This is a genomic window from uncultured Flavonifractor sp., from assembly GCF_944383115.1.
Taxonomy (GTDB): domain Bacteria; phylum Bacillota; class Clostridia; order Oscillospirales; family Oscillospiraceae; genus Flavonifractor.
Window position 1 is genome coordinate 57672 of record NZ_CALWOJ010000155.1, and the last position, 47995, is coordinate 105666.

Here is a 47995-nt window from a genome sequence, read left to right on the forward strand (position 1 = left end):
CTGATCGGGATCGGAGTTCTGTCCGGACGAAAGGTACAGGATAGCGGCGACTTTTTGACGGGAGGAGGCAAAGCAAGCTCCTTCCTGGTTTGCGGAGCGATTATGGGAAGTCTGGTGAGCAGCCAGGCCACCATTGGCACCGCGCAGCTGGCCTTCCATTATGGGCTTGCCGCATGGTGGTTCACACTGGGATCAGGCATAGGGTGCCTCATTTTGGCCCTGGGATATGTGAGGCCGCTGCGCCGGAGCGGCTGCGTGACTGAATTGCAGATCATTTCCCGTGAGTATGGCGCCGGCGCAGGCAGCCTGAGCTCCGTGCTGAATGCAGTGGGTATATTTATCAGCGTTCTGGCCCAGGTAGTGGCCTGTACCGGTTTGATCACCATACTTCTCCCCCAAATACCGATGGCGATAGTGGTCCTGCTGACCATCGCCATTATGTGTATCTACGTCATATTTGGCGGAACATGGGGGGCCAGCATCGGCGGAGCGGTAAAGCTGCTCCTGCTCTATGGGGCGGCTATCCTGTGCATGGCCTATGTCCTCATCGCTGCCGGCGGTTTCCAGGGCCTGTACGATCAGCTGGTCCGACTGTTGGCGGAAACCGATCTTGGAATGAGCCAGGAACTGGCCGGCGGGCTCAATAACCTGGAGACGACACAGGATGTCTCCCAGCGATTTTTTAGTCTGGTTGCCCGGGGTGCGGCAAAGGATATCGGTTCAGGCATATCCCTCCTGCTCGGCGTACTTTCCACACAGACTTACGCACAGGCTGTGTGGAGTGCGCAGAGCGACCGGAAAGCGCGGCGGGGCGCGCTGCTGAGCGCCTGCCTGATCCCGCCCATTGGAGTGGCAGGAATCTGCATCGGACTTTTTATGCGCACACACTACCTGACCCAGATGGAGGTGGATGTGCTGACCTCCCTTGGAGCCAACGTGCCGGATCTTCCGGTGCTGGCATCCACCATCCAGGTGTTTCCCAGCTTTGTCCTCAACCATCTCCCGCCACTGATCGCCGGTATCATTTTGGGTACGCTGTTTTTAACGGTGATCGGCGGAGGAGCAGGGCTGTCCCTTGGCATGGCCACGATCATGCTGAAGGATATATACAAGCGAGTAACCAACCGGATCAACAGCCCGGCCAAAGAGCTTGCTGTCGTCCGGGTAACGATTGGTGTGATCCTGCTCGCCGCAGGAGTAATCGCCATTGCCGTGCCGGAGAGTACCATCAACGATCTCGGCTTTCTGTCAATGGGGCTGCGAGGTACGGTGGTATTTCTGCCTCTCAGCTGCGCCCTTTGGCTGAAGGGCAGGATAGCGCCCGTGTGTATTCTGGTGTCCATTGTACTTGCACCGGTGGCAGTGCTGGTTGGGAATTGGATGACCCTGCCTTTTGATGCGCTGTTTTTGGGCATGCTGGTTTCACTGGCCTGCTGTGTGGTGGGGTGGGTCCTTGGACGAAACGCCGGCAGGAGCCGAAGGATTTGACAGGATAAAAACGCTCTTTAACAGAGCAACTTTTCCGGAAAGTTTGAGACATCAATACCTCCCTCTGAAATTCAAGGTTTTCAGAGGGAGGTATTTTTTGCTTTGTGGCGTTCAAGATAGGAACCGCCCGTTTGAATGACCTCCAAATTGGCCCGGACCCGTTTCCCCGGTCAGCCCCATCACCGCAACTTTGCATGCACTTCAGATTCCTTTCCTCAAAGCCTCATGCACCAGCGTTTTTCTTTCCCAGATTTTGCTTTTGAAGTAGATGAGTCCAACCAGGGCGGGCAGGATGGGCGAAAGGGCCTGGCCCAGATAGATTCCGGGAAAGCCCAAGGAGAGGGAAAAGGCCAGCAGCCACCCCACCGGCAGACGAACGGCCACCGCGTCCAGCAGGGCATTGACCATGGCTACATGGGCCGCGCCCACACCGATGGCAAAGGAATCCAGCGTGTACATGGCGGCATAGACAAGGCTGTTAACCCCGCAGCACAGGCGCAGATACAGCACGCCAACCTGGATTACCTCCGCTCTGGTGCTGTCAAACAGGCGGATGAGAGGTTCCGCCAGAAGCTGGACTGTCACAACCACCACCCCTGTGACCGCAAGGTTCAGCAGCAATCCGGATCGCACCACCTGACGGGCCCGCCGGATCTGGCCGGCTCCCATGCACTGGCCCACCATGGCGGTAATTGCCTGGCCAATGGCCCAGCAGTGCATTCCGGCAAAGGTGTTGATCTTCAGACCTACGCCGGAGGCAGCGGCCACTGAGGTGCCAAATGGATTGAGCATCCCCGTCACCAGCAGGTAGGCTGTGTTTACCACCACCATTTGAATGGCGGCGGGCAGGCCCACCTTCAAAATAGCCAACAATATTTCCCGGCGGAACTCGATCTTCCTGAGGGAAACGCTCCGCTGAAGCCGCCGCAGATAGACCAGCGAGCTTACAAAGGAAACGCCCTGGGCAGTGATCGTGGCCCATGCCGCGCCGGCCGTGCCCATGGAACACGGCCCTACCAGTAGCACATCCAGCAAAACATTGAGAATCGTGGCGACTCCTACAAAAAGGAGGGGCGTTTTGGAATCGCCCAGGCCTTTTAAAATGGAGCAAACTGTGTTGTAGCCAAAGACGAATACGGTCCCCCAGCAGATGATCTCCATATAGCCGCAGGCATCCGGATAGGCCTCCGCCGGAACATCCAGCGCCCGGAACAGAGACTCATAGACGGCAAGACCGAGCATGGTAACCACAACGGAGGCTGCCAGCGACAGGAGAAACAGCATTCCGATGGTGTCACGCGGTCCCTTTTGGTCGCCCGCCCCCTTGTACTGGGCCACCAAAACGCTCCCGCCCATGGTCAGGCCGATACAAAGGGAATTGATGATAAAGCACAGCATGGAGGCATTGCTGATGGCGGCCAGGCCGGTTTCGCCTACAATTTTTCCCACCACCAGCATATCCACCACATTGTAGAGGGCCTGCAGCAGATTGGACAGAAACAGCGGGAAGGCGAACCAAATCAGCTTTTTCGGTACGCTCCCGGTCAATAAGTTTTGTTCTTGGGTCATGTAACCATCTTCCTTTCAAAAAAGACAGAGGGCAGCACAGTGCGGTGCGCCCTCTGTTCCATCGCCCCTGAAATGGGCATAACAAAAGGCCGCGGACAAAACATCGTCCGCGGCCCAAAATAAACCATCTTGTCCTGTCAGTCTGCAAAAAGGGTACAACAGCCAAAGGCAGTGATTTCCTGCCCTGGCCTCCCGGTTTTACAGATTGACAGTCCGAAAAGGCTCCGCACAATGTTTTGTGGTATCCATTTGTACGGAGCCAAAATCAATACAGAATTTCCCGAATAACATCGTGCTCACCTCGCTTTGCTATTGTAAATCCTACACCATGCACCGCTGCCTGTCAATATCCGTCATGCCGGTGACAGCGGCCTGCTGTGTATGTTTATAGTTCCCTCTGCAGGCATATCATGTCCATCAGCCGCACCCCGCACTCATAGATGGGGTGGTCGTAGTGGTCGATAAAAAAGTCCTTGATCAGATGGTGCCTGTGAAAGCCGCAGGCTTCATAAAACGGGATGGTGGACGGGCTGTCCCCAGTGCCCACCTGCAGCGCCGTATACTGCTCCTTGTAAGTTCGGACAAGGAACCCTATCATGGCTTTTCCGTAGCCTTTGCCCTGAAAGCCAGGCGCCACGGCGATGTTTTTCAGCTCCAGAATGCCATTTCCTTCATCGGTCACCACGCATTCAGCCTTAATGCCATCGTCCTCCAGCACATACATGGTTCCCCGCTCCAGATAGCGGTCGACCATGTCCTCCTGCTCGTCGGCCAGCAGCAGGAGATCCAGGTATCGTTTTTTGTCCGTTTCCACTTTTCTGATTTCCATAGGTGATCCATCCTCGCCTGACGGTCTTGGTGGGACTATGATACCATACGGCATGAGCCTACGCAATTCTTTGAGAAACATGACACACAGTTGTCGTGTTCCTGTGCTATAATGCAAACAGAAATGCGAAAGGCGGTGCGTCCCATGAAGATGGAGCGGCTCATCGGCATTCTGTCCATCCTGCTCCAGCGGGAGAAGGTCACCGCTCCCGAGCTGGCAGAGCAGTTCGAGGTATCCCGCCGAACCATCCAGCGGGACATTGAGTCCCTGTGCCGGGCGGGCATCCCCATCGCCACCGCCCAGGGTTCCGGGGGCGGCATCTCCATCATGGAGGGCTACCGGCTGGACCGGACGGTACTCACCGCCCCGGAGATGCAGGCCATTCTGGCGGGACTTAGAAGCCTGGACAGCGTCAGCGGTACCCGGCGCTATGCCCAGCTGATGGAAAAGCTGTCTGCTGGGACGGGCGGATTGGTGCCGGGCGGCGCCCACATGCTCATCGATCTCTCCTCCTGGTACAAGACCAGCCTGCCGCCCAAAATTGAACTGATCCAAAGGGCTATGGAGCAGCACCGCGCCATTCGCTTTACCTACTTCTCTCCCAAGGAGGAATCGGTGCGCACCGTTGAACCCTACTACTTGGTGTTCCACTGGTCCACCTGGTATGTGTGGGGCTGGTGCCGGGGCCGTAAGGATTTCCGCCTGTTCAAATTGAACCGCATGACGGACCTCGCTGCCGGCGAGCCCTTTGCGCCCCGGTACGCGCCCCTGCCCGACCTGGAGCCGGAGCGGGTTTTTCCCGTCAAGTATCAGGTCACAGCCCTCTTTGCGTCCACCTGCCGGTGGCGGCTGGTGGAGGAGTACGGCGCAGACCGCTTCACTGTGGAGCCGGACGGCAGACTGCGCTTTACCGGGGGCTTTCCCGATGCGGACAGCGTACTCAGCTGGATACTGACCTTCGGGGACAAGGCGGAATTACTGGAACCGGAAGAATTACGGGAACGGTTGAGGGAACTGACCGAAACACTGGCCCGCCGTTACCGAAAGGGGGATTCGTATGGCCTCTCATAAGGACTTTGTGGACTATGTGGCCGAGCAGTTGCGGGAGGCAGGCGCCATCCGCAGCCGGAAGATGTTCGGCGAGTACGGCCTCTACTGCGACGATGTGTTCTTCGCCGTCATCTGCGACGACCAGCTTTTTATGAAGGTCACCCCGGTGGGGGAGACGGCCTTTCCCAATCTGCCCAAGGCCCCGCCCTATGAGGGAGCCAGGGACTACATCTGGGTGGAGGATGTGGACGACCGGGACACCATGACTGCCCTCACCCGCCTCACCTGTCTGGCCCTCCAGGCCCAGCCCAAGAAAGGGAGGAAATGACCATGGCCTTTGACTACAAGAAGGAGTACAAGGAATTCTATCTGCCCCCCAGAACGCCGGGCATCGTCACGGTGCCCGCCATGAGCTTCCTGGCGGTGCGGGGCCAGGGCGATCCCAATGAGGAAACCGGCGCCTACAAGCAGGCCCTGGAGCTGCTCTACGCGGTAGCCTACACCATTAAAATGAGCAAGATGGGCAAGCACAGGCTGGAGGGCTACTTCGACTATGTGGTGCCGCCCCTGGAGGGCCTTTGGTGGCAGGAGGGTGTCCATGGGGTGGATTACATCCACAAGGAAGCGTTTCAGTGGATCTCCCTCATCCGCCTGCCGGAGTTTGTGACGGAAGAAGTCTTTGATTGGGCCGTCCGGGAGGCCGCGGAGAAAAAGCAGCGGGACTTCTCCAAGGTGGAGTTCTTCCCCTGGGAGGAGGGTCTGTGTGTCCAGTGTATGCACATCGGCCCCTACGACAATGAGCCCGCCACCGTGGCGGCCATGGATGAATACGCCAAATCCCAAGGCTACGAGCTGGATTTCAGCCAGGGCCGGTTTCATCACGAGATCTATTTGAGCGATGTACGGCGGTGCAAACCGGAAAAGCTGAAAACCGTCATCCGGCAGCCCATTAAACGGGCAGAGTGAGGAAGAAGATGGGCGTTGAAGGGAGCATTGGTATGGCAACTTCCAGGGTGACAGAGTATTTTCCTTGCCCGGTGGAGCAGGTGTGGCGGACCGTGACCGACCTTTCCCATACCGCCTGGCGCAGCGATTTGGCTCGGGTGGATATTCTGGACGCAATTCATTTTGTGGAGCATACCAAGAGCGGCTATGCTACTCACTTTACCGTCACGGCCTGTGAGCCGCCGCTGCGCTGGGCCTTCACCATGGAAAACGGCAATATGTCCGGTTCCTGGGAGGGATTCTTCCAGGCAGCGGAGGGCGGTACCCGGCTCCATTGTACCGAAACTGTCAACGCCAAACGCTGGTGGATGCGCCCCTTTGTCCCCGGCTATCTGAAGCGTCAGCAGAAACTTTATTTGGATGATTTGCGGAAGGAATTGCTGAAATAGTCTGTGTTACTTTGCATTGCTTGCGGCAACGGGCCATTCTCCCTACAATGTGAGCGAAAGGAGTGAGCCCACATGTTAAACGAAAACATCAAAGCCATCCGGAAATCCAAGGGCCTTTCCCAGCAGGAGCTGGCGGTTAAGCTGAATGTGGTGCGGCAGACCATCTCCAAATGGGAGCAGGGCCTGTCCGTCCCGGATTCTGATCTGTTGATCTCCCTGTCGGAAGCCCTTGAGACACCTGTGAGTACGTTGCTTGGAGAGACGGTGATGGAGGCGGAGGTGGATGCGGTCAAAGCGCTCTCCGAAAAGCTGGAGATCATCAATTTGCAGCTTGCGCGGAGAAAGGTGATGCGAAGAGCAATCCTCCTTTGGCTGCTCATCGCATTATGCGCCGGCATTGTGATCATTGCCGCGATCTTGTTCGTGGGGAACAGTTTTTACCTGGGATGGGATTACAGTGCCCCGGAGACCGCCGTCATGGGCGTGGCCATTCACGCTTTTGAATGGGGCTTTGTCCGTCTGGCCCCCTTTGCCCTGATTGCGGCGCTGGCGGGCGTTTTTATGACCCGGAAAAGAACATGAAGTATTTTTCAAAAGAAGTAAAGCAGGGAGGCGGCTACTGTGCCTGAGATGGTGCCAAGCGCGGAGCAGATGACAACGTTAGTTGGGAAGCCCCTATATGAGATCTGGACGCAGCTGTGCGCCCGGATCGACGGGAACTATGATATGGAGTGCTTGTGGGGCAGCGGCGGGAAAGCGTGGACCTATGAATATAAATACCGCCGGGGCGGCAAAACCCTTTGCGCACTCTATGCCAGAGAACACCGCATCGGGTTTATGGTCATCCTGGGCAGGGAGGAGCGTTTGAAATTCGAGAAGGACAGGGAGCATTACGCTCCGGAAGTGCAAACCATTTATGATGAAACGCCAACTTACCGCGATGGAAAATGGCTGATGTTTGAGCCGGTGGACACCTCGTTGTTTGGGGATTTTATCCGGCTGCTGGCCATCAAACGGAAACCGAATAGGAAATAGAGGCAGTCCCCCGGTCAAATACCGGGGGACTGCCTTATCCTTATTTTACCCAATACACCACGGCGTCCCGCAAAAAGCGGGCGCAGCCGGACAGATGTTTATCGTAGTAGGCGGTGAACCGCTCGTCCATCACGTAGAGTTCCGCAATCCCCCGGTGCCTGGCCGGATCGTACCGGTTCCCGGTGATGGTGAGCCACCGGCGGTGGAGGGCGGTGATTTCCTTGCCCGCCTCACTCTCCGGGGACAGACCGGCCTGGACGGCGGCCTCCAGACGCTCCTGGATCTTCCGGCCCAGGTCCGTCCACTCCTGATACTACGCCTGGGTCAGGTTCATCACTGCGGCGTTAGCCTCGTCCACCTCTTTGTCGCCATACTTGGCCCGGATCTCTGCTCCGTAAGAAGCTTCGTTGTGGGCTACCGTGCGCTGCTTGAACACCTCAAATTTCTGCTCGTCGCTCATGATCTCGTTCCTTTCTTCCGCTCCGATGGTGTCTCTCACCGACCGGATGAGCTGTTCCAGCCGCGCCAAAAATTCCGCCGCCGGGATCCCGTCCATCTGGGCGTGGTGGAACTGGAAGGACATGGGCGGGGTGGCGCGCAGCCACTTTTTCCGGTATTTGCCCCAGATGAGGAAGGGGTTATTGTAGCATCCGGCGTAGATGTTTACATCAGGGTCACCATGGGCATGGGGGCCTTCATCCACAGCTCAAAGGCCAGCGCCCGGGAGGTGCTTTTTGGATCTACTTCTTTCATGTTGTTCTCCGTCCTGTTTATAAGGTGCGGTTTGGTTGGCCGTGGTAAGTAATCGATATCATACCATAGCGTCTTGCGGTCGGCAACCGATGCCTATGTTGCGAAGCCGGAACTTGTGGTATAATAGTCGCAAAGCAATTTACACACTGGAATATCACAAGGAGGGATTGCTATGCGCAAGAATTTTGGAGCCAAGCCCTGGACCTATCCCCAGCCGGTTTTTATCCTGGCCGCATACGATGAAGACGGCACCCCTAACGCCATGAACGCGGCCTGGGGTGGCATCAGCGAGGATAAAGAGCTGAGTATGTGCATCAGTCAAGGTCATAAAACCACCGCCAACATCATGGCCCGCAAGGCGTTTACCGTGAGCATGGCCACGGCGGAGCAGGCGGTGGCCTGCGACTATGTTGGGATTGAGTCCGGCAACAAGGTGGCGGACAAGGTGGCAAAGGCCGGCTGGCACACCACAAAGTCGGAATTTGTGGACGCCCCCCTCATCGACGAGCTTCCTATGGCGGTGGAGTGCCGCCTGGTGAGCTACGACCCGGAGAGCTGCCGTCTGGTGGGAGAGATCGTCAATGTAAGCGCCGACGAGTCTGTGCTGGATGAAACTGGAAAGATTGACCCGGACAAGCTGCGGCCCATTACATTTGACCCCATCCACAATGCATACCGTGTGCTGGGCGAAAAGGTCGCCAATGCTTTCCAGGACGGTGCGAAGCTGAGGTAATTGCTGAATTTTATCCCGGGCGTGAATGAGGGACGGAGGTCACACCTCCGCCCCTCATTTTTTTAACATCAGATTATTGCCGTCCTCCGCTGTTTGCGGTTATCCGTGCTTATTTGATTTCTTGTTCCAGACTGTCAAACTCCTGCGTTGCAAAAACTCGCCCAATGTAATATCCAAGCCGTCGCAGATCATCTTGATGGTCAACAGCTTTGGATTCTGGCTCTTTCCATAGAGGATGTTCTTCACGCTGGACGGCGGCAACGCTGCGAGGCTGGATAGTTTGTTGATGCTGATATTCCGTTCACCGCACAACTCCAAAATGCGGTTTCTGACCGCAGTCACCGTGTCCACGCGCTCACCTCCTCCAAATTTTCTTGCTATTAGCATATCCAATCTGGATGGACTTTGTAGGCTACGCGTGCTACTATTAGGCTATACATAGCCTATTGGAGTGTGCAAGCAATGGGATGGACATGTACATTTTTCGGCCACCGGGACTGTCCGGCGGCCATCCAGCCGAAGCTGCGGGCGGTGGTAGTGGAGCTGATTGAGCGGCGCGGCCCAATTCGCGGAGAAGGCCGTCCGGCAGGGAAAGACCGTCCTCAATTTAGCATAAAAAAGACTTGAAACCGAAGTTTCAAGTCTTTTTTCTTGGTGGAGATAAGCGGGATCGAACCGCTGACCTCTTGAATGCCATTCATGCCCTCATTCACTTTTCCAGAAAAACGGGCCGGAAAGGGCCCGTTTTTCCTGGTTTTTTACCCCCTTTTGGAGAGACAGTTCGGAGCAATTCCACTCGGATTCCACTTTTTTCGGGGGCCGTTTTGGAGGTGGGAATGGCAGACAAAATTTCCCCCGCTTTCGGAGAGTGGGGAAGGGTGCAAAGCCTTGCAGCATCAGACTTTTGCGTTTTTCCGAAGAAACAAAATCCTGATATTTTGCCGAGGGTATTTCGGAATTCAAACAGTCTGACAGCGGCATCAGTAGCGCGGACAAAATCCCGACATTCTGCAGGTGCCATTTCAGCCGCTGTAGTTACTCTGTTCAGTGCCCGAAAAGTCGACGAAATCCCGTCATTTTGCAGTGGGTAGTTTACAGGATTTCGTACGCCGTATATGATGGAAATCCTGTAGGAATATCGCTCTCATCGCATAAGCGGCAAAATCATTCTTGCACAATAGCACAACCCAAAATCCAGTGTACCGTCAAGAACATCCGAAGAAAGGGCAGGAGTTTATCGAGGAAACCGGCGTAAAGGCGAGACTGTCCAAAACTTTGTGTAAACCTCCTGTGTGATGGACTGACCCAGCTGCTCCATACCCTTCAAAATTTATGGTATAGCAACAACCGGGGAGAGCCGTGTATACGACTCTCCCCGGTTGTTTACAGCTGATGGGCAAGAAGCCACACCAACAGATCGTCATATTCCTTTTCCCCGGCAGCTATCTGCAGAATGATATCTGACAGCTCCTGCTGCGTGTAAGATAACTCCAGCCCGTTGACAGCCAGGAAAACCAGCATGGCGTGGGCCCCAATCCGTTTATTGCCGTCAATGAATGGATGATTTTTGACCAAGCCATAGCAAAGGCGTGCCGCCTTCTGCTGGAGGGATGGATAAGCGCTGGTGTCGCCAAATGTTTGGAAGGGAGCGTTCAGAGCCGAATCCAGAAGGCCCTCATCCCTCAGGCCTGGACTGCCGCCAGTTTCATCAACCAGATGCTGATGGAGCATCAAGATCTGGCGCTTGTTCAGGATTTTCATTTGGCCAGTTCCTCATAGGCCACCCGGTTTTGCTGAATGAGCCTTGCGGAGATCTGCATGATGTCCTCGTCCTGGGCCGCCTGCATCTGCTCCACCTGGCTGAACTCAACGACAAGGTAACGGGGCACATTGTTCTTCAGAATAACGGCGGAACCCTGCTCATCCACCAGACGGGCTACCTTGGAAAAATTCTGATTGGCCTCTGTGATGGAAACCATCGTATTGGAATTGATCATCATGGGATCACCCTCCTTCTGAATCTATTATACTCCAAAATAGGATAAATTCAACCTATTTTATAGAGAGCGTGACTCGTTCCATAAGAGGATTCCCCGCACTCTAAAACATATGATTTTGATTGGAGGGTTAAAGGGCACCCATACTGGTCTCTCTGTATTTCATATGCATCTGTATGTTTGCTTACAGGTGCTTTTTAAACGCCTGTTTCATCTTCAACATCACATCTATCAGCCAGTCAAATTGTACTGGCCACTGGCCTTTATCCTCAAAGGATACACTTTTTGAAAGAACGATGCGGCTTGCTTTGCGCTCTGGCAGTTCTCTCCATTCAAATGTCAGCCCAGCATCCGCTTCAATACTGTCTTTCTGCTGGAACAGGGAATGAAACAATTCCTTATCCTCACTGATGTACAGTTCCACATACAGTTCATTACGCTTCTTAATCTGTGAAACGGCAATGTGGCAGGCGGAGGACCCGATGCTGAAGTTCATCCAACTATCCAAGGAAGGTTTCCTGCGGTTGAAGTTTTTGGCAAACTGTACATTTTGAAACGCATAATCCTGGAACGCCACCCAATAATCATACCGCTGCTGCTGTGTACTGTTTGCCGTCTCATTTTTCTTGACTTCCTTTGCCCAGTCGTTGGGCTTTTCAATTACTTCAAATTTGACGGCCGGTTGGGAATTTTCAATCTGATACAACTTGATTTCACAAAGGAAGAACCCAATTTTTTCATCGGTGTGATTGTTCAGCCATTCGACAGCGGCCCGGTGTTCCTCTCGGGCGTGTTTCACAACCCAGATAATGACATCTGCTGATTTTCCGGAGGCATATGTAATGAGTTTTCCCAAGTGGTCATGGTTTGTATCTTCCAGCTGGTTTTCGATGATGATTTTTCGGTCTGTGCCCGTTTCCGATGCAAAAATGTCCACATTGAAATCACCAACTGCCGATTCTGTTTCATCAACCGTAATATCAAGGCCTACTGCATCTGCAAGGAGCGCTATATTGTCATCCTGTGAAAGCCACGGTGTAAAATCCAACGCCTCGTGGGGCCACACAGTCCGCAAGTCTTTGATTTCCACCAGCTTACCTAAGCTCACCATATGTCATGTCCTCCTTGCCGCATAGGCATTTTTATTATTATATCATAAAAAGAAAATGTAACACAAGGAAACTATGGCTTGCTTCAATCCCTATTGCTTATGGCTCCAGAACAGACAATGTACCGGATATCCCATGCAGACACGACAGATCCAGCGTACTGTCGGCCTTGACTGCCACCTCTATCTCCAGCAGATTCCGTTTTCTGGGGTCCAGTGCTGGATAGACGCCTTCGCTAGACAGGCGCGGCATGGGTTCACAAAAGAAGCGACGATCCCGTGCCAGAGCGCGGTAGAGCATTTCCTGACCAGATGGGTCCGCAAAGCTATGATAGTGGTCGGAGGTTGTATCGCTGGCCAAAGACCGGCCCAAGAGGAATTTCACAGCGCCGGATGTCGCCTGCAAACCACAGTAAGTCACCAGACGATGTTCCAGGTTATCCCGCAGCAAATTCCACCCGTATGTACGCTTGTCCGGATTATCACCCGGAATGTTCCAGGCCATCAGCATCCGTCGAATATAGAGGTCAATGGCATCACGGGCAGTGGGCTCATTTCCTGCACCGCACACATAAATATCACTTAGGTCAGCATCTGGATTTTGCTCCACCAGATCATCATACCACCGTTTCATCAGGCGCGCACAGAAGGGGCTCAGCGGCACGGTATAATCCTGGGTGGCTGAGCCCGCATAAAAGCGGACACGCCGCACATGGACGCGCAGGGGCTTCTCACAGATCATCAGATGCCGTACCTGCAGTCCGGCCAGTTCTCCGGGGTTTAGCGCGGCTTCTTTGCACAGCAGCAACGCCCGACCCAGGGGCTTTTGCCAATTGGCTTCCAGATATTCGTTCAGTCGCTGCTCTTCCTCATCTTTCAGCATGACCTGTTTAGAAATGCTGCGCTCGGCTGCTGCCGCGTTTACCGCTTTATGCTTTCCGCCCTTCAACAAGTCTGTGATAGGATTTTTACCGTCAGCAAGCTGATTCCCGATACAATAATCCCAGAACTGCTCTGCCCGACGGAAACGCTGCTTTACCTTCTCATCATTTCCCAGGTCCGACATACACTGACGTACCATAACCGGCGTGACCATATGCATGAGGTGTCCGGAGAGCTGCAGTGCAACCCCCTGAATACTCCTGCGAATCTCGTCCTGATAGCGTTTGCTGCGGGTTGCATATTCAAGCATAAAGGATTCTCCCACCAGATCCCATGCGGCAAGCATTGTCACACCTGCACGCTTGCCACTTTTGTACTGCTGGTCGCGTATGGCTTCCCAATGCTTTTGGCAAAGCTCTACCCCACACTGGGCGATATAATGTTTGATTTCCTCCTCAGACTCCGCATTGCTATGAAGAAGCATGGTTGCCTTCATGGCCTCATTGCTTTTACGCTGAAAGTCCTTCCACTTCTTTTCCGGTATGCCATCCGGATAAGCTTCGCGGAGCTTTGCCTCCTTTTCATCCCAGTGTGCCTTCATCGCATTGTACAAATCGCCCTTCATCTCCAGATAATACCCATTGGCGCCCTGGATTCCCATGACGCCCCGCCAACGATAGTCCCGCTTTTCTGCTGCGGGTTGAAAATTCAGTCGAAATACGACAGCAAATGTTCCCACCATATAGCGGCCGGTATATTTGTCCGGGTCGTCCGGCATATCTTTGGGCAACGGCGTTATGTGGCTTTTGTCATTATCCCAGCCCTCATTGGCCGACTCATACTTTTTTGCCATATTTAAAAATCTCCTTCCATATTTTCTCGACTGCCCCACGGACTTTTGCGGACTCCGCTGCAGTGATTGACTTCTCGTACCATCCCGGTGACGGAACATTGGCAAGCAACTGGCGTGCAGAGCGCTCGGCCGGCAAATCCTCCACTGGCACCTGTTTTTGACGCAACACTTTGCCGTCAGAAAAATTTGCTTGGATGATCTGTCCGGCATCCAATGACAGGAGATTCAGTCGAATCACAGTATCTTTCTTGAAGAACAGCCGAGCTTGCGTCACTGGCAACAGGGTAAGGTCTTGTGTTCCGTCCACAACAATCGGCAAAAAGGCGGGGTGTGCCGTATGTTTTGGGTCAAAAATATAGTTCTCCAGCTTTTGACGAAAGGCAGACAGAGAAGGAAGGCTGTAAAAAGTACGCTTTTCCACAGCCGAGCATCGGATCTTGTGACCCAGAGCAAGATCCAGCTCCCGTTCTGTAACACCGCAGCTGTTGGCGGCCCGGGATGCGAAATCCCGACGCAGTGCATATGCGGTAATATCCCGGAGCCTTTCACCGTCCTGGGAGAGATCCAGCTTGCCGGACATCAGATCCAGCATATCCTCCCAATAGGAAACTGTGCAGCCGCTGGCCAGGAGCAGGGCGCGTCCTGCGGACGAAATCTGACTGCTGGGAACAAACAGTTGGGATGTTCCGGGCTGATAACTGATGGGCAGGTTGTCAATGGACAGGTGATCCATTGGCTCCTCCTTTGATTCCTCCTCCGCTGTTTCCTTTGCATTTTTCAGTGTTTGAAGATATGCTTTACGGGTCGACACCATATCCTGTAAAAATTGCACCAACGGTAGACGACGGTAGGAACTCTCTGTCTTCAAGGTCGGAGTTACGTTGGTACCGGACAGCTGCTTTTTCACCTGGACAGTCCAGGTTTCTCCGGATGTGTGGATATCGCCGAAGGTCAAGGCGGCGCTCTCCGCAGTCCGCAAACCACAGAAAAACATAAACCCAAGACAAAGGGCGACACCTCCGTAGGGCGACTCCATCTGCTGGCGCAAAATGGCTGCAAAGCGAATGCGAACTGGGTCGGGCAGCGATTTGCATTGTTCCACATTGGGTACCGCCTCGCCCTTCATGCGAAGATTCAGGTCCGGCAGATTTCTCCACGGCAGCAGAAGCTGAAGCTGGCGATACAGAATATCACAGCGGCGCATTTTGTAGAGAAGATTCTGCCGGATTTGAGAGACAGTTTCTTTGCTGAGCGGCTCGTCCTGCGGTTTGCCCGTAACAATCAGATCTACCAGTTCTTCCTGCATGGCCTGGATCTTTTCCGGGCCGGGATTCACACCAAGCTTATCCAGTCTGGGAAGCACCCGGTTGCACAAATAGGTATAGGTGCCACGAAAAGTGCTGGTAGCCCAGTTTTCCCAGTTCAGATGTTGTTGCTGTTCCTCTGGCGTTGGATAGAAACTGCAGAACTCTTTCAGCGCATCCGTGTAGGGATGCTTGCCGGATGTGCCGTTGCGGGGGAAAAATGCTTTCTGGTATTTTTCTATCAGGTGGTTCTTTACAAAGTCCTTCGCATCACCCACGGATTCCTTCGGGCGAATCTTGTGCTGTGCATTCTTTACCCCGGGGATCGGCAGACTGTCTTTGTCTACCAGGGTCCCCACTACAATCGTGTTATGTTCCCGGAAACCATAGCGGATGTATAGATTTTCACCGACCTGTACCGTTTCATTGGTAAAACAGTCTGCCATTTACCTCACCTCCTGTTTAACTGTGTCAGCACTTACTTGTTGTCCGCTTCTTCATCGCTTTTTGCCGCAGAGGTTTCTGCGCAGTGAATCAGAGAGAGGATCTTCTTATCAAAATTCTTCGTTGCGAACAGGTTTTCACATCCCAGTTCGTCGCAATAGAGTTCCACGCCCAGTGCGTTCAGCTTGTGCAGCAATTCCGCACCGTCGGCAATGTGAATGGCGATGGAGGCCAGGTTGGGGACAATGATTATGTCGATCTGGAGGTCGATGATCATTTGAATGATCTCATCCCAATAGGCGCTGGGATCTCCATGGCCACAGCGATAGTCGACCACTTCGCAATTCAGCAGTTTGGCCAGTTCCTCTGCACTGTGATAAGACACCCAGATTTTGAGCAGGGGGTATTTGGAATACTTACTTACAATGCTGACAATGAGAACCCTTTTCATATCGGTTCCCTCCTTTCAAATGATGCATGAAGATGTCTTCCTGTATTTAGTATGGAAGAAACCGATTGAAAAAAATGAAACGAAACGATCCCGGTCTTCGCGAGTCTCTTACACTCGCTTATCCCGGGATCGTTTCGTTTCATATTATTCTTCGTTATATATATGGCTGTTTTTTGCGGGAAAATTTTTTCTATATGAAGAATCCAGTAAATTTTTTATGAGTTGGCTCATTTTAAGCACAAAAATGCAAACAAAGGGGTACTCTCATGCCGAGAGTACCCCTGTATTTCTCATTTAACTTGCTGGCCGCGGGGTTTCCATTCATCCCCCAGCCAGATATGAACTGCCTTTTCCAGTTCAAAGTCGAAGCAGGGCTGAGCGGTGCGCTCCTTCAGGTAACGCTCCAGCTCCTCTTGGGGCACCACCTCCTCCAGGTAGTGAATCAGCTTCAGATAGTCCTCACAGGAGCCATTATCGATGGTTCCGTCCATCAGGAACACCTCGCCGTCCTTGTGACAGATGTACGCCGCGGAGTGACGGCAGCCATCCCAGGGCGTACCGTACAGGGCCAGACGCATGCAGCGCCAGGTCTCGTTGCGGGGATATTTGGGCTCCGACACCTCACCCAGTGCCAATGTCAGCTGATAGGTCACCAGGCACTGCAGGATTTCCAGCGTCAGGGGATAATTGCGGGTCTTCTGCAGAAGCGAATCCAGCGTTTCGAAGAAAAGTTCCTCCGCTTGCGCCAGCGTTTCGGGGACATTCCACCACTTGGGGTACACCTCGGCCGAAAGAAGGGTAAGATCCCAGTCCTCCAGAGTGGGGCTGTCACAGACGGTACCCTCGCGGATGGCTTCCAGAATATCCGCTTCGTGGAGCGCAATGTCCACAGACTTGTGCACTTCTCCCTCCAGCTGCATCACAGCGGCGTCGGCTTTCAGGGCGGGATAGGCCTCATACTGCAGAACCTGCATCAACGCCGTATCGCCCTCGGGTGACTGGGCAAGCAGCCGATGGAGCTGATGGAGAGCCGCCGTGACGGCCGCCCCCTTAGGGGCGGTCATCACGATACGGGCCAGGTCGGCAACGGTGGGCAATTCAAAAAAGCTCATAGCTTAAACCTCCTTATAATACTTGGAAAGATTCTCCCGGAAGCGGGGCAGCTCCCAATAGCTGCGGAATTCGTCCCGCTCCGTCCATCCGAGCATGGCGTAGAGAGCCAGCAGTTCTTGGGTGTCAGCATCTTCATCGCCGTGATCCATCAGGCAGCGCACCTTCAGGTCCAGCAGATGATAGAGACAGGTCACCAGGCGGTCGTGGTCCCAGGGAATGTCCATCTGGTGGAGACGAGCGATGATTCGGGCGGTCAGATAGAGTTCCTCCACGGTGGCATCGGCCGTCAGCGTCCAGGGCGAGAGAATCCGCAGCTTCATGCCGTCGAAGCAGAGGAAGTAGATGGCATAGGCCTCGGCACCGGCGTTAATACAGTTGGTAAGCTCCGTCCAGACGCGGAACTGATGGGTGGTCACCGGGTCAAAATTGAACTTCTGCATCTCCGGAACCGTGGCGTAGAACAGCAGTTCCGCCACCTTGGAGCGGAGCGTCAGCGCTGCTTGATTTCTCGCCGCCTCCGGGAGAGCGGCCAGCTCCGCCAGCAGGTCATCCCGACGCTCCAGATAGTCCTCTACGCGGTTCAGGGCGGAAATCTCGGTCAGCAGTTCATCGGCCCGGGCATCGGTGCAAGGGCCGGGAACCACAGGGCAGTCCAGGCGCTTCCAGTCGTCCAGAAGCTGCTTGCGTTCATCCGTGTCGGGTTGTTCAGCCAGGAATTTTTCTACCCGATCCAGGAGGAAGCGTTCCAGTACATCCCGGAACTGGCGGGCCAGGGGGACAATGCGCTCCCAGGGGGTGTCCCGGAGGAAGTTGCGCATCATGGCAAGAGCGGAAGTCAGAACCTGCACGGAAATGGCGCTGGCCAGGGTCATGAGCACGGGGAGAATGCTCCATCGTTTATCTTTCATAGATATCGTTCCTTTCGATGTAAAAATATAGGTTTGGCATAATGGGATGAAATATCCTGTGGCGGGCCACGAGGGCTGGATGCGGCATTTTTCATGCGGGAGCCGCCTCCTCCCGGGTGTCCGACACATCCAGTACGGCCACTGCCTTTTCCAGGGCAGCGTTCTGGATGTGAAGATACCCGTCGGTGGTGGTGACGCGGCTATGGCCCACCAGGCGGGCAATGGTCTCCATGGGGACGCCCTTAGCCTGGAGCATGGTGATGTAGGTGTGACGGCAGCAGTGGGGCGTCAGAGCGCGTACGCCGGGAACCTGCTTGATGGCCCCATAGTAGCGCTTGCGGAAGCTCTCGATGGTACAGGGGGTTCCCAACAGCTTCTTGGCCCGAAGGACAAACAGCTTGCCGGCCCGTTTTCGAAGATCCACTGCGTAGGGACGAAAGCGAAGCGGAATGGGGATAGTGCGGATGCCGCGGCGGCTCTTGGGTGGGCCCAGGACCGGCTTGCCATCCACCATCTTCACCGCCTTGTTGATGTCCACCCAGGAGCCGTCCTCGGCGATGTCTGCTGCCGTCAGTGCTACCAGTTCCTGAATTCGCATGCCGGAACCCAGCAGCAGGCGGATAGCGTTGCCGATGGCGTCATCGGGAAGGTCCTCCATGAGACGTTCCACTTCTTCCGGCGTAAAAGCATCCTTGGGCGCAGGGACAAGTTCCCCGGTAACAGACTCGGCACGGATGGCCTTGGCGGCCCGAGCAGGATTGCGGTCCAGCAGACCATTGACCAGGGCACTGTCCAGAATCTGAATCAGCATGGCGCGGCACTTGCTGATTTTGGAGTGGGAAAAGCCCTTGCGCAGCAGCCCCGTCAGATAGTCGTTGATGTCCATAGGGCGGATGGCCATCAGCTCTGCCTTGCCGAAATGGTCCTTCAGATCCTGGAGGGTATACTTGTAGTTGGAGTAGGTGGAGGGCTCCACTTGGGTGCGGTAGTCCTCATACCAGCGGTCTGCCCACTGGGAAAAGGTCATGGGCGGTGCCTTTTTCTTCTGCTCCTTTTCAAGCTTGTAGTTCTGGATTTTCTGGAGGACTTCCCGCTTGGTAGGCGCGGTGAAGGAAATGATGATTCGCTTGCCGGTGATGGGGTCGTTGCCGTCCATCAGTTGTCCGCGCCACTTTCCATTGGGGGTTTGGGTAATATACCCCTCCCCGTGTGCGCGTTTTCCTGCCATGGCGCCACCTCACATAGAGGCCATGTAGGAACGCAGATTTGGCGAGATGTGGGTCTTCATGTCCACCCAGGCCAGGAAGGCTTCCTTGGGAATGCGAACCCGGCTGCCGATGCGGAAGACGGGAAAATCCTGGCTGTGGGTCAGTTCGTAGACAGCGGTCTGGCTGACACCCAGATAGTCGCTGACTTCACGGACGGTGAGATAGGTCTGTTCGTTTACTTTACTCATGGTCGTATGTCCTTTCTGTTTTGGATTGAAAACAGAAAAACACCGTGCAGGTGAGTTCCCCTGCACGGTGTTGGCCATGAGTCTATGGCGAGCCGCCGCCGCAAAATCCAAGTTTTCCGATTTTCCACTTGCGCCAGCTGGGAAAAACGGGTATACTGATCCTGCGGTGCGGATTTATATCCGTTGCATGGGTGCCCTAATCACCTATGTAGGCATGCGAGAGCTGCAACTCTCGTATGCTACCGTGTTTTTTTGTTTTCTGTAATCAGTATAGCACAAGAAAATTTGTTTGTCAACATTTTAAATGTGTTTTGACAAATATTTTTTTGCAATAGAAAAATATAATCTTGTACTTCCTACATTGAAATGATAAAATGACAGCAACGGAGGGATAAAGATGTCTTGGAATTATGCACCCCTGTGGAAAATTTTGATCGATCGAAATATGAAACGCACAGACCTGCTTTCAAACGCAAAAATCTATTCGCAGACATTGGCCAAAATGGGAAAAAACGAAGCTGTTTCTATGGACGCTTTGGGCCGCATCTGCCAGGCTCTGGATTGCAGAATTGAAGATGTTGTGGAGTTCGTGCCTGAAAAGAATCAAGAGAATTAAATCAGAAAAATCCGCTGAAGAAATAACTTCAGCGGATTTTTCTATTAGACAAAATTTTCTACAATAATAGCTTTGTTATAATGCAACCTAGTGTTTTCAAAAGCCCAGCAGCAAAGTCCTTATGGCCCTGCTCTGTGAAGTGTACGCCGTCATGAGCCAGGGAGACGCCCCACTTTCCGGCGTCGACAAAGCGGATGCTCAACGGCTCTGCCTGTGTCTGACAGGGCCGTGCAAAGGTATAGGAATCATTAGCTAGATACCCACTCACCAAGCGCCATTGGCGGCGGTGTGATCAGCATAATCTTGCTTCGCTCAATGGGGCAGCATAGAGAAATCGTTCCAGCCACTCAGCCGCCTGTTCTGGACTTCGGCCCTTGAGGAGATCGTTGGTGCCCAGCATGATAATCAGCAAATCTGCATTACCCGGAAATTTTGGATCGTCAGAAGGAATCTCCTGTCCGTTCTGTCCCATCTTGCAGACAGTACAGCCGGTTTTTGCAGCCAAAATGTCCACCCACCGTCCGTCTGCGTCATAGCGCCCCTCGAAATAGCTTCAGGGATCATATCCGTAGGTGTTGGAATCACCGAAACAAATGACTTTCATTCCATGCTTTTCCGTTCTCTGTATACATACGTCTTCCAATAATAGTCAAGGGGTCTTTGGATTACTTAATAGTTTTCAGACGCAATAGGATTTTCTTATCTGCCGGGCAAAAATCATATTGATCAATTTCATCCACAGTAATCCATCGAATATCATTGTGCTCCAGTTTCTGAAGAATACCTGATTGAATCGATGCATTGAAGAGAGTTAGGTGGACAGTCAGATCTGGATATTCGTGGGTGACATCCATAAATATATCCCCTATATGCAATGTGACAGCTAGTTCCTCCTGACACTCTCGTATGAGGGCCTGTTCTTTTGCTTCACCAGGTTCTACCTTTCCACCAACAAACTCCCAAAGGAGTCCTCTTGCCTTATGTTCTGGACGCTGGCAAATCATAAAGTTGTCTTGATCCCAAATCAAGGCTGCAACTACTTCGGTCATTTTTTATCCTCCTGGTATCGAGACCTAGCTCTTCATGCCAAACACAGATTATGTATTACAGGATTATCTGCAAGTTGTCCAACTTGCATTTCGTGCAAACGATAGACCACCTCATCTTCAGGCATATCATAATGAACAATAAAACGAATATGCGGATTAGAAAGGTTTTTTCCTGCATCATGCGTAGTAATAAGTACAGGAATGCCTCCATTAGAAAAAGAGTTTGTGAGGTAATTAATCTTTTCCTTATTTTCAGGATTTGCGACATCAATATATGCTTCAGCCAAAATCTTTCTTTTTCTGAGAAGTTTGCTTAAGTTTATGCAGGTCGTTTCATCAGTACAGTAGATTAAGCCCTGTCCATTTATTTCGCTCAGGTTATCTAGTATCCACTCTGACTTTTCATCAGGAGAAGACAACATATGCTCTATTGTATTTTCAAACTCATGTTTACTTTCGATATTAGAGCATAGGTAGTTACTCAAATCCAGATTTTCAAAACCTGTTTTAGCCATTAAGTACATTGTGGCTTGAATGGCTGCACCACAGTTGTTAATCTGTTTCCATACTTCTTTTGCAAAAGCAGGGTGGTCGATTCCCCAATAAGCAACCTTTCCATCGAAATAATCAACAAATAGAGAAATATTTTCGTGCTGTTTAAAAAAGTCATAGGATACGAAGATTACATCGTACTTCTCTTTCTTAAAGTCAGCTAACAACTCCTCCATGGTGCTTATTATTCCACCCTTAAGTCCGAGCCTGTCAGCAAGAACTAGGGAATTTTCTTGAAGGTGCGATTCTGCCGTTAGCAAAGTTTGTTTTCCACTAGTTAAATGTTCTTTCATGGCTAGGAGATAAAGCATAACACTCTTCATTGATCCCGATGGAGCATTACAAGCAACAGATTTACCGTGGTACAATGCAAGGACGATGTTCTGCTGTTCTACCGACAAAGTATGTTCTGGCCCAAACCTCTCTTCAAGAATGGAATTGAACTCAGCAATTAGTATACTATCTTCATTTGATAGTTCTTTATCGGTATAAATATCGTGATTGCTTTTAAGGGGGCTTTCAGGGGTATTATACAGCACGTCACTCTGAGAAGTTAAGCGCCCTTCGTTATGCTCCACGGTATCTATTGATTCTGCTTTTTGATTCCAATCGGCGTCCATTGGCGTCTGATCTACTATAGAGGAATTCACTAGCGAGTGATCCTGTCCTATTAAATTTTCTGGTACAGGGATTGGTTCTATAAACTCATCACCAATTTCGTCGTCTGTTTCATCAATCTCAAGTTCAGATGAAAAATGATCACGGACAACTGCTAAATGATCTAATGCTCGTGTATATGAAATATACTTTTCATTAGCAGACATTTGATCAACAATAGCAACAACTGCCTCAAATTCCAAGCCCTTTGCTGTTTCTACAGAAACTACTGAAAGTTTTGTGTCATCAACTGAATACCATGACACATCTTGTTTATCCAAAATCGAATGAAGAAATTCCTGTATTGCCTTTAATCCGTGACGGTGAATGATAGCAACTCGATAATCAGAATTTAATCGTTTTATTTCCAAAACCCACTTTACAGCAGCAATAGCATCCATTTCAACAACCGGGTCACCCGAAATACCGATAGGATATACTTCCGCCTCAAATTCCTTGTTGCAGAAATCTGTAATTTGAAGAGTATTTCTGTAATTTTCGTTAAGAACATAGACATTCCCTGATGTAATATCCGAAATATCATCCCAGTCTGCAATTCCCTTGTAACTATATACCGATTGATTGATATCTCCGTAAAGATTAAATATGCATTTTTCACCCAGCACCATGCGCAGCAGATGGTATTCTGCAATAGAAATATCTTGTGCTTCATCTATGTTTAAAAATGTATCACTGTTCAAAGGACGTGCAAAATACAACGCACAATACAAGAGTTTTAAATAGATTTTATGTCGATAATTTGTCTTCTGATATCTCTGGTTGTACTGTTTATATTGGTCCAAAAGATCCTTAAACATTACATTTCGAGATATTTCACTCATCTGCAGCTGCTTTAAAATTTTACTACAATCCCTAATATAGGCCTCATCTTCTTTCGTATATGCGTCCCGCACATATTGCGTATACTCGATTTCAAGTCTGCTTTTAGTTTGTTCTAGAGTGGTCACCCTTTCGTGTAAACGGTTATATACTAGCCTTTGTTCCTCATAACCGGAAAGTATAGGGCTCAACTCTTTTTTGGCGGATGTGGATAATAAGCTCTTTGTATCAGGCAAATCCTCAGAGGCAAAAATATTAGCGCACTCGTTTAGTGCAGAGAGTCGACCTTTTTGATTGTGTAAGCGTTTCTTCTCGTTTTGGATGGTCTCATCTATGCTAATGAAGCCCTGATCAAAAGCGTCCAGAGCACTCTGCAAGGCATCCTTTTCATTGTTTGCCATAGTAAGCTTAGCGTCAATAAATGATGATATTTTTTCTGTAAAAGTTGCCTTTTTCTCAGTTAGCTGCTTCCGCAAAGTGTTTCTTTTTCCGAAATTATAGATTGGAGTTTTTTGATATAATTGGACTACATCAGAAATTTCTTGGATAAGGGTAGCATACTCTCGACGGATTATTTGACTTACTGTATTATCGATAAGCACAAACTGGTCATAATTTGTATAAGCATCGGTATTATGCGAAAACATGTTAATGATAGCCTTTACCTGCGTCAAATCGGCATCAGCCCGGCTACGTCGGTCTATCAGCTCATCGCGCTGAGTATTAGAAACTGTAATCTTACTCTCAATTTCTTGGATAGTTTCTCCAATCGTAATGCTTTCTATCTCAAGCCGTGTGATTACCTGACTTTTGGCATTAACAAGTTTATCTGCACAATTATCAAGTTCTTGCTGAACAACTTCGATCTCTTTAGAAGTAGCTTCCATCCGTTGGGCAACGGATTCTTTCTTCTTCTCTGCGGTGGAAATAGTTATTGAGATTTGCTGTAAAGATTGTTCCATTTGGACGACCGTAGCAGCCGTATGCAATGCTGTATTCGGGTATATAAGAGTAAATCTAGCAAAATACTCCTGCAACTTTGGTTGATTAAGAGCGGTTAATATTTGCTCCCAGTATTCATGATAGTGAGCAATAGAATTGTCCAAATACTGAAGAGAATATATGTCTTCCAATAATTTAGGACTTAGTGATTTCTCACTACATACATCTGCAGTCACATTTGCTTTGCTGTAATATTTTTTGATGAGAAAAACATAGTATTCTTCAACAGAAAAACGGTCAATCGCAGTTAGACCAAGTTCAACACTTAGATCGTTTATATGAGCATCAAAGTATTTGTTTGGAGTGATTATCTTAATGCCAGACAAGGACATTGCTCTGTTGTTAAATTTTAAATATGAAAGTCGATGAAGCAGGATCATCGTTTTCCCAGATCCAGCACACCCTTGTACAACGAAGCTTTCTGTCCGAGGTTTTCTGATGATTTCATTTTGATTTCCCTGGATTGTTCGAATAATGTCTGTCAGTCGATTATGTCTACGCTTGTCCTTAAGGACCGTAAGCAGAAAAGGATCAATGACATCTCCTTCAAGAGAAACTGTTTCACCATCGTACTCCGTTTGATAACTCAAAAGCTTTGCATTTCTCACATCTAATGCTCGACGAAGCGCTAAAAGATATTTATGATTTTTAACTTTAAATTCTTTTTGATTTGAAGCATAGTAGCAAGAGCCGATAGGAGTTCTCCAATCGACTACGAGTACATCCGCGCTGTCAGTTATAGCTTCTTTTCCAATGTAGTATGTTTGGGTCTCAATTTCAGCACTGTCATCGTCACAGTCGAGATCCAGCCGTCCGAAATAAGGGGATGGCTCCATTGAGTGCCACCATTCGGCACTCTTTCGATTAGTTTCACGATCGTGAATCAGTTGTTGTTTGACTTCTATGTCAGAATAATCATAAACAACAAAATCAAGGATTTCTTTTGCTAATCGAGAAGTTTCATCTTCATAATGAGATGCTTTTCTCGATATTCTTTTTTCAGTTTCAGCTAAATGCCGCTCTTCTTCCTGAAAAATCTTATCCATGAAAGGCACCTCAAATCATCTGTTGTTAATCCTTACACGCTGAGAGTATCCAGGCCTATCAATAACTAGATCATCTATTTTCAAATCGCTAATCCATGTCAGGAGATTGCTCACAAGTTGCTTTACATCCTTACGATAGGGCTTGGGCTCATTAAGCAAGGTGTTATGTAATGCGGCGGTAAGCGCTCCAAAATATATTTCCTGTGACTTTTCGCCTTTAAGGAGATTAAGTAACCAAAGGTAACACTTTGAAGATTTCATGGCCTTTGCAAGTTGTAATTCTGCAGCACTAGAAGAAATGTTGAGAAAAAGCAAATCTTCATCTGATGCATTTCGGGGATGCACGCATGGAGGGAAATCCTCTGCAAACAGAAGAGAATATTCTGGCTGAAACATATCTGTGATTTTCTTGGGCCACTGCAACAAGCCCGTAGCAACTGTGTCCTGAACGTCAACAGCATGATGCATAATTTCGTATATTGAATCGTTCATTTCAACAGAGCCTAGAAGGAGTAGTTTTAATGCTTGTATATCTTTTTCTGCTAATTCACAAACTGCGGCCATCTCGTAATTGCCAAAACCACCTATGTTCATACCACTACCGGTAGCGTTTGCACTTCCGATAATACAGCGTAGACGGTCAAAAACATATGTCTTTGCATGTAGGTCTAATCGAAAGTACAATTTCCAGCCATTATCCCTACAATACGGGTAAATATCTAAATCAGATGCTCCAGATAAAATATCTTCGGGGCGGAAACGAACTATTAATTTTTTCTCAATCCCAATATTAGATATACAAGTATCAAAATATTTTACGAGTGGCAGTTTACAGTAAGCAGAAATAAGCAGGAAAGATTCTGTACTCTTAGAGAGTTCATCACTAATACGGTCTAGGATTTTTTGTGATACCAAAATCGACATACAGAATCCTCCTTGCCCTAAAATGAAATCAATTAGACTTAATCTGTTTGAGGTAGGATTTCAGACGATGATCCCAGTGCTGTAAAAGTTCATCGTTCTGGTCGCTGTTATGAATATTTGTAAGGTCGATGGCTTTAGCGAGTGCAGCAATAAATAATTCAAATGCTAGTCTACTTTCTTCAGGCATCTTCACTATATATTCGTTATAGAAGATGTGTGCGGTATTAATAGTAACCTTGACATGGCCTAGGCTAAAATCGGTATCAATAAAGGAGCCATTACGCCCAAGATTGGTATATTCAAAGGTTAATTCTCTATTTAGCAAAGCTCTAATTTGCTCATATGTCGGTGACTCAAACCCATGATCTTTCAGGAACTCCTCAGCTTCTTTTTCTAGGACTTCGGGATCCGTTGTTTCGGTTACCTTACTAGTTGCACTACCAGTATCATCCTCGTTGTCCTCAACTGCGCTTACAATGCTATTGGCAGGAGAGTCTCCGATCTCATCATTGTTGGCAATACGGCTCCCTTTTCGAAGCTCTTTATTGTCTTCAACCATTTCTTTGATTGTGTATTTAATAATCTGAGCAAGCCTATTCCATAAAGGAAGAATTAGTTCATTATTAGGTCCTACTTCTGGTTCTGCATCATCACGTAGTTCCACCTGCTGCTTGTTATTGGAAACGCCAAAGACCTCATCAAGTACAGGGTCAAAAAGGATTTCACAGCCCCACCACCTGTGGTAGGGGTTATTTGTTTTGTCATAGAAATCAAAGGCACCAAAGTCAATTTCACGTCCAGCTCGAACAACTGAAATGCCTTCAAGTTTTTTCGCATATTTGCCAATGGGCTTATTCCCTGGATCACCAGTCGAAATAGCAGTTTGGTCATAAAATTCCGCCCGAACCTTCGAAAAGCGTATCAGAACATCAGATGTTTTTTCTTCTCCAGTCTTTTTATCCACATAAGGAATTTGAATGATTACCTCTCCATCATTATCTCCATATGGTTCAAAAATAGGTTCTGTGCAATTGATATTTGCTCTTTCAGAAATATTGGCCGGATCGTTCAAATTTCCCAAAACATAATTTGGTTTCATCAAAAACAGTGGATCATTAGGAAGAACATCAATCGCAGCGTCTTCGTGACCAATTGTTATCAGACGGATATTGTGTGTTCCGTTCATAATTAAGTGGCGGAACTTTCTTCCAAGGAAAAATTCCAACTTTTCGTTCAATGTCGCCATAGTCTTAGGCTTAACATTATCACAATTTTTCCAATAGACTAGTGTCCCATGGGCAGTAAAGTCGTATGTTTTTCCTGAGGTATGATAGTTAAGAAAGGGGCGATACTGCTTAGGAATTTCCGTTAACTCTGGATCATTGATTTCCTCCTGTTCACCAGTTTTGACTTTTTCAATGTCAAGCCAGACTTGGCGTACTGGATCGTCGACCTCAATAGGGCCATCATCTTGCGTCCAAGAATATACTTCTACATTCGGGGTCACATGGAGAGAGGCTTGAGGGAGCCCAACACCAAAACGGCCCATCCCGCGGCGATCAGATTTTGTAGTAAATCCAATTCCGAGACAACTTGCTAATTTGCTGATGTCCATACCGGATCCGTTATCAAGGATGCCAAATTCATAAACCGCTTTGCGGTGGGATACAGGATCAACTCGTTCAGTCATGATAACAAATATATCATGCGCTCCTGCCTCGATAGAGTTGTCAATCAATTCAGCAATGGCACTGTCAATGCTCTTATACCCACTACTACGCAAAGCATCACCCATCTGCTTGATTTGAACGATACTTTGTCCCATAACTGCTTACCTCTCTTTCTAGTTAGCTCCAATAGGAGTTAAAATGGCTGAATGCCATATCAGCATCGTACCGACCGAGATTATCTTTAATATCAACTAGTAAACATTCAGCATTGCCACCCATCATGGGTCCACGTAGGCCTCGTCCTAACATTTGGCTGTAAAGGACGATAGATTGTGTGGGTCTTGTAATAAAAACACACCGAATATTCGTTGAGTCGAAACCTGTAGTCAAGACCTCATAATTAATGAGAATATTCACAGGGTTTTGGCGATCTTTAAAAGAGGAAATTGCATCCGCCCGCTCTACCGGATTCATTTCGCCAAGCACCAGCGCATTTGGAATATCTTCAAGTGATAACATAAATGAAATCAACTTGGCATGAGCTACTGAACATGCAAAAACAATTGTGGGAACTTGCTCAGTTGATAGTTCACGCAACTTATCAAGGATTGCTTTATTTCGACTTCGATTTTTCCCGATATTTTCTAGTGCCGTTTTTGTAAAATCCATATAACCATTGTCCAGCATCTTTGCTTTAATCTTCTGGAGTTCAGTAGTCGTAAATTGTTCAGAATAAGTAAGTTGCTCTTTTTTTATTTTAGCCAAAATGTTATTTTTCTGGAAGTAGCGGATGATATTACTCTCTGTGGTGTGATTAAGATATGCATTTTTTGACATATTAACCTGATTTACAACACTAACATCAATGCCTATGAGGCGGTTCTCAAACATATTGGATAACAACTTGTTTTCATCGCCTGTAAGTGTTGTTCGTCCCGGAGTAGCTGTCAGGCCAACTAGAGAACGATCTTCATATCCTGGGGGAGAATACATAAAGGATTCGACTAATGAACGCGTTTCTTGGGCTGCTGCTTTGTGGGCTTCATCAAAGATAATAAGTCTCGTATTTTTAACGATTTGCTCAAATAAGTCTGCATTAGTAGTACGAAGAGCTTGCAATTTCTGAATTCCACAGAACATTATGCCATTAAAACCGTCTTGCGGGATTGAAATATTACTTTGCCCCCAGAGCTTATATGTATTTATTTGACCATCCCCGAGGTGTTCCCACACGGCGGTAAAAGTTTCGTATGCCTGCTGAAGTAGCTCTGTTGTATGTGCAAGCCAAACGATTGTGCCCTGTTTTTTTAATGTAAAAGTGTAGTAATGGACTAACGTATGCATAGAAGTTTTGGTTTTGCCTGTACCTGTTGGCATATGTACAAGCATGCGCTTCAGAGGAAACGGCTTGTTTAATTCATTTAATACGCGCTGCTTAATAAAAAATTGATAATCAAGTAACTCATAAAAACGCTTGCCAGCTTGGTGGGAAACCATTACTTTATCATCTTTAATCGGTGGATTGAAGATGGAGCAATCAATTCCAAGGGTCTCCATTAATTTTAAATTTGCCTCAGAAGGCCCCCACGAGAGCGCAGCAATAGCATTGGCTTTATCACTTATCGTGGAGATATCTTTCTTTTTTGCAGCGGGCAACTTATCAAAAATAGCTTCGATATCTTTGGCCTCCATATGCATAAGCACATCTCGCCGAAATTGGCTTTTTTTCAATAATTCAACTCCGTTTAGTTGAAGTATCATTTCCGCAAGACGCTTTTTTGTTAAGAGCCCATTATTTTCCCACTCAGAAAGAAGTTGCTCAATGAGGTCATCTCCAAGATAATGGCGTAAAGTATCTTGAGAAAAGAGTTTTAGGCACTCTATTAGCTTAGGGTAATTCATCTAACCCCTCCGATCACGAGTTTTCCTCAATGAAGCCAAGCGCTTTCTCTAATTCGTAAAAGTCTTCTTCAGATGTAAAATAGCCAACACTGAATCGTACTGTGCCCGCTGGAAATGTTCCTAATGTTTTATGCGCAACTGGTGCACAATGCAATCCAGTTCTAACTGCAATCTCATATCGATCCAAAACATCGCCAATATTATCGCTGCTGTAATCGTCAAATAAGCAAGATACGACACCAATACAATTACTCCGTTCTTGGGGCCCAACAATTGTTATATTCGAATGCGCACGTAGTGTCGAAAGCAATCGTTTGTGGTTACCATCTTCTATCCTACGGATATCCTCGGCATTCTCAAGAAACCATGTAAGTGCTGTGTGCAATCCTGAAATAGCATGAATATTCTGGCTTCCCATTTCGTATCGAGAGGGAGCCTCATGAGGCATATCCTGCAGCGCAGATTCTACACCTGTCCCGCCAAACAGAATGGGGGTGGGGTTTGATTCTGGTTTTTTCACAAGCCCCCCAATTCCGATAGGGCCGTATAGTGTTTTATGTCCAGCAAAAACGGCGTAGTCTATATTATTTGAGCCGATGTTTATTGGAACAAGGCCAGCCGTTTGAGCAATGTCTAGAACCGTAATGCAATCAAACTCTTTTGCCAAACTTGTAAGCTCCTCCACCGGTGCAATTAAACCGCATACATTACTTGCATGGCTAATGACTAGTACACCAGGTGCATTTTTCTTAAACTCAGCACGAACAGCATCGATATCATATCCGCCCTGTATACCGAAAGGAATAACATGAACGATAATATTCTTTGACTTTTCAAGAGCATATAATGTTCTTGTTACGGCATTGTGCTCGAAGGGGGAAATATAGATGTGCATTCCAGGAGCAATGATTCCCTGAAGTACCATATTCATAGCAAGCGTTGCAGAGGGAGCAAAAATAACTTCTTTGTTTTCGCACTGCAGCACAGTTTGAATCATCTTCCGCGTTTCAGAGATAATTCGACTTGCGGTCGCGGCCAGTTTATACTGGCCACGACCGGCATTTCCGCCATTTTCTCTATAAAATATATCCATATAATCATATACGGCTTTAGGTTTAGGGTATGTTGTTGCTGCATTGTCGAAATATGCTCCCATAACTTATCCTCCCTAGCAGAGTTTCTCCAATATCTCCATTAGCACCTGGCGTTTCTCCTGCGGGGAAATAGATTGTCCCATTTCCCTAATTGCGCTGTCAATTCTTCGATATAAGATTTCTGAACGCTTGCTGCGCTCCACTCGATCAAATACCCGCTGAATGGCTGTACCATCTCCGTTTACAAAGACAACTGAATAGGCATTTTCTTTCTCAAGTATAACAGGATCAATATCCGCTTCCGAATGAACGCTTTCTTCGTCAATTGTTGTTTTGTACTCTATCATGCGCTCTCGGAACACTTGAATAGCACTGTCTGTCCAATCGTCAATACGCAAACCAGTAAGAACCCTTGCAAGTCCTTCAATCAATAGATGTTCGTCATTTGTTGATTTTTCAAACACTTTAAAGATACATTCTGCGCCATTAGCATACACTTTGTTTCGAACAGCAGTAGTTAGACTTTCGTACCAGTCCATTACAATGGAGGACAGGGACGCACTACCCTGTTGACCACAGAAAATCTCTTTTACATCTTCAACCAAAGCATCTTCCAAGTTAGGTTTAACTTGATCAAAAAACAATTTTGTCGCTGTGATTTTCTCAACAAGTTCGCTGGATGCTTCATTATACCCAAAGCACTTGGGAATCCTTGTAAACAAAAGATCTAATGCACCAATAGAGGCTTGCTTAAGCAGTGCTAAGAACTTTCTCATTTCATTATTAATTTCTGAGTACCTATCACTTTTAGCATTGCCGTTGTAAACTTGTTTCAGTTCTTTCACATATTTAGGCAAAGAGAGATACCATCTCCCCATAGCAATTGTCAAATAAGAATAACCATTTTTGCCTCGATCTGCTTCAAAGATAAAGTCTTCAAAAATAGATGTCAGTGCCTCGACATATGCTTCTTTTCCGTCGCTCCACTCCTCAAGTCTCGCTGTGTATCGCTCAGGATTTTCATTTATCTCATTTAGAAGACTAGGGGTAATTCCTACTTCATTAAACTCGTCACGAATAATAATGTGTTTTTGATATTTTCGTAAAACAGCAGCGATATAAATGGGAATCAGGCCTCTTCTCATTCCTATTCCATTAGGCGTTCCCGTTAGATCCTGATACAGTATTTCAAATGACCGATCTCCCGACACTTTAGACTCTTTTACAAAATTTTCGATAATAAAAAGTACTCGCTCAAGATCTTTGTGCTCTTCTGGAAGATCATTCAACGCAATATATGCGGTTCCATTCTCTTGGCGGAGAACACCTGTTGTAATAAGCGCACTGCGCATAAAGGATACATCCTGGCCGGATCCAGTAAGTCCTAAATTAATCTGAAGTGGAGTAGTCAACAATCCATTCAACAATTTGGTGCGGCTGTTCATGGCGACAGTTGTCAAATGGTTTTTATTCAAGACTTCGTTATTGATTACAGGTGTCTTAGAATATACCTGATCACAAATATCAGAGAGCAGATGGCTTAGATGTGCTTTGCGATACAACGCTTTTTCTTGTCCGTTGTAAATAAACTTAGCCGCATGTAGCTCCGGGTGGGTATACTGTGCAATAAACCGGTGTACCACTTCGAATAGATCCTGGTAGATGACATCGTATTCGTCAAAAAGAACATCATCACCTTGGCTAGCTTCACGTAAAATCTGGACTGCATCCAGATTTCTAAGGTGATCCAAAATATCATGAATATGTTCAGGAATGACAAAAACAGCTCGCTTAACCCCAACAGTATTTGCTTTTAATGCGTTTTCCAATTCAGCAATATGCTCTTCATCTTGAGGTAAAACACCAAATATAACGCCATCAGAATGATGCTGGTGAACAAGTTCTTTTAAGTTTTGAGTTAGGAGAATATCTTCTCCGTCAATGAACACGAATTGGAAGAAACGTGTCATCTCTTTTTGATCATTGTATCGAATCGGATAAGCATACGGTTCAAGATTTGCTGCATTCAGAAGGTTAGCTGCAGTCATGCTGCTACGACGTTTCTGAACTAAATCTGCAATAGCCTTATATACATCAACACCTGAACTTTCCTTCAATTTCAGATATGCATTACTCCTTTTGAGATACACAACGCACTGCTTCTGAACTAAATCCATGATGGTTGCATTGATCTCGTCAACGCTTATGCTGTCATCAGCATATGTGCTCAGAATAGTATCAACCGTAGGTGCAAGTCGTTCAAATTGACCTAAACAATAAATCAGAGAAATTGTTTTGATGATCTTTGCGTGAAGTGTGTCCGGTGCAAACTTTGCCAAAATGCTACTAGTCAGACGATATAACTGATGAATTTCGCTAGTATATACTTCCTTGCGCATTTGGGGAGCAAAGTAGTCATAAAGTACATCAGGAGTTACCATTGGAAATTCGCCAGATAGTCCCTTGATAGCCCCAGAAAGTGTCGCAGACTCATGTCCAGAAATAAATGTGAAAAGGGTGCGTTCATTCTGCGCTACCTTCTCAGAAATTCGAGGAAGCATGAAGGTAGTAATCGGGTGGAGCGGATAACACCCTACAACAGCAGCATTTAAACCATTATCGTCACAATCTTCAAAGAGTGTCGTTCCGCTAAAGCGTTGTCTGATGTCATCAAAGCGAGTTTTGTGTTGCGCATAGAAGGTCGCCCATTGAGCTTCATCTTTTAAGATAGCTTGAGAAATAATTTCATAGATTTGGGCAAAGTCACTGTGCATATGGATATGGCTAAATCTTTCGGATACGCCTTTCCAACCATCCACTTTTTGTTTTGGAAGCACGTCAATATAGTTCTCAATTTCCTTGTGAGAAATCAGAAGCAGGTGAAGTTGTTTACTTCCGCTGCGACTACATTTTTCTGCAAAATCTTGCAGCATTTTTATGTCACTGATAGACGCTTTTGTAATGCTAGATTCAAGATATTTACTAAACTCATCGTATACGACAATAATACCTGTATATCCAACATCAGGGAGTTTTTCAATGACTTTTTCGTAAAGTTCAATCACATCAAACCCAGCGAAAGGATTAAATTCGCTGCCAGCTGTCAAAGAAGGATAGATTTTTTCAAAAGTGGAGTATGCCTCCACATCAAAATTAGAAAGATGACCTAGAAACTCATCTAGGGACATATTGATAGAATTCTTAAACTTTGCAAGTGTTTCTGGATATTCCTTTTCCCAGCGCCGAATCATATTTATAGCAGCCTGGAAATGCGTATCCGGCATAAGCGTTAACAAATTATTTTGCTTTAGGGTATTATAAAGGGCCCCCATAAAAGACTGAACAAGGCTAATATTACTACCGTTGATTATGACAGGTAGTAACTTTTTATCAGATGCAAGATAGCCCTGAGCATATTCGTATAGATCTTCGTTGACCTCTTTTACCTTTGAAAGTAGTGTTGCACTGTCTTGTTCAACTTTTCTGCAGAGGAAGGAAAGAATAGAGAGGATAATATGGGATTTCCCTTTGCCGTATGCACCAATTAAAATTTTAGCTCTATTTGTAGCTGCGTTGTCTGTGCTCAGGAGAAAATCTTCAAAAAGATTTACTGCAGCAGACGTTGGTATTAGATGTTTTATTTTATCCGAGTTGTTCAAATCATAGGCGATATTCACCGATGTCTGAAAACCCGGAGCGGTCGAGATCATATCTAGAATCATGGGATATTTCTCCATTCGTACTTATTAGGAAAGTTTGCTGTAGTACTGTCGGACACAATCTAAGAATGACATATCTGTCGTGATGTGCAGCAGATCCAATCCGGCTGTACGTACTACTTCTATAAACCCAGCACGTTCAGCAGCGTTTAAAACTGTGAGCAAAGTAATGGTATCTAGATTAAATATTTTCCCAAGATTTCCTTCTTTGTTTTGAATCTCGGAGAGTGGAATTTCTCGCCGCCCGTCAGCATTATCAATGATAGCAGCTACCGCCACTAGAGGATCGATCGTATGTGCAGCAGGGATAGATTTCTTGTATGTCTTTTCCTTCTTGTTGTGGTAATCAATCAGTCCAAGTTCGCTTAAAGGGCAATCCATATTACTTTCAGGCTCGTCTTTAGAAGGTGCAGTTTTGTACCGTGGCATATAGGTATTAATAATACAGTTAAAATCATCATCCAAAGGTCTGATGGGAGGTTCACTGTTGCCGTTCATTTTTGCATAATTTGCAAGCGCAGTCGTGAAATCCTCCTTGCTAAATTCAGAGAGCTGAAAGTGGTTGAAAAAGAAGTACCAAGAAGTTGCTATATCTTGTTGTCTTGCAAGCTTATAGTGTAACAACCACAGGGTTCCCATCTCCTCGATATATGGGTCGTTTTCATACAAAATTCTCCCAAATTTTGTTAGATACTGAGCACTTTTGCCTTTGGCACTATCAGAAAGTCCTACTGCAAGCATCCAGTATCGCAAAGACTTTACCATGTTTGAGCCAATGCCGAGCACATCCATAGGATTGTATTCTTTGCTAACAAATACATAGGGATCTCGGAAAACATGTTTCATGCCTTTGCTAAGCCACCCTTTTCGTATTGAAAATGTTTCGTGTGCTCTAAATTTCATGTTATGTTATCCCTTCATTATTTGGTCTTAAGATATTTGTCCATCATACAACCACCATCAAGATACTTGGCAGATACGCATTTTTTACAGCGAATGCATTTCTCTGGGTCAATGATATATTCATCTCCCACTATCATAATTGCACCTTGCTTACAAATGGACTCGCATTTCAAACATTTTCGACATGCATTAAATTTGCGAACTTGGTACCCAATCACTCTTTGCAAATCTTCATGCTTTGCAACATTCATGGTTTTAATCTTTACAGCATAATCATATCCGTGCTGAGAAAATGGTTGGATCGAGATAATTGGTACTTTTGTGCGAACATCAATAATAATGGTTTCCTGAATCAGTTTACGGCCAAGTTCTGGAGCAGCAATTCCAAAGGGCGACATCATTCCGATAAAGGAGTCATCAAAAGGCTTTGTTAAACTATATATCTTGGCATGATCTTCTGCAGTGCAGTTTGTAAATTTAATTTTCACATCGTTAGCCGCCGCCAAACCATTTCCACCTTGGCGAGCCTTCCATTTTCCGGTATCAACATATACCTCTGGATCAGGTTTTCCGATTCGTTTTGCAAAGCTAATTAAAAATTCTCGCCACTTCTTGGACTGTTCCGGCATATAGATTCTAGAGAGAAATTGAGCCCTGGAGTTATTATTTGGACAACACCAGCAACCCACACGATCATATCCCAAACGATATGCGTCATTAAAATCAACATGTTCACCAAGAATGTAGAGCCAAACATCCAAGTCACTCCAAAAAAAGATGGGTGCAGCAACAGTCTGTTTTTGAATTTTAACCGACTCATTATTATGAGTAACTCGACTATATTTACTTCGACTTACTGATTCGCACTTCCTAATTCCATAAAAAGTGAGAATCTGCTCACCGGGAAAGGCTTCATTTAGAAGTCTTGTAATAGGACCAGTTTTAAACATCGAGCAACACCAGCGCATCATACGAGCAGGAGGCCCAATATCTTCACAAACAGCATAAAAGTCCTGATCGTAATTTTTTGAGATCCAGACTGGTGTATGTGGATTATTATCACTGAATCTTTCAGAATAGGCATATGTCATGGGAAATTCCAGGGTTGTATCGCCAAAGATATGAGTTATTCTTGGATTGCCTAATGCCTTTACAACAACATCTGCTGTTGCAGTAGAGTCTTTACCACCAGAAAAAGATATAACGAGTCTTTCTTCGTCAAAATGTGTTGCGATTCGCTTAATGAAATCTGTTGCTTCCTTCTTAATGTAATATAACCGATAAGAATTTGCTCGAATAAATCTATCAATATATTTATTGAATACTTCGTAAGAATTTAAAGGTTGATACTGTTTTAAAAGAGCCCCTAATTTGTCAGTATCAGCATTTTGAAAATGCTTTGTACTCACTGAAACTGATTTTCCATTAATGTAGTAACGACTATTCGAGGCCCAAACAGATGCATTCATATAAGTGTGCGGTTTCTTGTTGAGCAAAAGTTCTAAAAGTAATCTTTCTTCTGGAAATACTGGTCGCATATCACTAGAAAGATAGTCTATCGGTCTACCACAAAGAGGGCAAAACATCTCCATTTGCCCTTCACCTTGTCTTCTAGGCTCTTTCATAACCGGTATTTGGCACGTTTCACACCAATAGACTCCACTTTCTGGAACCGGAACTGTTTCTGAATGGCACTCAGGACAGTTATTATATTCAGTTTCTATATTACACTTCGTACACCACATCCGACAATTCTCCCATGTGTCAGTAGATAGTCATTTTCAGTATTGAGTTTAACAGCATATGAGTCCAATAAAACGGACATGTGCCTAATAATCAATTTGTATGTGTACCATCCGGTATAAACTCCATAATATCTCCAATATCTACTGCAAGCGTAGAACAAATTTTTTGCAATACTGTGAGGGTTACTTCCTCATCCCGGCGAAGACGCGTCATTGTGTTAGGGGCAATGCCGGCAGCTCTTCGCAAATCAGCTTTACTCATCTTTTTATCAACAAGGAGCTTCCAGAGTTTGTTGTAAGAGATGGCCATGTCTTTCGACCTCCGGTCTCAAATGTTGACAATTATTGTATCACAAATCCGGACCTTCGACAAGAAAGTTTCGCAACAGGGTGCGATTATATCTCTTTATACTAAATGTTGCACCACAAAGCACGATTCATTTTCAAAGTGTAACAGAAGTTAAAAATATATAAATCTTCCCACAAATTGAGGACAAAAAAACAATCTTTGAGCAACAACTAAGCTTTGTGTGACTCAAGGCGTTAGCAATTGCTACATATAGTCGCGCAGGGCTTAGTTATGTATGAGCAGCCCAACTTTTTCGACACTATATTGTAATTCTAGACATTCTCTTCTATAATCAAATTATACAATAAATGGATTGGATATCAGATCATATATGTTTCACATCAATTTTTAATACAATACAAAAGGGTAGGAGGATGCAGCTATGTTGCAGCCAAACAGAGAAAGCCTAGAAATTACAATTAATAAGATTAAGAGGAACGAAATTCTTCTTCCTGACTTTCAGCGACAATTTGTTTGGAAAGAGGAAGAGATGCAATGTAAATTAGTTGCTTCGGTCCTAACTAAAATGCCAATTGGTAGTATCCTCCTGCTAAAATCCAAAAATGCTCGCGAATATTCCTGTAAGCCGCTAGGGGCAAAAGATACCATACCAATTGAAAAATTACCCAGTGGATCTGTCGAGTTTTTACTAGATGGCCAGCAGCGTATGACTGTATTGGCTAATGTTTTTTCTGATGCAATTTTTCAATTAACCCCACAAAGCAGTAATTTAATTGCACCCGGTGCATTAAAACGCAGATTTTATCTTGCCTTACCTAAATATGGCAACAACATGGTTCCTGATCTGTTTGGCCTACATAAATTAATGTTTCCAATGAGAACGCCGGATTCTGATGAACCTGATTTTTTAACGCAAGATATTCTTCCTTTTATTAGAGTAATACCATTTAGCGTCACTAAAGATAGTGGAAAATGTTATAATCCTTATAGTAGGCCTATCCCCAATATGCTAAACAAGCTTGAAACATATTGCCCTAATGTTGAGGAAGATTGGTCATATATTCCGCTTTATTTACTAGTTGAAAATGAAAAGATAAGTCTGAACCATACTACATTAAATAATATTATTGCAGCCATTGCAAAAAGCGTCTTGACAACGAAGCGATTAACTTTAGATGAGAAACTTAATGCTGAACAAATTGAAGACGCGAAACAATATATTATAGATAATCTAGATGAAGATATCTATGGCGGATACTTTGATGTTTCTTGTTATAAAGAATCTAATTTGAAAATTTCTAATGAGTTTGCAAGAGTTCTTGAAATTCAAGCAAATGATTGGGCTACAAAAATGATTGCGTACTTGAAATCTTGTATCACGCAAATCAATTTGAGTCAAATTTCACTAGAAGAGTCACAGAGAGCTCGAGCAATTGATATATACGAAAATCTAAACCGCGGAGGAGTAAGCCTCGATATTTTTGATTTAATCATGGCAAGAGTTGCTCAAGCAACACCAGAGCCTTTTTATCAACGGTTAGAAAAATGTATCTCTGCTGGATCTGAATATCCTGTTAATAATATATCTTCTCCCACTGTAAAAAAGGCATATTTAACTATTGCTGCTAAGGGTAATTATCATGCATCAGAAAATTTGCAATGTTATAACCGGGACAAGAACGAGTTCCCAAAATCATATTTAGACGGTTTTTTGAATGTTCTTTCCCTAATTTGTTATCAAAAGGATTATGATCATGATGGCTGTTTTACTGTAGAGCATCTTAAACGGCAACGGAAACTCAGTTTGACTGCCGAGCAAATCAATACGTCTTGTGAGCGCTGTTGTCAAGCAATAGATCGTGCTTGCTTTTTCTTCCAAGTTCGTTGTGGAATCCGCACATTAAAAGAAATCAATTACACTTTGATGATTCCTATAGTTGCTTATATTTTAGATAATGATGAATGTTATTCGGGCGAGAAAAGTAGCACTGTGTTTGACTTGCTCGAAGCGTGGTATTGGTCTAGTATTTTTTCTGGGGCATACGACAAAGATCAAAACCAAGTAATGATTAATGATCTCAACCGTTTAATTGCGGCTACAAATTCTATTATAACTGGAGCGACACCAGATACGACATGGATTAAGCAACATCGTGATAATGTTTTGGAGGTAAAAGGCTTCTCTGATTTCGATTTCTTGATGTTGGCTGAAGCAGAAAATGATGAATATCCTAAAACTGTGTTAGGTAATACGCTATGTCAGTTTTTCCTTGCAGAAGGATATGAGGATCTAATTACTAACGAAGCAGGAGATGTTGTGCAGCTTTCTGTCTTTTCAGAATATGCATCTACTCTGCAAGTTCATCATGTTATACCGCTTGGCTCTGCGGGCATCATTTTTAATTCAACTAAATCTATTCGAAATAATAAGAAGCACTATCTCAATTCTCCGCTGAATTTTATGTATATTACAGATTATGCCAATCGAACCATATCAAATAAATCTCTTGCAGAGTACACACAAATGATTCCAGCGAGTGCCGGATTAAGCGCCGTAGGATTCGTTGGCGTGAATCTTGATGCAACAGCTACGGATGATATGCGCAAAGATGTTCTGCGAAACAGATATATCACAATTGTTCAGAAAATAAAACATCGAATCAATGTCCTTATCCCTTGATACTGCTGCCTAATTAATGCTATTTTAAACACTACTATTTATGAACTTTAGGGTAGCGTATTTATGTTTTAAAGTACGGATTTTCAATATGTCAATTAAAAATTTAGAGGTGGTTAATCTTGGATGCACACCTTTAAAGTAGGAAGTAAAGTTGTTTCCGTTTTTTTAACTACAGAGCCAGGTACCCCGATTATCTATCTCAATACCTTCTCCGATGAAGGCCAGAAGGTATATGTGGCCGCGCAGGCTGCTGGCTGCCCACCATTTACTTTGGTAGCCATCAGCGATTTGGACTGGAACCACGACATGGTGCCCTGGGACAATCCGCCTATCTTCAAAAATGCTGAACCCTGTACCGGTGGTGCGGACGATTTCCTGCGATTGCTTACGGAGAAGATCATACCGGCGGCAGAGAAAAAGATTCACGGGGCCCCTCGTTGGCGTGGGATCGCTGGGTACTCTCTGGCTAGGCTGTTTGCGCTGTATGCCATCTACCAGACCGGCCTGTTTTCCCGAGTGGGCAGCATGTCTGGTTCCCTCTGGTTTCCCGGCATGAAGGAGTACATCTTCACCCATGAGCCAAAGCGCTGGCCGGACTGCATATACTTCTCCCTGGGTAACAAGGAAAGTAAAACCCGTAATCCGGTCCTGAGGAATGCCCAACAGAACATAGAAGAGCTTCACACGTTATATCAAAACAAGGGCATTGATACCACGTCTCAGCTGAATCCAAGTAACCACTACGACCGTGCGGCAGAGCGCACTGCTGCCGGCATTGCCTGGATGCTGAGTCGGTAACTCTTGTCAACCGAGCAGGCACTCGGTACAATGGCTGCAGAAAGGAGGCGCGGCTTATGGCGATTCGTTGCCCGCATTGTGGAAGTCCGGTGATGATTCGGGGCGGCAGGTGGGAGTGCGGTTGGTGCGGTGATTTTGGAGCCTTCTCATCCCTTCATCCATCGGAACGAGCAAAATTAGATGACACAATCCGGGTGACAGTCACTGTGACAATGACCGAGCCGGAAGAAGGATCTCCAAAGGAGTTCACCCAGGCGGAGCTGGAAGCCATGGTACGCCGGTGGGACTTTGTAGACAACGAGGATGCCATCCGGGATCTGCTGCTGGCTACATTCCCGGAAGCCACCTCTTATGTTGAAGCCGATGATCTAGGCGCTGAAGAGCTGCTGGGAGCAATCTATGAAAAGAACCCCGATCTGGCGGTACAGATGTGGCGGAAGGTGCTGGATGTGGCCCAGGGACACCTACAGGAGCCGGAAAGGGCGGAGTATCTGCTGTGTGACCTCATGGGCGATGTCTGGTACGGTTCTATCTCACTGTGGTTCATACTGAAAGCCATGAAGCAGGATGAGAACTTTACACGGCAGGTATTCGGAAGCGCCTATGTTGGGTATCCGCAGGAAGAATTGCTGAAGGTGTGCGATGATTCCGGAGAGCCGGAGTTGAAAGCAACACTGACTTCGTTGTTGGAGAAGAACCCGCACTTCAAAGGATTTGAGTAAAAAATAAGCACGGACAATCGCTGCTTGGCGGTTATCCGTGCTTATTTGATTTCTTGCTCCAGCTCATCGAACAGATCGCAGTCAAAAAACTGCCGGATGCTGATGTCCAATCCGTCGCACAGCTTCTTGAGCGAAACCACACCGGGATTTTGACTTTTTTCGTTCAGCATACTGTAAATTGTGGATGGTGAAACGCCCGATACGTCAGCCAAGGCGTTGACTGCCATATTATGTTCCGCGCACAAGTCGAGAATGCGTTTTGCTACTGCTTCTTTTGTGTTCATCCTCACATCCCTCCCTGCGATGTATCGTAAAAACAGTGTAACCAATATTACGATAAATCGCATGGGACATATCGCAAATTTGCTTTTTCTCTGCTATAATTGCGATATATCCCATATTTGGAGGGTGAGCTATGGCTGTGTGTACCTTCTTCGGCCACCGGGACTGTCCGGAGACCATTCGACCGAGGCTGCGGGCGGTTCTGGTTGAGCTGATCGAGAGGCACGGTGTGGAGCAGTTCTATATAGGGCGACAGGGAGCCTTTGATGCCATGGCTCGCTCTGTGCTGCGAAAGCTGGAAGAAGTTTATCCCCACATCTCCTATGCCGTGGTGTTGGAACGGCTGCCGGGGCCAAGGGACAAGGCGATCTGGGATTTCTCCGACACCATCTTTCCGGAAGGTCTGGAGACTGTGCCGCCGCGGTTCGCCATCTCCAGGCGCAACGAATGGATGCTGAGGCAGGCAGATTTCGTGGTGACCTATATCACCCACAACTGGGGCGGTGCGGCCCAATATGCGGAGAAGGCCCAACGGCAGGGCAAGACGGTCTGCAACCTGGCAAGCAGCCGAAGATATTAAAGTAAAGCACGCATATTGCAAAATTTCTCAAAAAAATTTTTTAAAAATTTGTCAATCAAGGAAATGTAAAATCCGAAAATTCCGAACTTTTTTGACAAAAATGATGGGAGCTCCAAAAAAACAACTTTACCCAATTTTAGGGGTATTTGGACCCCTTTTGGAACCACCTCAGCCCAAATTGCACTTCAACACAAAATTTCATTTTTTCGAGTTTTTGCAACTTTTTCTCTAAATATTGCCCTGTATTTTCCGATTAATAGCGCATATTGACAGCTATATGTTTCTGTGCTAATATAGTGTCAAGCCAGAAGTCTTATTGGCTAAGTAATTAAATACAGAAAATTTCTACACAATATTTTTGAAATTAGAACTACGCATATGCCGCCACATATCGGTATGTGCATACTTGCGATGGACAATCTTATGTCCCGCTAGGAAAACAAATTCTGCAACTTCATACTGTGATTCCTATATCGCAATAAAGTAGACAGAATCTCTCAATGTGAACGCTTTGAAAGCAAGTAGATTGGGGGTATTCTGTCTTTTTTTGTACCCCCGGCCGGGAAACCGGCCCATCTACGAACAAAGAAAATTACAGACTGGTTCAATGCACACGAGAGCTTCGGTGAGGGCTCCGTGTCCGACTCATTTGCCCACCGAGAAAAGGAGGTATTGCATGATGCTGGATATTCAGAACACCGCTCTGGATCTTGGATCCAAAGTTTTTGACCTGATTGGAACCGATACTGTTCCGGAATCTGCTGGAACGATGGCTCTGGCCATCATGACCGCTCAGGAAACCGCAGCTCAGGTTGCTTTCCAAGGAACTGCCGCCGCAGAGGCTGATGAAGCCATTGATGCACGGGCAGTTGACTATGTGCCTTTCGTTGTCGAATGCGGCACTGCGGCTGAAGTCGTTGCGTATTTTGATGCGTTGGATAACATTCTGACCGACGCCAGTGGCCGCTATCATGTGAAATGGCTGGCTGTGGCGGCAGATTGTGCCTGCAAGGCGTTGGCGTTTCTTCTGTCTGGAATGGACACCCTTCCCGCGAATCTTGCGGAAGCCGTTTCCGCATACGGAAATAATGCGTAACACACCAGCCTGATGAAAGCTGATAAGTCTTCTGACTGAACAGGGCCTGCCGCATATGCGGCAGGCTCCACCAAAAAATATACGGGCGTTTAGGCCCGCGGAAAGGAGACGCTGCAATGCGCGAATTTTCTAATATCAATGAATACTCTGGCTCCTTTGCCTTCCGGCTGGAGCCTGATGTAACGGAAATCAATTTCCTGGTTGTTTACCAGGTGATGGATGTGGAAGATCTGAATGCCCATGATGTGTATGATCTCTCCGTGACTGTTTTCGAACAGGATGAGGCGTACCGTCCTATGCCGGTGTTCTATTTCTTCACCCGTGCGACGCGGGAAGAGTTGACCGATCAGGTCACCTTTCCTTTGAAAATTATGGCCACGCTGCGGGACAGCAAGGAATTTCGTGATGTGTGTCGTGATTGTTATCTGAAAACGGTACAGCCTCTGGAGACCTGGTCTGTGTATGCCACTTCCGCTTTTTGATAAGTGGAATTTTGATTCCACACAGGGCACAGCTGTGACGCCTGTTCCGGGAGAAAAAATACGATTCCACTTTCATTCCACTTTTCCGGCAAAACCGGCAAAACTGGAAATTCCCCATTTTCGCACTTTGGGAAATAAAAAAAGACTTGAAACCGAAGTTTCAAGTCTTTTTTTACTCTTTCGAGTTGGTGGAGATAAGCGGGATCGAACCGCTGACCTCTTGAATGCCATTCAAGCGCTCTCCCAGCTGAGCTATACCCCCATATTTACTTGTAGCCAACCTTTTCAGCCGACCGAACGAAGTGTATTTTAGCATGTCCGTCCGCCGTTGTCAACAACTTTTTTCTTCATTTGCACATCAAACAGGAAACACCCCCTGATGCAGTTTATGTGTTCTGCATCAGAGGGTGTTTTATCTATGGTTGCTTTCTACCTGCTCTATCCTCAGCGGTGTGCGGAGAAATCAGCTTTCAGCTCACTGGGCGATGGGGGTGGACAAAACCGTCTTGAGGGCGGAAATTTGCTCGGCAGTGAGTCCAATACCGGTCATGTAATCCTCGGCAGCCTTCTGCAGATCCACCTTGGAGAGGTCCGCGTCCTTTTCCAGGCCCGCCAGGTCACGGAGCATACCCGCGGCCACCTCGGAAATCAGCTTATACTGCTCGGAGTCCTTCTCCACATGGTAGTAGTTCTCATAGGAGACCATGTAGTCGGCCACGATCTCGTCCAGGGAGGCGCCCATCAGGGCCTCCAGTAGGATGGCGGTAAAGCCGGCCCGGTCCTTGCCCTCGGTGCAGTGGAAGGCGTAGGGGCCCTCATGGGCGATCATGAACTCCAGCCCGGTCTTGAGCTTGGCCTGGAAGTCGGCGGCCTTGTAGTCCACGCCCATGTTGAGGACCACAACACTGCCCGCCTCATAGAGGCTCTTGTAGTAAGGGGAATCAAAGCCTTCAGCGGCAAAGTAGCCCTGAACGGCCTCGTCGTCGTCGGCCAGGTTGACCACGGTCTTAACGCCAGCCTTTTCGATCAGATCGTCGGCATAGGAGGCCCGGCCGATCTCAGGATTCACGGGGCTGCTGGTGCGGTAGAGTACGCCCTCGGCAATATCGCCCACGGTGATGGCGCGGAAGTTGGCAAAGACCTCGTCGGAGGCATAGTCGTCCCGCTCATTGGTGCGCTCGAGCTGGTGGGCCTGATACTGGCCCAGGTAACCGGCCTTCTCAGCCAACGTGAAGGTGACAATGTCGCCCTTCTCCACGCCGTAGGTGCCGGCAAAGTCGCCCATATTGATGGCCACCACCAGGATGTCGCTCTCCTGGTTGTCGCGCACCACGTTCTCACCGGTATTTACATCGCTGTAGGCGGTGCAGAAGGGGATCTCCAGGCTCTGGCCGTTCACCGTCACACCCAGCACGTCGCCCAGCTCAAAGCCTGCGGTGTAGAGTACTTCGGGCTTGATGTCCAGATCCAGATTGCCGTACTTTTCAACGGCGGCCACGCTGCCCACCACAGGGCCCCGGCTTACATCGTAAGTATTGGCAAAGATGGCACCGTTGACCACCCAGACATCGGAGAAGTCGGGCTTGCCGTCCTTGTTGGGGCAAACCAGGTAGTCGCCGTATCCGTGTTCGGAGGAGGGATCGTTTACATGCAGCACGTCGCCCCAGGCGGTATTGACGGTGAGGCGCACATCGCGGGGAACAAAGCAGGCAAAGTTGGTGTCGGGCTCCGCCTTGGTTTTCAGATCAATAAAGGTATCCTTGGCGTTGGTGAAATCCTCCGCTTTGAGGGCGGTCCCGTCAGCCTTGGTGTAAGTCTCCAGCACTTTGTCCAGTTTGGCGACCCACTGCTCGCCCACAGTACCCTTGAGAACCACGCTCTCGCCGTCGTCCGTGGCGGTATAGTCCACGTTCTCCAGGTCGTTGTGGAACTTGGTCTCCTTGGAGACCATCATGCCCTGAATGGCATACTCGGTCTTGCCGGTCAGGAAGAACGCTCCCTCATGGGCCTTGATATAATCCTCGGCAGGCGTCTCGAAGCTGATGGTGCCGAAGTTCATCAGGATCTGAGCCAGCTCAGAACGCTGGGCAGTACCGGCAGGATTGAGCTTGTTCTGGCTGCCGGAGAGGATGCCCAGGGCCACCGCCCGCTCCATGCCGTCCTTGGCCCAGTCAGCCACGGCGGCGGCGTCGGCATAGGTACTCAGGTCGGCCTGATCCGCCTGGGCGCCCAACGCCTCGGCGTAGTCGGCAAAGACCTTGCCCAGCTCCTGACGGGTCATGGCCCGCTCGCCGCCAAAGGCGCCCTGACCCACACCGGAGGTCAGCCCCTCGTCCTCAGCCCAGGCGGCAGCGTCGGCATACCACTGGCCGGACACGTCGCTGAAGGAGGCGGCCTCAGCTACCGCGGGACGTCCGGCCATATTGTACAGGGTCTGATACACCATGCCCCGGGTAACGGTGAGGGCGGGGCTGAAGGTCGATTCGCCGGTTCCGTTCATGATGCCCTGCTCGGCCACATAGGAGACGGCGGGGGCATACCAGGCGTCGGCCGCCACATCGGTAAAGACGGGTGCGGTCTCGCCCTCTGCCGCTGCCGGAAGGGCCAGGCTCAAGGCCATAGCGCCCGCCAGCGTCAGGGAAAGAAGTTTCCTGCTGCTCTTCATTTCAGATACCACCTTTTCTCTTTTGGTATCCCGCCACAGCGGGAATACCGTTCTGCCTTTCATAGTAGCAAAACCACCCACACAATACAAGCATTTCTTACCGTATTTTCCCTTTCCTGTCCGTGAGAAAACAGCAAAAAACCCGTTCCTTTTCAGGAACGGGTTTTTTGCAAATGCTCCACATCTTTTCCTGCGGTACTAACAATTATTCTTCCGTTTTTTCTTCCGGCGTCTCTTCCTGCCGGGGACTTTCTTCCACATGTCCACCCAGAGGGATAGCCTGCTGGGGCTTCTCCTCCGGTTTGCCGGCCTTTTCTTTCTTCTCCTGCTCGGCATACTGGTCGGCCAGAGCGGGGTCCCGGCCCTCCAGGATGGCCACCATCTCGGCGCCGGTGATGGTCTCCTTCTCCAACAGGTAGGCCACCACCTTATCCATATCCTCCCGGCTCTCAGAGAGGATCTCCGTGGCCTTCTTGTAGCAGGAGTCGATGATGCTGCGCACCGCCTGATCCATAGAGGCGGCGGTATCGTCGGCGCAGTCAAGGCCGTATCCGCCGTCCAGGTACTGGTTGCGGCGGGAAGCAAGCGCCATCATGCCGAACTCCTCGCTCATGCCGAACATGGCCACCATGTTGCGGGCAATGCTGGTGGCGTCCTGGATATCCTGGGCGGCGCCGTTGGTCATGGTGTCCATCACCAGCTCCTCGGCTACCCGGCCGCCCATGGAAACCGTGATCTGGGCCAGCAGTTCGTCTTTGGTGTGAAGGTGCTTATCCTCCTCTGGCAGGTGGAGGGTATAACCCAGCGCGCCCTGGGTATGGGGGACGATGGTGATCTTGCTCACCGGCTCAGCGTGCTTCTGCTTGTAAGCCACCATAGCGTGGCCCACCTCATGGTAGGCCACCAGCTTCTTCTCAAACTCGCTGAGGACGCTGCCCTTCTTCTCGGCGCCGGCAATGACCAGCTCGAAGGCAGTGAGCAGATCCTGCTGGTTGACCGCCTTGCGGCCCAGGCGAACCGCCCGGAGGGCGGCCTCGTTGACCAGGTTGGCCAGGTCGGCGCCCACGGCGCCGGCGGTGGCCAGGGCCACCTTCTTCAGATCCACGTCCTCCGCCAGTTTGATCTTGCGGGTATGGACCTGGAGGGTAGCCAGACGGCCGGCCAGGTTGGGCCGATCCACGGTAATGCGCCGGTCGAAGCGGCCGGGCCGTAGCAGGGCCTGGTCCAGCACCTCGGGCCGGTTGGTGGCGGCCAGCAGGATGACGCCCTTGGTGGGGTCGAAGCCGTCCATCTC

43 protein-coding genes, 1 tRNA gene and 1 pseudogene (1 of these 45 running past the window's edge) are annotated in these 47995 nt (G+C 47.9%); 15 read left to right on the top strand and 30 right to left on the bottom strand.

Annotated features, from left to right (window positions below):
• On the top strand, positions 1 to 1488 hold the 3' portion of the coding sequence (locus tag Q0K43_RS11155) for a sodium:solute symporter family protein (protein ID WP_297290599.1). It extends 42 nt beyond the left edge of the window; only the last 1488 of its 1530 coding nucleotides appear in the window; the start codon falls outside the window, past its left edge; the stop codon is at positions 1486 to 1488.
• Between the two features lie 201 nt (positions 1489 to 1689).
• Here the strand turns inward: Q0K43_RS11155 and Q0K43_RS11160 are convergent, their stop codons facing one another.
• The gene (locus Q0K43_RS11160) at positions 1690 to 3057 is read right to left on the bottom strand and encodes an MATE family efflux transporter (protein WP_297290600.1); all 1368 of its coding nucleotides are present in this window, start codon (positions 3055 to 3057) and stop codon (positions 1690 to 1692) included.
• A 385-nt stretch (positions 3058 to 3442) separates the two neighbouring features.
• Positions 3443 to 3886 carry a GNAT family N-acetyltransferase gene (locus Q0K43_RS11165; RefSeq protein ID WP_297290601.1) on the bottom strand — a complete coding sequence of 148 codons (444 nt, stop codon included), beginning with the start codon at positions 3884 to 3886 and terminating at the stop codon, positions 3443 to 3445.
• Between the two features lie 144 nt (positions 3887 to 4030).
• On the opposite strand from Q0K43_RS11165, the gene Q0K43_RS11170 reads away from it, so the two are divergent.
• The 6 genes from Q0K43_RS11170 (at position 4031) to Q0K43_RS11195 (ending at position 7365) form a co-directional block, all read left to right on the top strand.
• A complete protein-coding gene (locus tag Q0K43_RS11170; RefSeq protein WP_297290602.1) occupies positions 4031 to 4957 on the top strand; it encodes a helix-turn-helix transcriptional regulator in 927 nt (308 codons plus the stop codon).
• Entirely contained in the window at positions 4944 to 5264 is a 321-nt protein-coding gene (locus Q0K43_RS11175; RefSeq protein ID WP_297290603.1) for a TfoX/Sxy family protein, read from the top strand. The genes Q0K43_RS11170 and Q0K43_RS11175 overlap by 14 nt, the downstream gene beginning before the upstream one ends.
• 2 nt (positions 5265 to 5266) lie before the next feature.
• Positions 5267 to 5902 (top strand): GyrI-like domain-containing protein, encoded by a 636-nt coding sequence (locus tag Q0K43_RS11180; protein ID WP_297290604.1) that lies wholly within the window; start codon positions 5267 to 5269, stop codon positions 5900 to 5902.
• A gap of 32 nt (positions 5903 to 5934) precedes the next feature.
• On the top strand, positions 5935 to 6330 hold the full coding sequence (locus tag Q0K43_RS11185) for an SRPBCC family protein (RefSeq protein WP_297290605.1): 396 nt from the start codon (positions 5935 to 5937) through the stop codon (positions 6328 to 6330).
• Between the two features lie 72 nt (positions 6331 to 6402).
• Positions 6403 to 6912, top strand: coding sequence for a helix-turn-helix domain-containing protein (locus Q0K43_RS11190; protein WP_297290606.1), 510 nt, complete (start codon positions 6403 to 6405; stop codon positions 6910 to 6912).
• Positions 6913 to 6951: 39 nt separating this feature from the next.
• Positions 6952 to 7365 carry a DUF3788 domain-containing protein gene (locus Q0K43_RS11195; protein ID WP_297290607.1) on the top strand — a complete coding sequence of 138 codons (414 nt, stop codon included), beginning with the start codon at positions 6952 to 6954 and terminating at the stop codon, positions 7363 to 7365.
• A gap of 40 nt (positions 7366 to 7405) precedes the next feature.
• Here the strand turns inward: Q0K43_RS11195 and Q0K43_RS11200 are convergent.
• Positions 7406 to 7666, bottom strand: a pseudogene (locus Q0K43_RS11200) (TipAS antibiotic-recognition domain-containing protein); the annotation flags it as partial.
• 12 nt (positions 7667 to 7678) lie between these two features.
• Positions 7679 to 8068, bottom strand: a complete 390-nt coding sequence (locus Q0K43_RS11205) for a hypothetical protein (RefSeq protein ID WP_297290608.1) — start codon at positions 8066 to 8068, stop codon at positions 7679 to 7681.
• A gap of 222 nt (positions 8069 to 8290) precedes the next feature.
• Here Q0K43_RS11205 and Q0K43_RS11210 point away from each other — a divergent pair, with 222 nt between their 5' ends.
• Complete coding sequence (locus Q0K43_RS11210; protein ID WP_297290609.1) at positions 8291 to 8851, top strand: flavin reductase family protein; 561 nt, start codon at positions 8291 to 8293, stop codon at positions 8849 to 8851.
• A 99-nt stretch (positions 8852 to 8950) separates the two neighbouring features.
• Here the strand turns inward: Q0K43_RS11210 and Q0K43_RS11215 are convergent, their stop codons facing one another.
• The 11 genes from Q0K43_RS11215 to Q0K43_RS11265 all read right to left on the bottom strand — a co-directional run bounded on the left by Q0K43_RS11215 (position 8951) and on the right by Q0K43_RS11265 (position 19367).
• Positions 8951 to 9202: a helix-turn-helix domain-containing protein gene (locus Q0K43_RS11215; protein WP_297290610.1), complete on the bottom strand. Its 252-nt coding sequence runs from the start codon at positions 9200 to 9202 to the stop codon at positions 8951 to 8953.
• 1032 nt (positions 9203 to 10234) lie between these two features.
• Entirely contained in the window at positions 10235 to 10612 is a 378-nt protein-coding gene (locus tag Q0K43_RS11220; protein ID WP_297290611.1) for a type II toxin-antitoxin system death-on-curing family toxin, read from the bottom strand.
• A complete protein-coding gene (locus Q0K43_RS11225; RefSeq protein ID WP_297290612.1) occupies positions 10609 to 10851 on the bottom strand; it encodes a type II toxin-antitoxin system Phd/YefM family antitoxin in 243 nt (80 codons plus the stop codon). Before Q0K43_RS11225 ends, Q0K43_RS11220 begins: the two co-directional genes overlap by 4 nt.
• Before the next feature lie 181 nt (positions 10852 to 11032).
• The gene (locus Q0K43_RS11230) at positions 11033 to 11959 is read right to left on the bottom strand and encodes a DUF4268 domain-containing protein (protein ID WP_297290613.1); all 927 of its coding nucleotides are present in this window, start codon (positions 11957 to 11959) and stop codon (positions 11033 to 11035) included.
• A 97-nt stretch (positions 11960 to 12056) separates the two neighbouring features.
• Positions 12057 to 13691, bottom strand: a complete 1635-nt coding sequence (locus Q0K43_RS11235) for a hypothetical protein (protein ID WP_297290614.1) — start codon at positions 13689 to 13691, stop codon at positions 12057 to 12059.
• Positions 13675 to 15441, bottom strand: a complete 1767-nt coding sequence (locus Q0K43_RS11240; RefSeq protein WP_297290615.1) for a hypothetical protein — start codon at positions 15439 to 15441, stop codon at positions 13675 to 13677. The genes Q0K43_RS11235 and Q0K43_RS11240 overlap by 17 nt, the downstream gene beginning before the upstream one ends.
• A 32-nt stretch (positions 15442 to 15473) precedes the next feature.
• Positions 15474 to 15890 (bottom strand): hypothetical protein, encoded by a 417-nt coding sequence (locus tag Q0K43_RS11245; RefSeq protein ID WP_297290616.1) that lies wholly within the window; start codon positions 15888 to 15890, stop codon positions 15474 to 15476.
• A 290-nt stretch (positions 15891 to 16180) separates the two neighbouring features.
• On the bottom strand, positions 16181 to 17002 hold the full coding sequence (locus tag Q0K43_RS11250; RefSeq protein WP_297290617.1) for a hypothetical protein: 822 nt from the start codon (positions 17000 to 17002) through the stop codon (positions 16181 to 16183).
• Between the two features lie 3 nt (positions 17003 to 17005).
• On the bottom strand, positions 17006 to 17911 hold the full coding sequence (locus Q0K43_RS11255) for a hypothetical protein (RefSeq protein WP_297290618.1): 906 nt from the start codon (positions 17909 to 17911) through the stop codon (positions 17006 to 17008).
• Positions 17912 to 18002: 91 nt separating this feature from the next.
• Positions 18003 to 19139 carry a tyrosine-type recombinase/integrase gene (locus Q0K43_RS11260; protein ID WP_297290619.1) on the bottom strand — a complete coding sequence of 379 codons (1137 nt, stop codon included), beginning with the start codon at positions 19137 to 19139 and terminating at the stop codon, positions 18003 to 18005.
• A 9-nt stretch (positions 19140 to 19148) separates the two neighbouring features.
• A complete protein-coding gene (locus tag Q0K43_RS11265) occupies positions 19149 to 19367 on the bottom strand; it encodes a helix-turn-helix domain-containing protein (protein ID WP_297290620.1) in 219 nt (72 codons plus the stop codon).
• 397 nt (positions 19368 to 19764) lie between these two features.
• On the opposite strand from Q0K43_RS11265, the gene Q0K43_RS11270 reads away from it, so the two are divergent.
• Positions 19765 to 19983, top strand: coding sequence for a helix-turn-helix domain-containing protein (locus Q0K43_RS11270; protein WP_297290621.1), 219 nt, complete (start codon positions 19765 to 19767; stop codon positions 19981 to 19983).
• 292 nt (positions 19984 to 20275) lie between these two features.
• On the opposite strand, the gene Q0K43_RS11275 is transcribed toward Q0K43_RS11270, so the two are convergent.
• The 11 genes from Q0K43_RS11275 to Q0K43_RS11325 all read right to left on the bottom strand — a co-directional run bounded on the left by Q0K43_RS11275 (position 20276) and on the right by Q0K43_RS11325 (position 37396).
• The gene (locus Q0K43_RS11275; RefSeq protein WP_297290622.1) at positions 20276 to 20497 is read right to left on the bottom strand and encodes an SGNH/GDSL hydrolase family protein; all 222 of its coding nucleotides are present in this window, start codon (positions 20495 to 20497) and stop codon (positions 20276 to 20278) included.
• A 151-nt stretch (positions 20498 to 20648) separates the two neighbouring features.
• Positions 20649 to 21032 (bottom strand): (deoxy)nucleoside triphosphate pyrophosphohydrolase, encoded by a 384-nt coding sequence (locus Q0K43_RS11280; protein WP_297290623.1) that lies wholly within the window; start codon positions 21030 to 21032, stop codon positions 20649 to 20651.
• A 32-nt stretch (positions 21033 to 21064) separates the two neighbouring features.
• A complete protein-coding gene (locus Q0K43_RS11285) occupies positions 21065 to 25129 on the bottom strand; it encodes an AAA family ATPase (RefSeq protein ID WP_297290624.1) in 4065 nt (1354 codons plus the stop codon).
• Between the two features lie 15 nt (positions 25130 to 25144).
• Positions 25145 to 26053, bottom strand: coding sequence for a phospholipase D family protein (locus Q0K43_RS11290; protein ID WP_297290625.1), 909 nt, complete (start codon positions 26051 to 26053; stop codon positions 25145 to 25147).
• A 28-nt stretch (positions 26054 to 26081) separates the two neighbouring features.
• On the bottom strand, positions 26082 to 27878 hold the full coding sequence (locus tag Q0K43_RS11295) for an ATP-binding protein (protein ID WP_297290626.1): 1797 nt from the start codon (positions 27876 to 27878) through the stop codon (positions 26082 to 26084).
• A gap of 22 nt (positions 27879 to 27900) precedes the next feature.
• The gene (locus Q0K43_RS11300) at positions 27901 to 29625 is read right to left on the bottom strand and encodes a DEAD/DEAH box helicase (RefSeq protein ID WP_297290627.1); all 1725 of its coding nucleotides are present in this window, start codon (positions 29623 to 29625) and stop codon (positions 27901 to 27903) included.
• A gap of 13 nt (positions 29626 to 29638) precedes the next feature.
• Complete coding sequence (locus Q0K43_RS11305; RefSeq protein WP_297290628.1) at positions 29639 to 30781, bottom strand: aminotransferase class V-fold PLP-dependent enzyme; 1143 nt, start codon at positions 30779 to 30781, stop codon at positions 29639 to 29641.
• Between the two features lie 12 nt (positions 30782 to 30793).
• Entirely contained in the window at positions 30794 to 34441 is a 3648-nt protein-coding gene (locus Q0K43_RS11310) for a restriction endonuclease subunit S (protein WP_297290629.1), read from the bottom strand.
• A gap of 24 nt (positions 34442 to 34465) precedes the next feature.
• Positions 34466 to 35341, bottom strand: a complete 876-nt coding sequence (locus tag Q0K43_RS11315) for a DUF4007 family protein (RefSeq protein WP_297290630.1) — start codon at positions 35339 to 35341, stop codon at positions 34466 to 34468.
• Positions 35342 to 35358: 17 nt separating this feature from the next.
• The gene (locus Q0K43_RS11320; RefSeq protein WP_297290631.1) at positions 35359 to 37086 is read right to left on the bottom strand and encodes a phosphoadenosine phosphosulfate reductase family protein; all 1728 of its coding nucleotides are present in this window, start codon (positions 37084 to 37086) and stop codon (positions 35359 to 35361) included.
• Between the two features lie 91 nt (positions 37087 to 37177).
• On the bottom strand, positions 37178 to 37396 hold the full coding sequence (locus Q0K43_RS11325; RefSeq protein ID WP_297290632.1) for a helix-turn-helix domain-containing protein: 219 nt from the start codon (positions 37394 to 37396) through the stop codon (positions 37178 to 37180).
• A gap of 421 nt (positions 37397 to 37817) precedes the next feature.
• Here Q0K43_RS11325 and Q0K43_RS11330 point away from each other — a divergent pair, with 421 nt between their 5' ends.
• The 3 genes from Q0K43_RS11330 (at position 37818) to Q0K43_RS11340 (ending at position 41596) form a co-directional block, all read left to right on the top strand.
• The gene (locus Q0K43_RS11330; protein WP_297290633.1) at positions 37818 to 40076 is read left to right on the top strand and encodes a DUF262 domain-containing protein; all 2259 of its coding nucleotides are present in this window, start codon (positions 37818 to 37820) and stop codon (positions 40074 to 40076) included.
• 123 nt (positions 40077 to 40199) lie between these two features.
• Positions 40200 to 40874, top strand: coding sequence for an alpha/beta hydrolase (locus tag Q0K43_RS11335; protein WP_297290634.1), 675 nt, complete (start codon positions 40200 to 40202; stop codon positions 40872 to 40874).
• A gap of 206 nt (positions 40875 to 41080) precedes the next feature.
• On the top strand, positions 41081 to 41596 hold the full coding sequence (locus Q0K43_RS11340; protein ID WP_297290635.1) for a hypothetical protein: 516 nt from the start codon (positions 41081 to 41083) through the stop codon (positions 41594 to 41596).
• A gap of 41 nt (positions 41597 to 41637) precedes the next feature.
• Here the strand turns inward: Q0K43_RS11340 and Q0K43_RS11345 are convergent, their stop codons facing one another.
• Positions 41638 to 41880, bottom strand: a complete 243-nt coding sequence (locus Q0K43_RS11345) for a helix-turn-helix domain-containing protein (RefSeq protein ID WP_297290636.1) — start codon at positions 41878 to 41880, stop codon at positions 41638 to 41640.
• A 131-nt stretch (positions 41881 to 42011) separates the two neighbouring features.
• On the opposite strand from Q0K43_RS11345, the gene Q0K43_RS11350 reads away from it, so the two are divergent.
• The 3 genes from Q0K43_RS11350 to Q0K43_RS11360 all read left to right on the top strand — a co-directional run bounded on the left by Q0K43_RS11350 (position 42012) and on the right by Q0K43_RS11360 (position 44036).
• Positions 42012 to 42458, top strand: coding sequence for a hypothetical protein (locus Q0K43_RS11350; RefSeq protein ID WP_297290637.1), 447 nt, complete (start codon positions 42012 to 42014; stop codon positions 42456 to 42458).
• Positions 42459 to 43134: 676 nt separating this feature from the next.
• A complete protein-coding gene (locus Q0K43_RS11355; RefSeq protein ID WP_297290638.1) occupies positions 43135 to 43554 on the top strand; it encodes a hypothetical protein in 420 nt (139 codons plus the stop codon).
• Between the two features lie 116 nt (positions 43555 to 43670).
• Entirely contained in the window at positions 43671 to 44036 is a 366-nt protein-coding gene (locus Q0K43_RS11360; protein ID WP_297290639.1) for a hypothetical protein, read from the top strand.
• Between the two features lie 186 nt (positions 44037 to 44222).
• Here the strand turns inward: Q0K43_RS11360 and Q0K43_RS11365 are convergent.
• The 3 genes from Q0K43_RS11365 to Q0K43_RS11375 all read right to left on the bottom strand — a co-directional run.
• A tRNA-Ala gene (locus tag Q0K43_RS11365) sits at positions 44223 to 44298 on the bottom strand.
• A 213-nt stretch (positions 44299 to 44511) separates the two neighbouring features.
• Positions 44512 to 46701, bottom strand: a complete 2190-nt coding sequence (locus tag Q0K43_RS11370) for an S-layer homology domain-containing protein (protein WP_297290640.1) — start codon at positions 46699 to 46701, stop codon at positions 44512 to 44514.
• A 205-nt stretch (positions 46702 to 46906) separates the two neighbouring features.
• Positions 46907 to 47995: AAA family ATPase (locus tag Q0K43_RS11375; protein ID WP_297290641.1), on the bottom strand; the 1089-nt coding region annotated here is incomplete at its 5' end.

Excerpts from the sequence above, each read along its gene's own strand:
- Q0K43_RS11160 (WP_297290600.1), bottom strand. The coding sequence starts at position 3,057 with ATGACCCAAGAACAAAACTTATTGACCGGGAGCGTACCGAAAAAGCTG.
- Q0K43_RS11165 (WP_297290601.1), bottom strand. The coding sequence starts at position 3,886 with ATGGAAATCAGAAAAGTGGAAACGGACAAAAAACGATACCTGGATCTC.
- Q0K43_RS11170 (WP_297290602.1), top strand. The coding sequence starts at position 4,031 with ATGAAGATGGAGCGGCTCATCGGCATTCTGTCCATCCTGCTCCAGCGG.
- Q0K43_RS11175 (WP_297290603.1), top strand. The coding sequence starts at position 4,944 with ATGGCCTCTCATAAGGACTTTGTGGACTATGTGGCCGAGCAGTTGCGG.
- Q0K43_RS11180 (WP_297290604.1), top strand. The coding sequence starts at position 5,267 with ATGGCCTTTGACTACAAGAAGGAGTACAAGGAATTCTATCTGCCCCCC.
- Q0K43_RS11185 (WP_297290605.1), top strand. The coding sequence starts at position 5,935 with ATGGCAACTTCCAGGGTGACAGAGTATTTTCCTTGCCCGGTGGAGCAG.
- Q0K43_RS11190 (WP_297290606.1), top strand. The coding sequence starts at position 6,403 with ATGTTAAACGAAAACATCAAAGCCATCCGGAAATCCAAGGGCCTTTCC.
- Q0K43_RS11210 (WP_297290609.1), top strand. The coding sequence starts at position 8,291 with ATGCGCAAGAATTTTGGAGCCAAGCCCTGGACCTATCCCCAGCCGGTT.
- Q0K43_RS11220 (WP_297290611.1), bottom strand. The coding sequence starts at position 10,612 with ATGAAAATCCTGAACAAGCGCCAGATCTTGATGCTCCATCAGCATCTG.
- Q0K43_RS11225 (WP_297290612.1), bottom strand. The coding sequence starts at position 10,851 with ATGATGATCAATTCCAATACGATGGTTTCCATCACAGAGGCCAATCAG.
- Q0K43_RS11230 (WP_297290613.1), bottom strand. The coding sequence starts at position 11,959 with ATGGTGAGCTTAGGTAAGCTGGTGGAAATCAAAGACTTGCGGACTGTG.
- Q0K43_RS11235 (WP_297290614.1), bottom strand. The coding sequence starts at position 13,691 with ATGGCAAAAAAGTATGAGTCGGCCAATGAGGGCTGGGATAATGACAAA.
- Q0K43_RS11240 (WP_297290615.1), bottom strand. The coding sequence starts at position 15,441 with ATGGCAGACTGTTTTACCAATGAAACGGTACAGGTCGGTGAAAATCTA.
- Q0K43_RS11245 (WP_297290616.1), bottom strand. The coding sequence starts at position 15,890 with ATGAAAAGGGTTCTCATTGTCAGCATTGTAAGTAAGTATTCCAAATAC.
- Q0K43_RS11250 (WP_297290617.1), bottom strand. The coding sequence starts at position 17,002 with ATGAGCTTTTTTGAATTGCCCACCGTTGCCGACCTGGCCCGTATCGTG.
- Q0K43_RS11255 (WP_297290618.1), bottom strand. The coding sequence starts at position 17,911 with ATGAAAGATAAACGATGGAGCATTCTCCCCGTGCTCATGACCCTGGCC.
- Q0K43_RS11260 (WP_297290619.1), bottom strand. The coding sequence starts at position 19,139 with ATGGCAGGAAAACGCGCACACGGGGAGGGGTATATTACCCAAACCCCC.
- Q0K43_RS11265 (WP_297290620.1), bottom strand. The coding sequence starts at position 19,367 with ATGAGTAAAGTAAACGAACAGACCTATCTCACCGTCCGTGAAGTCAGC.
- Q0K43_RS11270 (WP_297290621.1), top strand. The coding sequence starts at position 19,765 with ATGTCTTGGAATTATGCACCCCTGTGGAAAATTTTGATCGATCGAAAT.
- Q0K43_RS11280 (WP_297290623.1), bottom strand. The coding sequence starts at position 21,032 with ATGACCGAAGTAGTTGCAGCCTTGATTTGGGATCAAGACAACTTTATG.
- Q0K43_RS11285 (WP_297290624.1), bottom strand. The coding sequence starts at position 25,129 with ATGGATAAGATTTTTCAGGAAGAAGAGCGGCATTTAGCTGAAACTGAA.
- Q0K43_RS11290 (WP_297290625.1), bottom strand. The coding sequence starts at position 26,053 with ATGTCGATTTTGGTATCACAAAAAATCCTAGACCGTATTAGTGATGAA.
- Q0K43_RS11295 (WP_297290626.1), bottom strand. The coding sequence starts at position 27,878 with ATGGGACAAAGTATCGTTCAAATCAAGCAGATGGGTGATGCTTTGCGT.
- Q0K43_RS11300 (WP_297290627.1), bottom strand. The coding sequence starts at position 29,625 with ATGAATTACCCTAAGCTAATAGAGTGCCTAAAACTCTTTTCTCAAGAT.
- Q0K43_RS11305 (WP_297290628.1), bottom strand. The coding sequence starts at position 30,781 with ATGGGAGCATATTTCGACAATGCAGCAACAACATACCCTAAACCTAAA.
- Q0K43_RS11310 (WP_297290629.1), bottom strand. The coding sequence starts at position 34,441 with ATGATTCTAGATATGATCTCGACCGCTCCGGGTTTTCAGACATCGGTG.
- Q0K43_RS11315 (WP_297290630.1), bottom strand. The coding sequence starts at position 35,341 with ATGAAATTTAGAGCACACGAAACATTTTCAATACGAAAAGGGTGGCTT.
- Q0K43_RS11320 (WP_297290631.1), bottom strand. The coding sequence starts at position 37,086 with ATGTGGTGTACGAAGTGTAATATAGAAACTGAATATAATAACTGTCCT.
- Q0K43_RS11325 (WP_297290632.1), bottom strand. The coding sequence starts at position 37,396 with ATGGCCATCTCTTACAACAAACTCTGGAAGCTCCTTGTTGATAAAAAG.
- Q0K43_RS11330 (WP_297290633.1), top strand. The coding sequence starts at position 37,818 with ATGTTGCAGCCAAACAGAGAAAGCCTAGAAATTACAATTAATAAGATT.
- Q0K43_RS11335 (WP_297290634.1), top strand. The coding sequence starts at position 40,200 with ATGCACACCTTTAAAGTAGGAAGTAAAGTTGTTTCCGTTTTTTTAACT.
- Q0K43_RS11345 (WP_297290636.1), bottom strand. The coding sequence starts at position 41,880 with ATGAACACAAAAGAAGCAGTAGCAAAACGCATTCTCGACTTGTGCGCG.
- Q0K43_RS11350 (WP_297290637.1), top strand. The coding sequence starts at position 42,012 with ATGGCTGTGTGTACCTTCTTCGGCCACCGGGACTGTCCGGAGACCATT.
- Q0K43_RS11355 (WP_297290638.1), top strand. The coding sequence starts at position 43,135 with ATGATGCTGGATATTCAGAACACCGCTCTGGATCTTGGATCCAAAGTT.
- Q0K43_RS11360 (WP_297290639.1), top strand. The coding sequence starts at position 43,671 with ATGCGCGAATTTTCTAATATCAATGAATACTCTGGCTCCTTTGCCTTC.
- Q0K43_RS11370 (WP_297290640.1), bottom strand. The coding sequence starts at position 46,701 with ATGAAGAGCAGCAGGAAACTTCTTTCCCTGACGCTGGCGGGCGCTATG.